The following is a 57,671-nucleotide window of genomic DNA, read 5'->3' as shown; positions in this document are numbered from 1 at the left end:
GGGTGCTCAGGCGGCGAGCCGCGCCCGCGCCGCCACGAAGGCGTCCACCGCGCGGTGCACGTCGTCGGTGGAGTGGGCGGCGGACAGCTGCACGCGGATACGGGCCTTGTCCTGCGGGACGACCGGGTAGGAGAAGCCGATCACGTACACGCCGCGCTCCAGGAGCAGCTCCGCCATGCGGCCCGCCTCGGAGGCGTCGCCGATCATGACGGGCGCGATGGCGTGGTCCCCGGGGAGGATGTCGAAGCCCTCCTCCGTCATCCGGCGCCGGAACAGGGCGGTGTTCTCGGCGAGCCGCACGCGCAGGTCGTCGGCCGACTCCAGCAGGTCGAGCACCTTGAGGGAGGCGGCGGCGATCACCGGGGCGAGGGTGTTGGAGAAGAGGTACGGCCGGGAGCGCTGGCGGAGCAGGGCGACGATCTCGGCACGGGCGGCGACGTAGCCGCCGGAGGCACCGCCGAGCGCCTTGCCGAGGGTGCCCGTGATGATGTCGACGCGGTCCATGACGCCGTGCAGCTCGGGGGTGCCGCGGCCGCCGGGGCCGACGAAGCCGACGGCGTGCGAGTCGTCGACCATGACCATGGCGCCGTGGCGGTCGGCGAGGTCGCAGATCTCGGCGAGCGGGGCGACGTAGCCGTCCATGGAGAAGACGCCGTCGGTGACGATCAGCTTGCGGCGGGCGTCGCCGGCCGCCTTGAGCTGCGCCTCCAGGTCGGCCATGTCGCGGTTGGCGTAGCGCAGGCGCCTGGCCTTGGACAGCCGGATGCCGTCGATGATCGAGGCGTGGTTGAGGGCGTCGGAGATCACCGCGTCCTCGGGGCCGAGGAGGGTCTCGAAGACGCCGCCGTTGGCGTCGAAGCAGGACGAGTAGAGGATCGTGTCCTCCTGGCCGAGGAACGCGGAGAGCCGGGCCTCCAGTTCCTTGTGCACCTCCTGGGTGCCGCAGATGAAGCGGACGGAGGCCATGCCGTAGCCCCAGCGGTCCAGCGCCTCGTGGGCGGCGGCGACGACCTCGGGGTGGTCGGCGAGGCCGAGGTAGTTGTTGGCGCAGAAGTTGAGGACCTCGCCGGGGCGGCCGCCGGCGGTGACGGCGACGGTCGCGGACTGCGGGGTGCCGATCACACGCTCGGGCTTGTGCAGGCCGGCGGCGCGGATCTCGTCGAGGGTGGCGCGCAGGTCGTCGCGCACGGAGTCGAACATCTCAGGAGCTCCTAGGAAGCAGGTGGCTTACGCGGTCCAGTCGAGGACGACCTTGCCGCCGCGGCCGCTCGCCGCGTCGGCGAACGCGGCCTCGAAGTCGCGGTGGGAGTAGCGGCCGGTGATGACCGGGGCCAGGTCGAGGCCGCCTTCGAGCAGCACCGACATGGCGTACCAGGTCTCGAACATCTCGCGGCCGTAGATGCCCTTGACCGTGATCATGGAGGTGACGATCCGGGCCCAGTCGACCGGGAACTCCTCGGTCGGCAGGCCGAGCATCGCGATCCGGCCGCCGTGCGTCATGTTGGTGATCATGTCGCGCAGGGCCTCGGGGCGTCCGGACATCTCCAGGCCGATGTCGAAGCCCTCCCGCAGGCCGAGGTCGCGCTGTCCGTCGGCGACGGTCGCGTCCGAGACGTTCAGGGCGAGGCTGACGCCCACCTTGCGGGCCAGGTCGAGGCGGTCCTCGCTCACGTCGGTGATCATGACGTTGCGGGCGCCCGCGTGCCGGGCCACGGCGGCGGCCATCAGGCCGATCGGTCCGGCGCCGGTGATGAGGACGTCCTCGCCGACCAGCGGGAAGGACAGGGCGGTGTGCACGGCGTTGCCGAACGGGTCGAAGATCGCGGCGACGTCGAGGTCCACGGGGACGCGGTGCACCCAGACGTTGGTGGCGGGCAGGGCGACGTACTCGGCGAACGCCCCGTCCCGGCCGACGCCGAGGCCCACGGTGGCGCGGCACAGGTGGCGCCGCCCGGCCAGGCAGTTGCGGCACTTGCCGCAGACCAGGTGGCCCTCGCCGCTGACCAGGTCACCGGTCTTGATGTCGGTGACGTCCCGTCCGGTGCCGACGACCTCGCCGACGAACTCGTGCCCGACGACGAGCGGGGTGCGGACGGCCTGCCGCGCCCAGCCGTCCCAGGCGCGGATGTGCAGGTCGGTGCCGCAGATTCCGGTGCGCAGCACCTTGATGAGTACGTCGCCGGCACCGACGGCGGGCTCGGGGACGTCCGCGAGCCGGAGCCCGGGCTCCGCCTTCTCCTTGACCAGCGCCTTCAACTGAACGGCTCCTGACGGGTGGGGTCCCGGCGGCGGGCAGGCCGAAGCGGCCCGCGTCCGGGGTGGGGAGGGTGATCGCACAGAAATCTGCCGTACGGCACCGTCCCGGGTCCATCGAGCCTTTCTTAAGCCCGGCCGCAGCTTTCCTTCACGCGCCCGGCGAGGGTCCGGGTGCGCCCGGCGAGGGCCTGCCGCCGCTCACAGCGGGAGCCCGTCCTCCGCGCTGCGCTCGATGCGCCGTACGAGGTCGGCGGCGGCCGACTTGATCGTGGCCAGGCCCTCCGTCCCCCAGCTCCGGGGCCGGACGTCGGCCACGGACACGGTGCCGAGGACGGTGTCCGTGCTGTCGGTGAGCGGGGCCCCGAGGTAGGAGCGGATGCCGAACTCGTCGACCACCGGGTTGCCCGCGAACCGCGGGTAGTCGCGCACGTCGTCCAGGACGAGGGCCCTGCGCCGGGCCACCACGTGCGGGCAGAAGCCGTGGTCGCGGGGCTGGGCCCGGCCGAACTCGGGACCGGTCCCGTCGCCCCGCGCGACCCGCGGACGGTCGGGGACCCGCAGGCCGGCGAAGAACTGCCCGCCCTCGACCAGGAAGTTGACCATCGCGTACGGCGCCTCGGCGAGACCGGCGAGGTGGGCGGCGAAGGAGTCGAGCGCCGGGTCGGGGCGCTCGGCCAGGCCGAGCCGGCGCAGCCGGTCCACCCGGGCGGGGGCCTCCCGGTCCTCGGGGGTGAGCAGCAGACGTCCGGCCGGGCGCGGCGGGTCGTAGCTCATGGGCGGACTCCGGCGCCGAACCCGGTGGGGGCCGGCGTGTGGGCGATGAGGTGGCGTACCAGGGTGAGCAGGGTCTGGACGCCGGAGCTGGAGATCCGGGCGTCGCAGCGCACGATGGGGATTCCGGGGTGGAGGTCCATGGCCGCGCGCACCTCCTCGGGGTCGTAGCGGTGGGCGCCGTCGAACTCGTTGATCGCGACGACGAAGCCGAGTCCGCGTTCCTCGAAGAAGTCGACGGCGGCGAAGGACTCCTCCAGGCGGCGGGTGTCGGCGAGGATCACCGCCCCGAGGGCGCCTTCGCACAGTTCGTCCCACATGAACCAGAAGCGCTGCTGGCCAGGGGTGCCGAAGAGGTACAGCACGTGTTCGGCGTCGAGGGTGATGCGGCCGAAGTCCATGGCCACGGTCGTTTCGAGCTTGTTCTCGATTCCGTCGAGGTTGTCGGTCGCGGCGCTGACGGTGGTGAGCAGTTCCTCCGTGCTCAGCGGCGCGATCTCGCTGACGGCGCCGACGAAGGTGGTCTTGCCGACGCCGAATCCGCCCGCCACGAGGATCTTCAGGGCGGTGGGAAAGGGGTCGGGGCCTTCGCCGTTCGCGTGGTCAGAGCTGTCGTCGTAGTCCATCGAGCACTGCCTCCAGAAGGGCCCGGTCCGTGGGGTGGTGGTGGAACGCGGCGGGTGGTTTGGTGGTCAGCGCGCCGCAGTCGACGAGGTCCGAGAGCAGCACCTTGGTGACCGCCACGGGGAGCCGCAGATGGGCGGCGAGCTCGGCGACCGGGAGGGGCGCCCGGCACAGGTCCAGGGCCTGTGTGTGCTCGGGCCCCAGGTAGCCGAGGGGGGTCGCCCCGGTGGCCATGACCTGGGACATCAGGTCGAGCGCGACGGTGGGTGCGGTGCGCCCGTTGCTGACGGTGAAGGGGCGCACCAGCCGTCCGGCGGCGTCGTCGAGCCAGGGCCCGTCGCCGGCCGCGGTCACCGTCAAGGCCTCATCGCCGGTGGTTCCGCGGTCTGCTGCCGGGGCGCGGTGACGAGGTAGGGGCGGACGCTCTTGACCAGCATCGCCATCTCGTAGCCGAGGACGGCCGCGTCGGCCTCGCGGCCGGCCAGTACGGCCAGGCAGGTGCCGGACCCCGCGGTGGTGACGAAGAGCAGGGTCGAGTCGAGTTCGACGACGACCTGCCGCACGTCCCCGCCGTCGCCGAAGCGGACGCCGGCGCTGCGGCCGAGGGAGTAGAGGCCGGAGGCCAGGGCCGCCATGTGGTCGGCGCTGTCGGGGTCGAGGCCGTGGACGGACTTCACCAGCCCGTCGGCGGACAGGAGTACGGCACTGCTGGTGTGCGGCACGCGCTGGACGAGGCTGCTCATCAGCCAGTCGAGGTCGGACACTTGGCCGGTCGGCGCATCGCTAACCATGGTGGATCGACTCCTTGGGGTACGAAGGTCTGCGGGAGCGCGGGTCGTGGGAGCGCTGGCCGTGGGGGCGGGGCAGGGCATGGGAGTGGTCATCCGGCGGGGTCCCCGGGGGTCCGTCGCACGGGCGCCGGCGGTGTGGCGGCCGGTGCCAGGGGGGCGGCGGGCGGGGGCGGCGGCGCGGGGCGGAGCGGTTCCGCGGGGGCGGGCTCCGCGCGCTGGGCCGCCTCCGCCAGGCCGATGCCGCGCTGGAAGGCCGCCATCAGGGCGGGGTCGTGGCCGGTGTACTGCTCGGGTTCCTGGCGTGGGGCGGGGCCGCCGCGCAGCTGGGGCGCGATGTGTTCCTGGGCGCGGCGGCGGGGCAGTTGAGGTTTGCCCATGGTGCCGCGGACCGCGCTGTGCCGCGGGACGGGCGGGGTGGCCGCGTGTTCGGCGATGACGCCCCGGTCCTCCGGCCGGACACCGGGCACGGCGGCGGCCGGCGTGGGCCGGTTGCGGTGGGTGCCGCGCACGGGCAGCGGCACGGGCGCGCCGTCGGCCCGCCGGTGCCGGTTCTGGCTGGGGTTCGGGTTCTGTTTCTGGTTCTGTTTCTGGTCCTGGCTCTGCTCCTGGCTCGGGATCTGGCTGGTATTCAGGATCGGGTTCTGGCCCGGGCTCTGGCTCTGGCTCTGGCCCGGAGCATGATTCGAGTGCAGGGGCGGGGTCGGCCCGTGGGCGGGGTCGGCGCCTGGCCCGGGGGCCGGGGGCACCGGAAGGGGTGCCGCCGGAGCCGGCGCGGCGGGCGGGGGCGTGAGGTGGGCCGCCGGGACCGGCGCCGCCCCGGGCAGCGCGGACGGCACGGGCGGTGCCGGTGCTGCCACCCCGGCCACCGGCCGGGAGTGCTGACGGGGCGGCTGTACGGGTCCGACGGGCCCGCCGCCGGTGGTCCGCACCGTCCCGGCCGCGCTGCTCGGCAGGGCGACCGGCTCGGTGCCCAACAGGGCTTGCGGTACGACCAGTACGGCCTGGACGCCACCGTAGATGTTGGTCTGCAGCCGGACGGTGATCCCGTGCCGCTTGGCGAGCTGGGAGACGACGAACAGTCCGATCCGGCCGTCCGCGAGGAGGCGGGCGACGTTGACCTGGTCGGGGTCGGCGAGCAGGGCGTTCATCCGGTCCTGTTCGCCGGCGGGCATGCCGAGCCCGCGGTCCTCGACCTCGACGGCGAGGCCCGAGGTGACTAGGCCGGCGCGCATCAGCACCTGGGTCTGCGGGGCGGAGAACAGGGTGGCGTTCTCGACGAGTTCGGCCAGCAGGTGGATGACGTCGGCGACGGCGTGGCCGCGCAGGGTGCCGTCGGTCGGGGGCACCAGCCGGACCCGGGAGTACTGCTCGACCTCGGCGATGGCCGAGCGCAGCACCTCGGTCATGTCCACCGGGTTGCTCCACTGGCGCCGGGAGACGGCACCGCCGAGCACGGCGAGGTTCTCGGCGTGGCGGCGGATGCGGGTGGCGAGGTGGTCGACGTGGAAGAGGCCCTTGAGGAGGTCGGGGTCCTCGATCTCGTTCTCCAGCTCGTCCAGGATGGAGATCTCGCGGTGGACGAGCGACTGGAGGCGCCGGGCGAGGTTGAGGAAGACCTCCAGCTTCTGTTCGCTGCCCGCCTGGCTGGAGAGCTGGGCGGCCCGGACGACGGCGGTGACGGCGCCGTCGTGCGCGCGGGAGAGATCGGCCGCGAGCAGTTCGAAGTCGTCGGCGTCGGCCGGCGGGCCGCCGCGCTGCGTGCGCCGGGTCGGGGTCTCGCCGCGGCGCAACGCCTCGACGACGGCGCGCAGTTCACCCTCCTGGCGGGCGGTCGCGTCGCGCAGCGCGCCGACGCGCTCCTGCACCGACCGCGCGGCGCGGTCGGCGGCGACGGCGGCGATGACGACGGCCGCGGCGGTCACCGAGACGGCGCCGGCCAGCACGCCCCACAGGACGGGTCCGGGACCGGCGCCGGTGGACCGGACGGTGAACAGGACGACGGCGCAGGCGCTGAGCGCGACGGCGACCGGCGGCAGCACCGCGAGCCGCAGGAGTTGGGGCCGTATGTGGGTGTCGGGCAGCGCGGGGGCGGTCCGTGGGGCCGGCCGGCCGTGCCGTCCGCCCTCGCGGCGGTCTGCTCTCGCGGCCGGGGCGCGGAGGTGAGACATCGGTGTCCTCGTACTGGTCCGTGTACGTGCCCGGGGGCGCCGCCGGTACATGTCCGGGTGCGGGTCCGGGTGCCTTTCCGTCGGCCCTACGTCGCCCGACGGCCACCGACAGTAGTCGCCTGCCCGTCATGTGCGGTGGGCAGTTGGCAAAGTCCCTCCGGTAACGTCCCGCTCTGGTATGAGGTCTCGCACTCCAGACCGATAAGCCGTTGTGGCACCTGTTCGGGATGTGCCGGGGAGCAGTCGGAACTGGTCAGATTCAGTCACCGAGTGTGAGCCTCACCCGTGCGGGCACGGCGGCCCTCCCCGCGGCCGGCTCAGCCCTTCAGCGCCGCCAGTACGCAGCTGTCCCCGACCTGCCACACCGGCGTGACGTGTCCGAAGCCCGCCCGGTGCAGCAGCCGGGTGTGGGCACCCACGGACAGGTGCCGGTTCCCGTTGCCCGAGGAGGACCGGTTCTTCTCGCGCTGCTCGAACAGGTCGGTCAGCTCCGGGTCGGCCGCCGCGGCCTCCCACCACGACTCCCAGTCCTCGTCCTCGCGCCCGTGCACGCCGGTCCGCTCGGCCCTGCGGCGCCCCACGTGGGCGGTCAGCTCGGAGCAGGGCGATCCGTCCGGCGGGAAGTGGTCCCCGTTGACGAGGGCGCCGCCGTCGCGGAGCACGGCGGCGAGGCTGCGGTAGGTGCGCAGCAGGACGGGGGCGGGCAGGTAGTGCAGGGCCGTCGTCGTGACGGCGGCGTCCACGGGGCGGTCCAGCTCCAGCGCGTCCGTCCAGCCGTCCTCGCCGATCACCGCGTCCACGTACCGCGCGGAGTCCGAATGGTGGGTGCGGCCCAGCTCCAGGAGTACGGGGTCCATGTCGACGGCGACGATCTCCGCGTGCGGCAGGCGGCGGGCGAGCCGGGCGGACAGGGAGCCGGGACCGCAGCCCAGGTCGAGCAGGAGCGGCCGGTCGCGGCCGGCGCAGAGGTGCTCCGTGACGTCCGCGATCACCGCGAAGCGCTCTTCGCGGTCCACCGCGTAACGCTGCTGCTGCCGCTCCCAGCGCTCCACCCACATACTGGCCGCTCCCATACTCACGCCCATCCGGCCGTCACACCTCGTTCGTCTCTCACCTGTCGCGACTACCACGCAATCTACAGGTGGAAACGGTTATCAATAGCCGTTCACTCCAGTGAGGCGAGAACGGCCAGCAGCCGATCGATCTCCTCCTCCGTGTTGTAGACGTGCAGACTGACCCGGACGGACCCGTTCTTCTCGTCGGCGCCGGCCTGGCAGAGGCTGTCGGCCCGGACCATGAAGCCGTGGCTGTAGAGGATGAAGCCCAGGTCGTCGGAGGGGATGTCACGGTGCCGGAAGGTGACGATGCCGTGCCGCCGCTGGGCCTCGGGCAGCGCGCTGTCTGCTGCGAGCCCGGCGGGGCAGCCGAGGATCTCGTAGCTCTCCAGGCGGTGCAGCCGGTCGGTCAGGCGGCCGGCCAGCCGCGTGACGTGGCGGTCGATCCGCTCGGGCCCCGCCGCGTCCAGCCAGTCGAGCGCCGCCAGGAGCGACACGATGCCCACCGTGTTGGGGGTGCCCTGCCAGCCTCCGGGCCGCAGTCGCGGCCCCCGGGTGTTGCGCGCCCAGACCGCACCGGTGCCGGGCAGGGCCAGGGCCTTGTGCCCCGAGAAGACGACGAAGTCCACGTCGAGGTCCGGGTCCCCGACCCGGACGGGGAGGTGGCCGACGCTCTGGGCGGCGTCCAGGCAGATGGGCACGTCGGGGCCGACGGCGGCGCGCAGGCGGTGCACGTTCATGTCGCCGCCGTAGACGTGGTGGACGTGGGTCGCCGCGACGAACCGGGTGCGGGGGCCCACCACCCGGTCCAGGGCGCGGTGGTCGTAGTCGCCGGAGGACTCCTGGCGGGGCAGGGCCCGCACCGTCACGCCGACACCGCGCTCGGCCAGCAGGTGCCGGGCTTCGAGCCAGGGCTCCAGGTTGGCCCGGTGGTCGGCGAACGGAACGAGGATCTCGTCGCCGTCCTTGAGGTACGGCACGAGCCAGTCACGGGCGACGGTGCGCAGGCCCTCGGTGGTACCGCTGGTGAAGTGGACGTCGGAGTACTGCGGTTGCGGGTCCCCCAGGAACTCCTTGACCCGTTCGCGGGTCCGCTCCACCAGCTCCGTGGTGCGGTTGGCCCAGGGGTAGGTGCCGCGGCCCGCGTTGGCGTTGGACGTGGTCAGGTAGCGCTCCACGGCCTCGATGACCGCCCGCGGTTTCTGCGAGGTCGCCGCGCTGTCCAGGTACGTCAGGTCCGGGTGCGCGGCGAGGATCGGGAACTGCGCCCGCAACTCCCGCCGCCAGTCGCCCTCTTCCTCGTGCGCCCGCTCGGGGCGCCTCTCCTCCGCCATGGCGTTCACTCCCTCACCAGCGGCGCGCCGGCGTCCCGCCAGGCCACGATCCCGCCCGCCAAGCTCCGCACGTCGGGGTGGCCCATGCGGGAGAGCAGCGCGGCGTAGCGCAGCGACTTCTCCCCCACCGGACACGCGAGCAGCACCGGAGTGCGCTTGCTGAACGGCAGTCCTCCGCGCACCAGTTCCTCGAAGAGTTCGTCGACGATGTTCACCGAGCCCTCGATGTGCAGGGCGGCGTAGGCGTGCGGTCCGCGCAGGTCCACGACCAGCGGGCGGGGTTCGCCCTCCGCGATCCAGCGCCGCGCGTCGTCGACGCCGGCCACCCGGGCGGCCGCCCGGATCTCGTCGCCGGTGAGCGAGGAGGCCCGGTGACCGCGCCGCGCCTTGCCCAGCAGCTCCGGGCGGCGCTGGCGCACATAGCTCAGATAGCTCTCGGCCCGGTCGCACACGATGAACACGGCGCTCTCGCGGCGGCCCGTGCCCTCCAACTCGGCGTCGACCGCGGACAGATGGCGTACCGCGCCTTCGTAGGCCGCGCCGCCGGTCGGTCCCGACAGGAGTCCGCAGCGGCGGATCAGGGTGATCATCCCGTCGATGGCCTGCTGCGAGGTGACCGGGGCGAGCGAGTCGTAGGTCGCCGGGTCGAACAGGCCGACCTGGTGCACCTCGTCGATGGTGCGGATGCCGGGGATGAAGTCGGACTTGTCCGCGACCAGCCCGAGCACCCGTACGTCGGGGTCGTGTTCGCGCAGGACCCGGGCGACGCCGGTGGAGGACCCGGCCGTGCCGACGCAGGCCACGAACCAGTCCGGCGCCCGTCCGTCCAGGTCCTTGACTATCTCGGGGCCGGTCCCGGCGGCGTGGGCCTCGACGTTGCGCGGGTTGAAGTACTGGTCGGTGTGCAGGTAGGTGCTGCCGGGCTCGGAGAGCGCCTGGTGGAAGCGGGTGAGCGGGTCGTCCGTGTCGGTGGGGTCGAGGCACTCGCTCTGGCCGGGCAGCTCCTCGATCTCGGCGCCGAGCAGCAGGAGCAGTTCCTTGATCTCGGGGACCCGCATCCGGTTGGTCACACTCTTGAACTTCAGCCCGTGCATTCCGGCCAGCAGGGCGAGGGCCTTGGCCGTGTTGCCGCTGGAGAGTTCGACGACCGTCCCGTCGCCGCCGGCCGCGTCCTGGAGGTGGGGCCGGGCCATGTGCCAGGCCGGCCGGTCCTTGACGGACCCGAACGGGTTCAGCATCTCCAGTTTGGCGTACAGGTCGATGTGGCGCAGACCGTGCACCGACGGGTCGATGCGGACCAGCGGTGTGTTGCCGATGGCTTCCGTGATGCTGTCGTACCTCATGCCGACGCTCCCTGCGGGTGTGTGAGCGGCCAGTAGTTCTCGTCCGGGCACCAGCGCCTGGCCCCGTCCTCCTCCGTGACCGCGACCGTCCGTGCCGACGGCTGGCGTTGCGCGTGGTGGGCGTGGAAGTCCATGACGTAACCGGCGGTGTTGACGAAGGCCAGCAGGTCTCCCGGGCGGGGTGTGCGGGGCAGGAACACCAGCCGGCGGGTGATCAGGTCGGCCTCCAGGCAGAGGTTGCCGACAAGATGCACCCCCACCGGCCCGTCGTCCGCCGGCTCCCGGCCGTCGCCCGGGCCGCCGTCCGCCGGCTCTCGGCCTTCGCGCGGCAGCAGGACGGGGTCGACCAGGACTCCGTGCTCCTCCAGGCTGACGTCTCCGGCGTTCATGCCGAGGCGCACCAGATACCGGTCGGCGCCGTCGCCGAGGGGGCGCACCTCCAGCACCCGCGCCAGCGACAGGCCGCACTGGTCGACGAGGGCGCGGCCCGGTTCGACGTACAGGTCGTGGAGGTGTTCCAGGAGCAGGGTGGCGGGCGAGCGGCCGAGGACGGGTGCCGGGCCGGACAGGAGCGCGTCGAGGTAGCCGGGTCCCGCGGTGGGGCGGTGGGCCGGATAGAGGGCGGCGGCGCCGCGTACCGTGCCGGCCTCGTTGCGCAGGCCGTATCCGTGGCCGCGCCAGGTCAGGGGCGGGCGGGTGCCGAGGACGGCCTCGCTCAGGGCGGTCGTCCAGCGCTCCCACTCGCCGGCGTCCTGGACGTAACCGACGCCGAAACCGCCGCCGATGTCCACGGCGCGCGGTGCGAAGCCCCGGGCGCGGCACTCGTCCATGAGCAGCACGCAGCGCTCCAGGGCCCGGCTCTTCTCCTCGAGACCGGTGGTGTCCAGGTGGTAGGCGAGGCCCACGAGTTGGACGCTGGCCGCGTGGCGTTCCAGTGCCGTCCAGAGGCGGTCCGCCTCGGCGACCGGGGTGCCGAACCGGCTGCGGCGCGAGAGCACCCGCGTGCCGGTACCGCCGGGTTCGGGGTCCGACTCGAACCCGGACAGGCGCACCAGCACGTCCGTCCTGGGCAGGGCGTACTGCCGGACGATCGCGGCCAGTTGGTCGAGCTCGGCGACCGAGTCGGCGTTCACCGTCGCACCGGTCCGGGCGGCCAGCCACAGGAACTCGGCGTCCTTCGGGCCGGTGGCCATCACCCGGTCGCCGGTGAAGCCGCAGCTCAGCGCGTGCCGTAGCTCCTCCAGGGAGGCCACGTCGATGCCGACTGCGGCCGGGTCGCACGCCGCGAGTCGGCGCACCAGGGCGCTGGAACGATTCGCCTTGTGGGCGAAGTACACCCGTCCGGCGAGGTGGTGACGCCGGTAGACGGACCGGAAGCGTTCCGCGTTCTCGGCGACGACCTCCGGGAGCAGCACGTTCAGTGGTGATCCCAGGGCGTCGACCAGGGAGTGCAGGAACGGCGCGTCCCCCAGCAACGAGGCGAGCGGTGGGTCGACCCGCGGCCTCAGATACAAGGGCGCGTCCTTCACGAAGTACCTCCCATGTCAGTCAATCACTGAATTTGTCGTCCTCCATGATCAGTTCGTGATTATCGTTTCCAACTGCGCGCGCCGCTACACGTCGGCCGGCCCGGACCTTGGTTCGGTCCGGGCCGGCCGGGATCACGGGGCCCCAGGGGCGGTGGAGTTGCGGGATCAGCCCCCTGTGTACCTGAGGTACGGAGCGACGCTGCGGAGCTTCTCGCAGGTCTCCTCGACCTCCCGTTCGGGACTCGACTGGGCGGTGACCCCGGCGCCCGCACGCAGCCAGGTCTCCCCGTCCGCGCCGACGAGGGTGCGCAGGACGAGGGCGGCGTCCAGGGCGCCGCCGGTGCTGCCGCGGAACACCGCGCCGCCGTACAGGCCGCGGGGCCCGTCCTCGTGCCGGGCCAGCGCCTCCAGGGCGGCGCGCTTGGAGACGCCGGTAGCGGTGATCGCCGGGAAGAGCGAGGCGAACGCGTCCCACGGACCAGCCCCGTCCCGCAGCCCGCCCGTCACCCGCGAGGCCAGGTGCTGCACCGACCCCCGCGCCCTGACCGCCATGAACTCCTCGACCGCGACGGACCCGGGACGGCACACGGCCTCCATCTCCTCCCAGGCCAGGCGCACGGAGACGGCGTGCTCGTGTATCTCCTTGGGGTCCGTGAGCAGTTCCACGCGCCGGCGCTCGTTCTCTGCCGGGTCGGTCCCCCGGGCGCGGGTGCCCGCGAGGGGCTGCGTGCTGACGCGCCCGTCCTCGCCGACCTCCAGTACGGTCTCGGGGCTGAACCCGGCCGCCCGGCAGCCCCCGAGGTCCAGCAGGTAGGAGCGCGCCGGGGTGTTGGCGCGGCGGCCCGCCAGATACGTCGCCGGGAAGTCCACGCGGGGATCGGCGGGCAGCGGCACCTTCCGGGACACCACGGCCTTCTCCAGGAGCCCCGCCCGGATGTCCGCGACCGTCCGGGCCACCGCACGGCCGTAGGCGCCGGCGCCGGTGGCGATGACGCCCTCGGTGCTCCCCGGTGCCGGTTCGCCGCAGGCGGTCCCCCGCGTCCGTGGCTCCGCGAGCAGGTCGGCGACCTTGCGCGTCCACGCCTCGTCCTGGGCGCGGACCAGGGTCCCCTCACCGGCGAGGGTCACCTCGACCGACGGGACCAGCACATGCAGCAGGGGTGCGTCACCGGTCGCGGCGGGGTCCGCGTGGAGGAGGTGGGCGAGTTCGAAGGCCGCCCAGCCGTAGAAGTGGCGTGCGGTGCCGTTCCCGTCCGTCCCCGCGCCCGTGGTGGCCAGGGCGGACAGGGCCGCGGCGAACGCGTCCAGCGGCTTCCCGTCCGTGCGCGAGGTCCAGCTCCGTCCGGCGGCCCGCGCGGTGATGCCGGTGGCCGTCGCGGTGACGGTGACGGCGGAGCCCGCGGCGAAGTGCCAAACGCCGCCTTCCGTCTCGTACACCATGTACTGCTCGGCGAGTCCCGCCTCGGCTAGGCGGGTGGCGGTCGCCGCGGGGTCGGGGCTGGCCCCGTGGGTGCTCGCGCGGGCGAGCGGGGGGACGGCACGCGCCCATGCCTGCCAGGTGCCGGTGCGGGATCCGGGGCGCGCCGATCCGGTACTCGTCGTTCCGGGGCTCGTCGTTCCGGGGCTCATCGTGTCGTGCCTTTCCTCTGCGGCCGGTCGGGGCGGTTCGCTGGTGCCGGGTGGGGCGTCATGACCGGGCCGCCTCCAGGCGCCAGCCGTGGGCCCGGGCCCGCCGCTCCCAGAAGGAGGCGTACGTGCCGCCCGCCGCGACCAGGTCGCCGTGCGTGCCCCGTTCGGTGATCCGGCCGTCCTCGAGGACGAGGATCTGGTCGGCGTCGACGACGGTGCTCAGCCGGTGCGCGACGACCAGGAGGGTCTTGCGGTCGGCCAGGGCGCGCACGGTCTCGGCGAACAGCGCCTCGTTCTCCTGGTCGAGCGCGGCGGTGGCCTCGTCCAGGACGAGGATCGGGGCGTCCTTGAGCAGGGCGCGGGCGACGGACACGCGCTGGCGCTGGCCGCCGGACAGGCGTGCGCCGCCCTCCCCCACCTTCGTGTCCCACCCTTCGGGCAGTTCCGCGATCACGCGGTCCAGGCCGGACAGGGCCGCGGCCTCGGCCAGTTCGCCGGGGCCTGCGTCCGGCGCGGCGATGCGGACGTTGTCCTCGATCGTTCCGTCGAAGAGGTAGACGTCCTGGAAGACCAGGGAGACGTGGGCGGCCAGTTCGTCGGCGCCGATCTCGCGGACGTCGACGCCGCCGACGCGGACGGTGCCCTCGGTGGCGTCCCGGAAGCGGGCGATCAGTCCGGCCACCGTGGTCTTCCCCGCGCCGGACGGCCCGACCAGCGCCGTCATGCTGCGCTCGGGCAGCCGGAAGCTCACGTCGCTCAGGACGGGGCGTGCGCCGGCGCCGTCCGGCGGGCCGCCGTCGTAGCGGAACGCGACCCCGGTGAACTCGACGGTCGCGTCGCGGGGTGCCTTCGGCTCGGCGGGCCGGGGGAACGGCGGTTCGTCGAGTACCGCGCCGAGCCGCTCCAGGGTGTTGCGCGCGATGCGCAGACCCGCCCCGGCCTCGGCGGCGGACGACACGCTGTCGATCAGCCGGACCAGCAGCACCAGGAGCGCCAGCAGGGTGGGCACGGTGAGCGAGCCGTCGAGCTGCCAGGAGACGCCCAGCGCGAGCAGCAGGGCGAAGACGAGCCGGGTGGCGAAGGAGAAGGACACCAGGCCGGGCAGGCCCCGGGCGATGAGCCGCCGGTCCGCGCGGGCCTCGGCCGCCAGGGCGTCGTCCAGGGCCCCGTAGCCCTCCGCGGTCCGGCCGAACGCCCGCAGGACGGGCTGGTTGCGCGCGTACTCCAGGACCCGGTCGGCGGACTCGCCGATCGCCGCGTCGCGGCCGAGGTCGAGCCGGCGCATCACCGCCGTGCTCGCCCACTGGACGGCGAAGAGCACGGGCGCGCAGCACAGCAGCACCATCGCGGTGCGGACGTCGAAGAAGAAGGTGGCGGCCACCAGGGTCACCGGGGTCAGCAAGGAGGTGAGGAACGGGCGCAGGAGATGGGCCGGTGTGCTCATCACCTGGATGACGTTCTGCCCGGCCAGTCGGCTGAACTCGGCCGTGCGGCCGGCGGTGAACCAGCCCAGCGGCAGGCGCAGGGCCTGGTCCGCCATCCGGCGGTGCAGCACCCGGGAGAGCTGCGAGCCGACCGTGAACCCGCCGCTGAGGGCGGCGCCCTGGAGCACGGCGTACGCGACCGCGCAGCCGGCGAAGGCCGTCAGCCAGGGCCACACCTCGGCGGGGTCCGGGCCGAGCAGGGCGCGCAGGACGGGCACGAGGAGGGCGAAGGCGACGCCCTGGAGGACGGCGGCCCCCGACTGGAGGGCGAGCAGCCGGTGCAGCGGACGGGAGCCCTCGGGGCCGAGGACGCGGTAGAGCTGACGGATCATCGTGCACTTCCTTCTCGGACGTCGTCCGGGCTGCCCTGGGCGTCCCACAGCGCCGCGTAGCGCCCCCCGGCGGCCAGCAGGGCGTCGTGGCCGCCCTGTTCGGTGACGCGCCCGTCCTCCAGGACCACGATCCGGTCGGCCGAGCGGATCGTGGACAGCCGGTGGGCGATCACGAGCAGGGTGCGCCCGGCCGCGAGCGCGGACAGCGCGTCCTGGATCAGGGCCTCGGAGTGCGGGTCGGCGTACGCCGTCGCCTCGTCGAGGACGAGGACGGGGGCGTCGGCCAGCAACGCCCGCGCGATGGACAGGCGTTGCGCCTCGCCGCCGGACAGGGTGACGGCCGTGCCGAGTTCGGTGGCGTAGCCGTCGGGCAGGGCGGTGACGCGGTCGTGGATGCGGGCGGCACGCGCGCACCGCTCGACCTCCTCGTCGGTGGCGTCGGGCCGGCCCAGGCGGATGTTGTCGGCGACGCTCGCGCGCAGCAGCCGTACGTCCTGGAGGACGAAGCCGACCCGGCGGTACAGCTCGGTGGCGGGGATGTCCCGCAGGTCGGCGCCGCCGAGGGTCACCGTGCCGGCGGTGACGTCGTGGAAGCGGGGCAGCAGCGAGGCGAGGGTGGACTTGCCGGAGCCGGAGGGCCCGACCAGCGCGGTGACCGTGCCGGGCGCGAGGTCGAGGTCGACGCCGTCGAGTACGTCGGTGTGCCCGTCGTAGGAGAAGGAGACCCCACGCAGCGAGACGTGGTGGCCGTCGGGCAGGGCCGGGGTGGCGGGCTCGGGGAGGGTGGGGGCGTCCAGCAGTTCCGTGATGCGTACGGCGGCTGCCTGACCGGCCCTGATCTGCTGGATGCGGGGTCCGACGACGCCCATCGGCGCGGCGACGGCGGGGCCGAGCAGCAGGAAGGGGACGAGTTCCGCGCCGGTCGTCCAGCCCTGGGTGACGAACACCGCGCCCACCGCGGTCAGGAGCAGCAGGACGACGGCCGGGGCGACCACCAGGACCGCTGCGGTGGAGCTGACCAGGGTGGCGCGGACCCAGCCGGAGAAGAAGTCCGCGAACCCCTCGGTGGCGCGGACGAAACGCTCGTGGGCCTTGCCGCCGCGCCCGAAGCTCTTGAAGACGGCGATGCCGGTCGCGAACTCCACGGCGGCGGCGGAGATCCGCCCCAGCGCGGCGCCGAACTCGGCCATCTGCGCGGCCGCCCCGGACATGGCCCGCCGGAAGAGGAGCACGCCGAGAGCCAGGGGCACGACGGCGAGCAGGGCGAGGCGCCAGTCGACGGTGACGAGGTAGGCCAGGGCGAGGACCGGCGCGGTGAGTACGGCCACCACGTCGAGCAGGGTGTGGGCGAACAGCGTGTGCAGCGCGCCGACGTCGTCCTGCACCGCCTGCTTGACCTCGCCGGTGCCCTTCTCGGTGAGCCGGCCCAGCGGGAGCCGTCCGACGTGCCGGGCGAGCCGGCGGCGGAGGGTGAGCTGGAGGTCGTTGTCGGCGACGTGGGCGAGGGCGCCGGCCGCCGTGCCGCACACCAGGGCGACCAGGCCCGCCGCGCACGCCAGCACGACCAGGGGCCACAGGGTGTCGGCCTCGGCGGGCGCCCGGTCGGTGAGGCGGTCGGCGAGGAGCGAGACGGCGATGAACGGGACGACTCCGGCCAGGGCGGCGACGGCCTGGAGGCCGACGGCGAGGGCCAGTCGGCCCCGGACGGGTGCGGCCAGCGCGCGCAGCGGCGGGGGCGCCCCGGTGCCCGGGGCGGGGGCTGCCGGGTCCGGGCCGGGCCCGGACGAGGGTGACTTCACTTGACGAGTACTCCGATTTCGGGGATGGGCCTGCCGCCCGCCTCGGTGATGCGGCGGCTGGTCATGCCGGCCTCCCGGGCCAGCCGGGCGACGTCGAAGGTGTGCCAGTCGTAGCTGTCGGCGACCTCGCGCACGGTGCGTCCGTCGCGCAGCACCTTCCAGGTGGTGGTGAACCGCATGGCGTCGCCCTCGGTGGGTTCGCCGCCGATCCACCACTCGTACGTCTGGCGGCCGATGGTCTCCCTGAGGGACATCACCGGCGGGATGACGCGGGGCGAGGAGACCCCCATCAGCTCCACGACGATGGGCGCCCCGTCCGGCAGCCGGGCGGCCAGCCGCTTCCACAGCGCCACGCGTTCGGGGGCGGTCAGGTGACCGGCGACCCCGAAGACGACCACGGCGGAGAGCCGTTCGGGCAGCGCGAGGTCCTGGGCGGCGCCGTCGACCACGGTCACCCGGCGCCGCAGGCCGGGGTCGCGGGCGATGCGGGAGGTGAGCATCGCGCGCATGGGTGCCGACGGCTCGGCCGCGAGGATCTCCGCGTCCGGCAGGGCGGAGGCGATGACCTCCGTGACCCGCCCGGTGCCCGCGCCGATCTCCAGGACGGGGCCGTGGGAGACGTCCAGGCCGGTGAGGACGCGGGCCAGCGGGGGGCCGCTGCTGGCGGTGTGCCGGGTGGCGACCAGTTCGTAGAACTCGGCCGACGTCGAGTAGTAGTCGATCACGGCGTTCTCCAGGAGTGGGGTGCCGGGCGGCTCACGGGGTGCTCGGCCAGGTGCGGGCGCCGGTGCTCAGCGACGGGTCCATGCGGCGCAGGACGGTGGCCACCACCTCGCGGCGTCGCGGGGTGAGGTAGAAGTGGTCGCCGGGGAAGACGCACACCTCGGTGCGGGCCGTGGTGAGGCCGGCCCAGCCGCCGGCCCGGTCGCGGCTGCGTTCCGCGCCGAGTTCGGGGTCCGCGTCGCCGGTCAGCACGTGGACCGGGCAGGCCAGCGGCGGCCTCGGGGAGGGCCGGTACGTCTCGATGACGCGGTAGTCGTGGCGTACGGCGGTCAGGACCAGGTCGCGCAGGCCGGGATCGTCGAGGACCTCGCGGCTCGTGCCGCCGAGCCGGGCCAGTTCCGCGCCGAGCACGTCGTCGTCCTGGCGGTGCAGCTGCCCGGTGACCGCGGTGCCGGGGGCGGCGCGGCCCGAGGCGAACAGGCGCCGTGGACCACTGACTCGGCGGCGCTCCAGCTCGTGGGCGAGTTCCCAGGCGACGGCCGATCCCATGCTGTGCCCGAAGAGGGCGTACGGCCGGTCGAGCAGGGGCAGTACGGCGTCCGCGATCGCGCCCACCAGCTCCGCCATGTCGGCGGCCCCGGGGTCCTCGAAACGCTCCTCGCGTCCGGGGTACTGGATGGCGAGCAGCTCCACCTCGGGCGGCAGCAGCGCCGCCCACGGACGGTAGAAGCCGGCGCTGCCGCCCGCGTGCGGCAGGCAGATCAGGGTGAGCCGGGAGGCGGCCCCGTCGTTCCACCGCCTGATCCACGGACTGTCGGCACGGGCGGCGCGCGCGGAGACGTTCGCCGGAACGGACGGGGCGGACGCGAACGGAACGGACGAAGCAGATGCAGCAGACGAGGGCGGGACGGACGGGAAGGCGGCGGTCACCAGGTCACCAGCAGTTCTTCGAGGCCGAAGGTGGCCGAGTCGTGTTTGAAGGCGACCTGGTCCCGGTCGCCCGCCAGGCGGAGCGTGGGGACGCGGCGCAGGAGCGTTTCCAGGGCGACCTCCAGCTCCAGGCGGGCCAGGTGCTGGCCGACGCACTGGTGCACCCCGTAGCCGAACGCCACGTGGTGGTTGTCCGTGCGGTGGAAGTCGACCTTCTCCGGGTCGTCGAACTGCTCGGGGTCGTGGTTGGCCCCGGCGAGCAGGGCGATGACACCGTCGTCGGCGGGGACGGTACGGCCGGACAGCTCGATGTCCTCGGCGGCCACGCGCAGCGGTATGGAGTCGGCGACGGAGAGGACCCGCAGGAGTTCGTCGACGGCGGCCGGCATCAGCGAGGCGTCGCGGCGCAGTTCCGCCGTCAGCTCCGGCCGGTCCAGGAGCAGCAGGGTGCTCAGGGCGATCATGCTGGTGGTGGTCTCGCGCCCGGCGTTGATCGTGATGCCGAGAGTGGAGAGCAACTGGTCCGTGGTCACGTGGCCGGGGAGCAGGTGGTCGGTGACGAGCTTGGAGATGAGGTCGTCGCGGGGTTCCTCGCGGCGCTCGGCGATCAGTTCGGCGAGCAGGCCGAAGAGGCCGCCGAGCGCTTCGGAGACCTGCTCGGCCGTGCTGGTGCGGGAGCCGGAGACGCGGGTGACGTCGCGGAAGAACTCGAGGTTCTCCCGGGGTATGCCGAGCAGTTCGCAGATCACCGAGGTGGAGACGGCGTTGGCGTACGCGGAGACGAAGTCGGTGGGGCCGCCGGCCGCGAGCATGCCGTCCAGGATCTCGTCCACGCGTGCCTGTACGGCGGGCCGCATCGCGCGCACCCGGCGCACGGTGAAGACCGGCAGCAGCATCCGCCGGTACCGGGTGTGCTCGGGGGCGTCGGTGCGGATGAAGGGCCTGAACCGGGCCCCGGCCTCCTGCTCGCCCTCGCCCAGGGCGGGGAAGTTGGGCCTGCGGATGTCGGCGCTGACGCGCGGGTCCGAGAGCAGTTCGCGCACGTCGTCGTAGCGGCTCACCGCCCAGGCCTCGCGCTTGGTGGGCAGGGTGACGCGGGCGACGGGGTCCTCGGTGCGCAGGGTGGCGTACTCCTCCGGCGCGGCGAAGGGGCAGCCGCGCCGGATCGGGAAGTCGCGGGGCGTGGACGCGGGTGTGCTCATCGGTGGTCCTCGGTGGTCGGCGGGGTCACGGGGGTGCCGGACGGAGCGGCGGGGAGGGTGAGTACGGCCAGCGGCGGAGCGCCGGGGCGGGTGGGCAGGGTGCGGGCGGTCATCCCGGACTCGGCTTCCACGTCCTTCAGGCCGAAGGGGGCCCAGCGGTAGGAGTCGTGGACCTCGCGCACCGCCTGCGCGGTGTCCTCGCGGTAGACGCGCCAGGTGGAGTGCAGACGCATCACGCCGTCCGCCGCGCCGCCCGCGTCGTCGGGTGCGCCGCGGAACGACCACTCGTAGCGCTGCCGTCCCGCGGTGGCGGTGGCGAGCCTGGTCTCGGGCAGGTCCAACGGCTCGTCGAAGCCCATGAGTTCGACGACCACGAGCCCGCCCGGGGCCAGCCGCCGGGTCAGCCGTCGCCACAGCAGGGCGCGGGCGTCGGCGTCGAGGTGGCCGAGGACCCCGCAGAGCAGGACCGCGCCGACCCGGTCGGGGAGATCCAGGCCGGGGGCCGCGTCCGCGGTGACGGTGACCCGGGAACGCAGGTCCGGGTCGCTGAAGACCCGGCTGGTGAGTACGGCGCGCATGCCGACGGCCGGTTCGCAGGCGACGATCTCGGCGTCCGGCCGGGCCTTGGCCACGGCCTCGGTCACCAGGCCGGTACCGGCGCCGACGTCGACCACCGGCCCGGCGCTCAGGTCGGCGTCGGCGAGGAGCGCGGCGATGGCGGGAGCGCTCGCGGTCGCGGTGTGCTCGGCCGCGACGAGGTCGAAGAACTCCGCCGAGGGGGTGTAGGAGGCGTGCTCCGCGCGGGCGGTGGGTGCGTCGGGTACGGGCGGGCGGTCCCGAACGTGGGCCGGGGCCGGGGCTTCCGTCCGGCCCTGCGCCCGGCCCTCGGTCCGGACCGGGGCTTCCGTCCGGGCCCGCGCCTGACCCTCGGTCCGGACCGGGGCTTCCGTCCAGCCCTGCGCCTCACCCTCGGTCCGGGCCGGGACCGGTGCCCGCGCCGGGAACATGTCGCTGACCGCGAGGGGCCGCGGGGTGGCCGGACGGACGATCTCGGGCGGGCCGAGCCGGGCCGCCAGGTCGGTCCAGATGCGGCACACGGCCAGGTCGTACTGGCCCGCGCGGAGCGCGTCGCCGCCCTGCTCGGCGGCCTCGCGCAACTCGTCGAGTGCGCTGCCGACGGCCTCGGGCCACAGGTCGGAGAAGACGGTGCGGAAGGGCACCGTCTCCCCGACGACGGACGTGGTGGCCAGCCCCAGGCGGCCGGTGCCGGGCCCGTCGAGGACGAAGCGCCGGTCGGCGTCGCGCCCGATGTGGAGCCGGGGGCTCCACAGCACGGGTCCGTGGGTGTCGGCGAGGGTGAGGACGCCGCCCTCCGTGCCGAGGGAGATCCGGTGCCAGTGCAGGGCGTGGTTGTCCCGGTCGGACGGGTCGAGCTGGTGGTGCACCCTCAGGGTGAGGGGTACGCCCGCGAACACGCCCTGCAGGGAGCGGAAGGGCTGCGGTCCGACGGCGTCGGGCAGGGGCGCCGGGTCCGCGAAGCGCCACGGACGCAGGGTGCCGAGCGCCTGGCCGAGGATGTCCACCAGGGGGTGCATGAGGTGGACCGGGGTGGCGGCGTCCACGAAGAGCGGCCGCTGCCGCGCCACGAGTCTGCGGGCCGCGTCGATGAAGGCGCGGACGGGGGCGACGTGCGGGTAGTGGGTGTTGAGGCGGTACTGCACTCCGCGGCGCCGCGCGTGAGTGAGGTTCTGGGTCAACTCGGTGAGGTGCACGGGGTGTTCCTGCAGGACGTGGATGCCCCGGTCCATGAGGGCCCGCGCCAGCTCGGTGCCCTGCCCGCCGGAGATCGACGAACTCACCGCCACGCAGGCGGCGTCGATGTCCTCGGGCAGGTCGCCGACGTCCGTGTAGTGCGGTACGCCGAGGCTCCGGGCGTGCTCCCGGGAGGCGGCCGAACCCCGGCTGAGGATGCCGGCGAGCGCGTGTCCGGGGCGCCGGCGGGCCGCCTCGGCGTAGAAGCGGCCGAAGTTGGTGCCGCAGACCAGGACGCGGAACGGCGCCGGACCGCTTGCCGTCGCGCTCACAGCACACCCTCTTCCACGTCCATGTCCACGTCCGCGTCCGCGTCCGCCCCGGCGGGCCCGGAGCCGGCGGTCGCCGTTCCCGTCAGCCGCAGCTCGGCGGCGCCCCGGGAACGCAGGTGCCGTACCACCACCCGGGGGTCCAGTACGTCGCACGCGAAGTGCACGCCCGCCGGGACCGCGCCCCGGAGCACGGCGTCCACCGACAGCGCGCCCACGGCCGCGGTGAGCCGGTAGCTGCTGGCGGCGCGCAGGGTCAGTCCGGCCGTGGCGGGCTGCCCGGACGCGGTGCCCGACAGCGCGAAGTCCATGACGTAGTAGGGCGTGCGTCCGGCCAGGTCCAGGTCGGCGGCGAGGATCAGCCGGTCCGCCAGCGCGGCCGGGTCGTCCCCGGCGGCCAGGGACGCCGGCAGGCGGTTGAGCAGCGCGCGTACGGCGGGGCCGGGGTGGACGTTGTACCAGTCGAGCCGGTCGAGGCCGAGGACGTGCGCGAGGCGTTCGCTCTCGCCGCTGAGGTAGGGCTGCAGGGCCACCCGGCCCGGGAAGGCCGGGTGTTCGGTGTCCTCGGCGGTGCGCAGGGCGCGCGGCACGCGCCGGCCGCCGCGGACGGCGGCGAGCGCCTCGCCGTAGGCCGCGCCGTCGGCGCCGCCGGAGGTGAGGGAGAGCATGAGGTCGCGGGCCACGGTCGGCGAGCAGGTCTCCAGGCCGCCGCAGTGCGCGCTCAGCGCGGTGGCGGTGTCCAGGCCCTGTCCGGCCAGCCAGCGGGGCAGCAGGCTGGACAGGCCGGGCAGGGCGCCGGCGGACAGGACGACGGTGCGGCCCTCGCGGGCCGGGTCGCCGTCCTTCAGGAGGTCCTCGGCGGCCGGGTCGTCCCCGGCCACGTCGACGCAGTGTGCGCCGGCGGCGAGTGCGGCGGCGGCCACCGTGGCGCGCAGCCGGTAGGTGGGGCCGACGCAGTTGAGGACGATGTCGCAGCCCTCGGTGAAGGCGCGCAGGCCGTCCGGTGCGGTGGCGTCGGCCCACACGGTCTCGTCGTGGCCGCCCGGGTCCCCGCCGGCGACCGCGCACAGGGCCGACGCGGTCCGGCCGCCCAGGCGGAGCCCCCTGCGGCCGAGGGCGCGCAGTTCGCGTACGGCGGCCCGGCCGACGGCCCCGGAGGCCCCGAGGACCCCGATCACGGGGGTGCTCATCGGGTGATCGCCCCCCGGGTCAGTTCGCCGAGGGTCTTGAGGATGCCGGGGGCGTGTTCGACGGAGAGGCAGCTGTAGTGGTCGCCGCCGATGTCGACGATGTCCAGGTCGCCCAGGGTGAGTTCCTCCCAGTAGGTGGTGACGGCGTCCTTGCTGCCGGGGAAGGGGTAGGCGCCGTCGTGCCGCAGGAAGGTGATGTCGCCCGCGTAGGGTTCGGCGGTGTACCGGGTGATGGCGAAGACGCTCTGCCGGAAGGCGAGGAAGAGCCGGCTCATGTGGTCGGGTTCGTAGCTGCCGGCCGAGGCGGGCACGGCCTCGCACATGCGGGCGATGCGGGTGGCGCGGGGCACCTCGGCGAGGCTCCGGAAGCGGCCCGCGACGTCCTCGAACTCCTCGGGCAGCGCGGCGAGTCCGCCGTCGGGGAGGATCCCGGGGCTGGACGCCAGGACGGCGTCGGCCGCCGCTGCCACCCGGTACTGGTCGTCGGGGAAGCCGAGTTCGGCCGGGTCGATGCCCATCATGACGGCGAAGGAGTACTCGGCGAGCAGTTCGTCGTCGAGGCGGAAGCGCGGGCTGTGGCTGCTGATGACGGTGAGGCTCTCCACCTCCGCCCCGGACTCGGCCAGGTTGCGGGCCACTTCGGTGGCGATCAGGCCGCCCAGGCAGTAGCCGACGACGTGGAAGCGGCTGCGTCCGTCCGCGGTCAGGGCCCGCGCGTAGTCGGCGGCGAGTTGCTCGATGAGGCCCTGCGGCGGGGCGGCGAGGAATCCGTTCAGGTCCGGGACCTCCACGCCGACGACCTCGGCGAGGCCGGGCGAGCGCCGCCTGATCTCGGTGATCAGCGCCCGGTACGGCATGATCGTCGCGGTTCCGGCGTGGACGAGCACGGTGGTGGGCTCGTCGTCCGAGCGGGCGCCGTGCAGGTGGATCACGGGGTCGGTGCGCACGGCGCCGGGCGCGGGCGCGTCCTTTGGGTCGGCCAGGGAGCGCAGGAATCCGGCGAGTCCGGCGACCGTGGGGCGGCGCAGCATGTGCCGCAGCACGACCTCCCACTCCAGGTCGGCGGCGCGCGGTACGCGTTCGCGCAGCCGGCCCACCATCCGGGCGACCAGGAGCGAGTCGCCGCCGAGGTCGAAGAAGTCGTCGTTGCGGGTGACGCCTTCGACCGCGAGGAGTTCGCTCCACAGGTCGGCGAGGCTGTTCTCCAGCTCGTCCCTGGGCCGTTCGTCCACGACGACCGGTGCGCTCTCGCGGGGCAGCCAGCCGACGAGGCGGGCGCGGTCGGTCTTGCCGTTGGCCGTGCGGGGCAGGGTGTCGACGACCTGCCAGACCGCGGGCAGCATGTACTCCGGGAGCCGGGTGGCCGCCGTACGGGCCAGCTCCCCGGTCGGCACGTGGTGCCGGTCGTCCTTCATCGTGGCGAGGAACACCTCCTGCCCGGTGCGGGCGAGGGCGTCCTGCCCCTCGGGCAGCACGGTGACGTCGGACGCGGCGTGCCGGCCGAGAAGTTCACGCCACTGCGGGTGGGTGAGGAAGGACTGGCCGGTGTGCTCGCGCACGTCGGTCCACGGGCGGCCGGCGACCTCCAGGAACTCCATGGAGACCAGCAGCGGGAGGTTCTCGTCGCGGGTGTTCTCCACGAAGACGAGTTGTCCGCCGGGCACGAGCAGCTCCCGCAGGCGTCCCACGGCGGCGTCGGCGTCGGCCGCGGCGTGCAGTGTGTTGGCGCAGACGACGACGTCGAAGGTGTTGGGCGGCAGGTGCTGGCCGCGCGGGCCCTGGTCGACGTCGAAGCGCTGGTAGCGGACCCAGGTGTGGTCGGCGAAGCGCTCGCGGGCCTCGTTGAGGAAGAACGCGGACGGGTCGGTGAACAGGTAGTCGACCCCGTACTCGGCGAGGACGGGCACCAGTTCGCCGGTGGTGCCGCCGACGCCGCCGCCGACCTCCAGGATCCGCAGCCGCTCCTCTCCGGTGTGGCTCGCGGCGATCTCCCGCAGCGCGGCGACCACGGCGCGGTTGAGGTGCCGGATGGCGAGGTTGTCCCGGTAGGCGGCGTCCGCGGCGTCCGTGGCGGCACCGGGGAAGAGCAGGTCCCGGATGCCCACGTCCCCGGCGACCAGTTCGGGCAGCCGCTCGGCGCAGGTGCGCATCACGGTCAGCAGCTCGCTGCTCCACCCGATCTCGTGCTCCAGGTCGGCGGCCAGCCGCCAACGGCGCTCCGTGTCCGGTCCCGACACGGCGACGAGGCCGGAGTAGGTGTCGTCGGTGCCCCGGTGGGTGATCCGGTCCCTGGCGGCCAGGGCGCGCAGCCAGCGCCGCACGATGTGCCGGTGGCGGGGCGTGGCCCGCAGGGCGGTGCCCACCTCGTCGGCGGTGCGCGCGGCACCGTCCTCGAACACCGCGGAGCCGGCGAGGACCCGGGTCATCCCGTCGAGCGCCACCTCGTCGAGGGCGGCCAGGAAGTCCGCCAGCCGTGCGCCGTCGACGGCCGCGGAGGCCTCCCGTACGGCGTCGGCGGCCGCCTCCCGCGCCTGTCGGGCGCCCGGGGCCGCCCGCCGGTCGCCGTCCCGGCGTGCCGTCTCCACGAACGCCGCCAGGCGCCGGCCGCCCGCCGCGGAGTCGTCCACGACGACCGCGCCCGCCGCGACCGCCGGGTGGGCCTGCACGGCGGCCTCCACCTCGGCGAGTTCGACCCGGTAGCCGCGGATCTTGATCTGGGCGTCCTCCCGGCCCTGGAACTCGATGGTCCCGTCGGGCAGGTACCGGCCGAGGTCGCCGGTGCGGTAGAGCCGCTGCCCGGTGCGGGGGTCGGTGAGGAACCGCTCCGCCGTACGGGCCTCGTCGCCGAGGTAGCCGAGGGCGACGCCCGCGCCGCCGATGAACAGCTCGCCCGGCACCCACTCGGGCCGCGGCCGCAGGTGCCGGTCGAGCACGGCGAACGTCTGGTTGGTCAGGGGGGTGCCGTACGGGATGCTGGGGCGGTCGGTGTCCACCTCGCCGATCGGGTGGGCGATGGACCAGATGGAGCCCTCGGTGGCGCCGCCGAGGGAGATGATCTCCAGCCCCGGCAGGAGGGCGCGGGCCTGGTCGGGCAGGGCGACCGGTATCCAGTCGCCGGAGATCAGCGCGAGCCGCAGCGTGCCGTCGTCGGCGGGCGGCTCGGAGCGGAGCCAGTCGCACAGCATGTGCAGCTGGCCCGGCACGGAGTTCCACACCGTGACGCCGAAGTCGCGGACGAGTTCGGCCCAGTGGGAGGGGTCGCCGCGCCGGTCCGCCCGGGGCAGGACGAGGGTGGCCCCCACGGCGAGCGGTCCGAACAGGTCGTAGACGGACAGGTCGAAGCCCAGCCCCGCGATGCCGAGGACGCGGTCGCGGTCGGTGACCGCGTAGCGGCGGTTGATGTCCTGGACGGTGTTGAGGGCGGCCCGGTGGCTGATCATGACGCCCTTGGGCGTGCCGGTGGAGCCGGAGGTGTAGATGACGTAGGCGAGGTCGTCGGGGTCGCGCCGGGGCGCGGTCCGCGGCTCCCGCGTGGCCGGAGCGGCGGGGACGAGGTCGACGGCGACGGCCGACACGGTCGCCGGGAGGTCGTCGGTCTCGGCGAGCCAGGACTGGGTGAGGACCGTGCGTACGCCGGCGTCGGCGAGGATGGTGTCCCGGCGGGCCGGCGGCTGGGCCGTGTCGACGGGCAGGTAGGCACCGCCCGCCATGAGCGTGCCGAGGACGGCGACGACCTGTTCCCAGCCCTTGTCCGTCCAGACGGCGACGGGTTCACCGGGCCGCAGTCCCGACGCGGTCAGCGTCTCGGCGACGCCGCCCGCCCGGTCGGCCAACTGCCGGTAGGTGAGGGCCGTTTCGGGCGTCCGGACCGCGATCGCGTCGGGCGTGGTGCGGGCCCGGTCGAGCAGGGGTTCGTGCAGGAGGGCGTCCGGCAGCGGTCCGCCGGTCGCGTTGGCCGCGGCGCGCCGGTCCCGCTGCGCGGCGGGGAGCGGGATGTCCACCGGCGCGTCCCAGGCGGCGTCCCCCTCCTCCCCCTCGGCGGACAGCAGCCGCACGAGGGAGGTCCAGGCCCCGAACATGTCCTCGGCCACCCCGTGGGCGAGCGCCCCCTCCCGGACGTCCCAGGACAGGATCAGGGCGTCGCCGCGGTGCATGACCTGGCAGTCGAGCCACACCTGCGGCGTCCGGGTGGCCGCGTGGGCCACCTCGGGGGGCACGCCCTCGGCGGTGCCGCCCGTGCCCAGGGCGCTGGTGAAGACGACCGGCATCAGGACCGGTGCGCCGGCCCTGCGGGACAGTTCGGCGAGCACCTCCGAGCCGGTGAACAGCGGGTGCGCCAGGTCTTCGAGGAGCTGCTGCCCGAGGGCCCCGGTGCGCTCGGCGAAGGCGGCCGGGGTGTCGAGGTCGACGGCGAGCAGTTCGAGCGAGGTGAAGTCGCCGACGAGGCGGCCGATGTCCTCGTGGAGGTCGGGCCGGTCGACGGTGGGGACGTTGAGGGTGAAGCGGCTGGTGCGCGACCAGCGGCCGACCGTCTCGGCGTAGGCGGTGAGCAGTGCCGTCGACACGGTCAGTCCGCGCCGGGCGGCCCGTTCGGTGAGGCGCTCCCGGTCGGCCGCGGACAGCGGCACCTCCAGTCTGCGGAACGTCACCGCGTCGGTGGGCGCGCCCCGGGTGCCCGTGGACGCGCCCGCCGCGGCCTCCCAGGGCTCGGCGAGGGGCAGTTCGGGCGCGGGCGGCAGGGTGTCGAGCCGTTCGGTCCAGTAGGCGCGGTCGCGGGCGTGCCCGTCGGTGCCGGTCTGGGCACGGCGGGCCAGGACGTAGTCGCGGAAGGTGATCCGCGGCGCCGCGGACAGGACGCCGCCGCCGTAGCGGTGCCGGAACTCGGCGAGCAGGATGCGCAGGCTCGCGTGGTCGACGACCAGCATGTCGAAGGAGAGGTGGAGCACGGCCCGTCCGGCGGTCCGGCTCACGTGGACGTCGAAGAGCGGCCACTGGTCGGTGGGGGCCTCGCGTGCGGACAGCCGGGCGCGGGTGCGTGCCAGCTCCGCCTCGGCGCCGGCGGCGGGGAGCCCGGTCAGGTCGTCGCAGGCCACGTGGAGGTCCGGCACGTCGGCCAGGACCTGCTGGTAGCCGTCGTGGTGGACTACGGCGCGGAGCATGTCGTGCCGCTCGACCAGTTCCCGCCACACGGCGGTGACGCGCTCCACGTCCAGTTCGGGGTGGTCCAGTTCGACGTACGCGTGGCAGCCGACGCCTCCGTAGGCGTAGGCGTCCGTGCGGCCGATGAGGTAGGCGGCCTGGATGTCGGTCAGCGGGAAGGGTTCGTGGCGGCTGTCGGGGTCGGGGCGCAGGGCGGGCCGACCGGCCTCCAGGTGGCGCAGGATGTCTTGCTTGTGCGTGCGCAGTTCGGCGCGGTGCGTGTCGGTGAGCCGGCCCTGTGGGGCCCGGAAACGCAGTTGTCCGTCCTGGGCCCAGAGGACCACGCCCTCGTCGGCGTAACGGGCCAGCAGTTCAGGGATGTTCACAGTTCTCCGGTCTCGTAGGCGGTCCCGTGGGCCGCGAGCGTTCGGGTGATGTCCGCGGCGAGCGCGGCGACGGTCGGTGCGGCGAAGAAGCGGCGCACGGGCACGGCGGCTCCGAGGCGGCGCTCGATCGCCGTGAGCAGGCGCAGCGCGGCGAGGCTGCCGCCGCCGAGGGTGAAGAAGTTGGCGTTCCGGTCGCGCACGGGTTCCGGGAGGTGTTCGCGCCAGAGTTCGGCGAGGGCCGTCTCGGTCCCGCCCCGCGGCGGCTCGGCGCCGGCGGGCACGGGTGCGGGGCCCGCCGTGTCCGTCAGCGCCTTGCGGTCGACCTTGCCGTTCGCGGTGAGCGGCAGGGCGGGCAGCAGGGCGATGCGGGACGGGACGGCGTAGGCGGGGACGCGGTCCGCGAGGTGGCCGAGGAGGTCGTCGGCGGTGGGCGGCTCCGTCGCGGTGGCCGGGGTGGCCAGCGGTACGGCGAAGGCGACCAGGCGTTTCGCGGTGCGCTCGCCCACGGCCACGACGGCGGCCCGGGCGACGGCGGGGTGGGCCTCGAGGGCGGCCTCGATCTCGCCCGCCTCGACGCGGTGGCCGGCGATCTTGAGCTGGGTGTCGAGGCGGCCCAGGAACTCCAGCAGTCCGTCGCCGCGGAACCTGCCCAGGTCGCCCGTCCGGTACCAGCGCCGCCCGTCGCGTACGACGAACTTCTCGGCGGTGCGCTCCGGTTCGGCCAGGTAGCCGCGGGCCAGTCCGGCGCCGCCGATCCACAGTTCGCCCGGCGCCCAGTCGGGGCAGTCCCGTCCGTCCCGGTCGACCACGCGGTAGTGCTGCCCGGTCAGGGGGCGGCCGTAGGGGATGGACGCCCAACGGGGGTCCACGTCGGTGACGGTGAGGGTGTTGGACCAGATCGCGGCCTCGGTCGCGCCGCCCATGGCGACGAAGGCGCAGGGCCGCGCGGTGCGGGCCCGCAGGCGGCCGGGGAGGTCGAGGCCGATCCAGTCGCCGGAGACGAGCGCGGTCCGGAGCCCCCGAAGGCCCCCCGTGCCCTGCTCGTCGGCGTCGAGCAGCAGGTCGAGCAGGGCGGGGACGGTGTTCCAGACCGTCACGCCGTACCGGTCGACCAGGTCCGGCCAGCGGGCCGGTTCACGGCGCTGGTCCTCGGTGGGCAGCAGGAGGGAGCCGCCCGCGGCGAGCAGTCCGAAGAGGTCGTACACGGACAGGTCGAAGTCCAGCGCGGACAGGGCGAGTACCCGGTCGCCGGCACCGATGCCGTGCCGGGCGTTGATGTCGGCCACCGTGTTCCAGGCGGCGGCGTGGGAGATCTCGACGCCCTTGGGCCGGCCGGTGGAGCCGGAGGTGAAGATCACGTACGCGAGCGCCTCGGGGGACGTCTCACGCGGGGACCGCCACGGCTCGGACCGCTGCGTCCGGGCGAAGGAGAGGGCGCGGGGCGCCGTGCCGTCCCCCGTGTCCGGCCACTCCCCGACGACGACACGGAACCGTGCCGCGGCCCGGACGCGCGCGAGCCGGGCGGCGGGCTGTTCGAGGCCGAGGGGGACGTACGCGGCGCCTGCCGCGACCACGCCGAGGACGGCCGCGATCTGGTCGGGGCCCTTGGGCAGGGTGACGGCGACCAGGTCGCCCGGGCCCACGCCCGCGTCGGCGAGCGCGGCGGCGGTGCGCAGCGCCCGCTCGGCGAGCGCCCCGTAGGAGAGCTCCTCGCCCGCCGTGGTGACCAGGGCGGTGCGGTCGGCGCGGCAGGCCGCGTGGGCGAAGAAGGCCTCGTGCAGGAGGCGCGGCGCGACCGGCTCCAGCGCGGCCCCGCTCGCGACGGCGGCCCGCCGGTCGTGCTGGGCGGCGGGCAGCGGATCGGGCAGCGGCGCCTCCCAGTCACCGGTGACGAGGTGCCGCAGCAGCCGCGCGTGGGCGTCGAACATGGCGTCCAGCACGCCCTCGGCGAACAGCTCCTCCACCGCGTCCCAGGTGACGACCAGGCCGCCGGACTCCTCGGTGACCTGGTTGTCCAGGCACACCTGCGGGGACTGGGAGATGCCCCAGACCTTCTCGGGCAGGCCGGTGCCCGCCCGGGCCAGCGTCGCGTCGCCCACCCCGACGGCGCTGGTGAACACCACGGGCGCGGCGGCGTCCACCGTGCCGGTGCGGCGGCCGAACTCCCGCAGCAACCAGTCGATCGGCACGTCGGCGTGGTCCAGGTCCTCGGCCTGACGGCGCTGCAGCGCGAGGGCCGCCGCGAGCCAGGACGCGCCCTCGCGCCGGTGGCCGGCGAGCGAGAGGGAGGTGAAGTCGCCCAGCACGCGGTGGATGTGGGGGTGCACGTCGCGCCGGTTGAAGAGGGTGAGCGTGACGGTCACGGCGTCGGTACCGCTCCAGGCCGCCAGGATCTCGCCGTACAGGGCCAGCAGGACGGTGGAGGGCGTCAGTCCGTGCCGGGCCGCGCGGCGCTTCACGGCCTGCCAGTCCTCGGCGGGCAGGGTCAGCCGGCGCCGGGTGAAGACCGGCGCGTCGAGTGCCGCCGGGTCCCGGTCGTAGGGCAGGGCGGGCGGGGGCGGGAGTTCGGCGAGCCGGGCCTGCCAGTGGGCGCGGGCCCGGTCGACCGAGGCGGGGTCCGCGGGGAGCCGGGTCAGGTAGTCGCGGAAGGTGACGTCGACGGGCGGCAGTTGGTGGTCCGGGTCGGCGTAGAGCGCGTTCAGTTCGGCGTAGAGGGTGGTGATGGAGAGCGCGTCGAGGACGAGGTAGTCCAGGCCGACGCCGACCCGGGTACGCACGGTCCCGTCGCCGTCCCCGTTGCCGTCCCCGTCGTCGGGGTGGCGCACGGCCTCGACGGCGAACAGCGGCCACCGCGCGGGGTCGCGGACCTGCTGGGACAGGCGGGCGCGCAGCTCGGCGAGGGCCTCGGGCGCGTCCGCGGCGGTGGCCTCCCGCACGGGTATGCGGACCGGCGGGACGTCGGGCAGGACCCGCTGGTGTCCGTCCTCGACGACGGCGCGCAGCATGCCGTGCCGCCGCACGAGGGTGTTCCAGGCGCGCTCCAGGCGGTCCAGGTCGACGTCCGTGCCGTCGAACTCGCTGTAGTGCCAGGTGCCGACGCCGCCGAGGGCGAACCGGGGGTCGCGGCCGGTGTGGTACGCGGCCTGGACGTCCGTGAGCGGGAAGGGCTCGTGGGCGCGGTCCGGGTCGGGGACGAGGGCGGGGGCGGGGGGCTCCTGCTCCCGGCCGTCGGCCGTACCGGCGCGGAGCGTCTCGCAGAAGTGCCGGAGCACGGGGCGGGCGAACAGGTCGGCCACGCGGGCGTCCGGGAACCCGGCGGCGCGCAGCCGGCCGATCATGCGGGTCGCGACGAGGGAGTCGCCGCCCAGCAGGAAGAAGCTGCTCTCGCGGCCCACCCGGTCCACGGCGAGCAGGTCGGACCACTCGGCCGCCACGGCGGTCTCCACCGGACCCTCCGGGGCGGAGGCGCGGGCGGTGGCGTGGCCCGCCGCCTCGGTCAGCGCCCGACGGACCGCCGCCCGGTCGAGCTTGCCGTTCTCGGTCAGCGGCAGCGCGTCGAGGACCAGGACGCGTTCGGGCACCATGTGGGCTGGCAGCCGTTCCGCGGCCCGGTCGCGGACAGCGTCCGGCTCCGGTGCCGCCCCGTCACGGCTGGACACGGCCGCGGCGAGGCGCCGTACGGGCGTGTCGAGGACGGTGGCGACCGCGTGCCGGACGGCCGGGTCGCTCTCCAGGGCGGACTCGACCTCGCCGAGTTCGATGCGGTGGCCGCCGATCTTCACCTGGTGGTCGGCGCGGCCGAGGAACTCCAGTACGCCGTCGGGCCGGTAGCGTGCCAGGTCGCCGCTGCGGTACCACCGCTCGCCGTCGTACTCGACGAAGCGTTCCGCCGTGCGCGCGGGATCCGCCCGGTAACCGCTCGCCACACCGGGACCGCCGATCCACAGCTCGCCGGGGACCATGTCGGGGCAGTCGCGTCCCCGTCCGTCCACGACCCGGGCCCGCATGTTGCGCAGCGGGACTCCGTACGGCACGGACTTCCACGCCGGGTCGGTCTCGGTCACCTCGAAGACGGTGGAGTGGACCGCGGCCTCCGTCATGCCGCCGAGCGCGACGAAGCGGCAGCCGGGTACGAGGGCCCGGAACCTCGCGGGCTGGTCGAGTCCGACCCAGTCCCCGCCGAGCAGGACCATGCGCGGCGAGGTCCCCAGGCCCTCCCCGCCCGCGGCGTCCTCGCCCGCGGCCATCAGCAGGTCGAGGAGCGCGGGCACGCACTGCACCAGGGTCACACCGTGCGTGCGCACCAGCTCCGCCCAGTGGTGGGCGTCGCGGCGGTGCTCCTGGCCCACGGCGACCACCTGGCCGCCCAGGGAGAGCGGGGCGAAGATGTCCCACGTGGCGAGGTCGAAGTCCAGGGCGGAGATCGCGAGCGTGCGGTCGTCCGGCCCGAGGCCGAGCTGTTCCGCCATCGCCTCGACGGTGTTGACGACCGCCCGGTGCGGCACCTCGACGCCCTTGGGCTCTCCCGTCGAGCCCGAGGTGAAGAGCACGTAGGCGGGCAGGCCGGGGTCGGGCAGCACGACGGGGGCGGGCCCGGCCGCCGGCGCGTCCTCGACGAGCAGCACCGAGGCGGGGGCGGCGGCGTCCGCGCAGAGGTCCGCGTGCGCGCGGTCGGTGAGCACGGCCGCCGCGCCGGCCACGGAGTGGATGCGCCGTCTGCGTACGGCGGGCTGTTCCACGCCGACGGGCGCGTAGGCGGCGCCGGCGGCCAGGATGCCGAGGACCGCGCCGATCTGGCCGTCGCCCTTGGGCAGGGTCACCGCGACGGTGTCCCCCTCGCCGACGCCGTGGTCGCCGAGGAGTGCGGCGATCCGCCGTGCCGTGTCGGCGAGTTGGCCGTAGGTGAGCGGGGCGCCGGTGGTGCGGACGACGGCGGTGCGGTCGGGCTCGGTCTCGGCCAGCTCGAAGAAGCGGGTGTGCAGGGCGCGGTGCGGGACGGGCGCGGGCGGCAGCGCGGCGACCGCGCGCCGGGCGAGGACGCCGGGGGCGAGGAGGCCGTCCACGGGGCGGTCCCAGGCGTCGGGGTCGGTACGCAGGCGGGTGATGAGGCGGCGGTAGGCGTCGAACGCCGCGTCGGGCACACCGGCCTCGAACACCCCGTCGCGCACGTCCCAGTTGAGCAGGAGCCCGCCGTCCAGCTCGGTCACCTGGGCGTCCAGGTAGACCTGCGGTCCCTGCGAGATGATCCACGAGGGGCGGCCGAAGGACTTCTGGACGTCCTGCTCGAAGATCTCGCCGAGCCCGATGGCGCTGGTGTAGACGACGGGGGCCAGCACCGGGGCGCCCTCGGCGCGGGCGAGGTCGCGCAGCACCTCGACACCGCCGTACGCGCCGTGGGAGATGCCCTCCTGGAGGCGTTCCTGGAGACGGCGGGCCTGGCGGGCGAACGGCAGGGGTGCGCCCAGGTCCGCGTCGAGCAGGACGGAGCTGCTGAAGTCCCCCACCAGGTGCGCGACTTCGGGGCTGAACATCTCGCGGTCGAACAGCGGCAGGTTGAGGAGGAAGCGCCGGGAGTCGCTCCAGGCGGCGACGGTCTCCGCGAAGGCGGTGGCGAGCGCGGCGGCGGGGGTGAGGCCGTGCCGCCGGGCGGCCTTGATCAGCGCCGCCTTGTCGTCGGGACCGAGCCAGTGGTGGAGGCGGCGGGAGCGGGTGAGCGCGGTGTCGCCGGCGCCGACGGGGGTGAGCGGGTCCACGGTGGTCGGCAGGCGCGGGCCGCGCGGCAGTTCGTGCAGGCGCTCCCGCCACCAGACGGCGTCCCGCTCGCGCTCCGCCTTGCGCCGGGCGTCGTGCTCCGCGAGGTACCGGCGGTAGTCGAGGCCGAGAACGGGCGGCGGGTCGTCCGGACACGCGTAGAAGCGTCGCAGGTCGGACAGGAGGACGCGCAGGCTCAGCGCGTCGCCGGCCATCATGTCCAGGTCGATCTGCAGCCGGGTGCGCCCGTCCGGGAGCAGGCACAGGGCGGCGCGGAAGACCTCACCGCCGGCGACGTCGCCACGCGCGTGGGTGTTGCGCTCGCGCAGCGACTCCAGTGCGGAGTCGGCCTCTTCCGGCGTGCGGGCGCGCAGGTCGTGGACGGTCAGCGGCGCGCCCGTGGCGCCGTACCGCTGGCGGCCCTCCTCGTCGAAGACGGCGCGCAGCATGCCGTGCCGGTGCACCAGCGCCCGCAGGGCGGCATCGAGGCGGGTCGGGTCGACCTCGCGGCCGTCGAGTTCGACGTAGAAGTGTGCGGCGACGCCGCCGAGCGGCTGCCCGTCCTGGCGGCCGATCCAGTAGGCGTGCTGCATCGTCGCCAGGGGGAAGGGCTCGGCAGCGCCGTCCGCCTGCCGGTTCTGCTGCCGGTCCGCCTGGCGTACGGAACGCCGCGGTGCCGAGCGCTCCGCCTGCTGCGGCGCCGACCGCTCCGTCGCCCGGTCCGTCTGCCGCGGTACCGACCGGTCCGCCTGCCGCGGTACGGGCGCGGGGCGGGCGGCGGCGGGTGCGTCGCCGCGCGGGGCCCGGGCCAGCAGGGCCGTCCACGCCGCCAGGGTCGGGACGCGGGTGAGGTCCTGGAAGGTGACCGTGCTGCCCTCGCGCCGCCAGGCGCCGACGAGGGACATCAGCAGCAGTGAGTCGAGGCCGAGTTCGAAGAGGTCGCGGTCGTCGTCCAGTTCCTGCGGCGCGATGTCCAGGGCGCGTGCGACCGCGTCGCGCACCGCCGGCGCCGTGTGGGGGCCGCGCCGGCCGGCGTCGCCCTCCGCGGTCCGTGCCTCGACGACTGCTTCATCGCTCACTCCTGGGGCCTTTCGTACGGTGTCGAGCAACACTCAGATAAAAATGATTATCATTTCTATGCTTCACATCGTAGACACACAACGGGGTCCGGCGCCAGAGTCCGCGGCCCGGCAATGAGAGACGAGGGCCCATGACGGAGACTCAACCGACCTGGTCGAAGGCCGAATCGGCGCGCTATCGGGCCGCCGGACACTGGCAGGGCGTGACATTCGGCGCCCGTCTGCGGCAGGCGGGCGCCGAGCACGCGCAGCGCGTCGCCCTGGTCGACGGCGACCGGCGCTGGACCTACGCGGACCTGGACGCCGAGGCCGACCGGGTCGCCGCCGGGCTGCGCGGGCTGGGCGTCGAGCGGGGCGACCGCGTGGTGCTCCAGCTCCCCAACTGCGCCGAGTTCGTGCTCGCCTGGTTCGGGCTGCAGCGGCTCGGGGCGGTCCCGGTGCACGCCATGCCCGGTCACCGGAGCCGCGAGATCGGCCACCTGGTGCGGCTGTCGGACGCCGTGGCCTGCGTGGTGCCCGACCTGCACGCCCGGTTCGACCACCGGCGACTGATGAGCGACGTACGGGCGGAGCTGGGTCCGGACGGACCCCTGCGGCACGTCGTCGTGGTGGGCGACCCGGGGCCGTACGACGGCTTCGTCCCGTTCGACGCGCTCCGCGAGAGCGGCGGCCGGGGACCGTCCGCCCCCGTCTCGGACTCCGACTCCGCCGACCCGGACCCCGGGGGCCTCGCGCTCCTGCTGCTGTCCGGCGGCACCACGGGTCTGCCCAAGCTCATCCCGCGCACGCACGACGACTACGCGTACAACGCCCGCGCCTGCGCGGGCGTCTGCGCGCTCGACACCCGGTCGGTGTACCTGGCGGTCCTGCCGCTCGGGTTCAACTTCACCTTCGCCTGCCCCGGTGTACTGGGGACCCTCATGGCGGGAGGGACCGTCGTGATCGCGCCGGACCCCAGCCCGCAGACGGCGTTCGCCCTGATCGAGCGGGAGGAAGTGACCCTCACCTCCCTGACCCCGCCGCTCGTGCCGCACTGGACGGACGAGGCCGCTTCCGGCTCCTGGGACCTCGGGAGCCTCGCCGTGGTGCAGGTCGGCGGGGCACGGCTGCCCGAGGATCACGCCCGCAGGCTCGGCCCGGCGCTCGGCGCGCGGGTGCAGCAGGTCTTCGGCATGGCCGAGGGACTGATCAACCTCACCCGCCTCGACGACGCCGAGGACCTCGTGTGCACCACCCAGGGCCGTCCCGCCTCGCCGGACGACGAGATCCTGGTGGTGGACGCCGGCGGCAGGCCGGTCCCGGACGGCACGGCGGGCGAGCTGCTCACCCGGGGCCCGTACACCCTGCGCGGCTACTACCGGGCCGAGGCGCACAACCGCACGGCCTTCACCCCGGACGGCTACTACCGGTCCGGCGACGTGGTGCGGCGGCTGCCGAGCGGGCACCTCGTGGTGGTCGGGCGGATCAAGGACCAGATCAACCGGGGCGGCGAGAAGATCCCCGCGGTCGAGGTGGAGGAGGAGCTCCTGACCCATCCGGCCGTCACCGCGGCGGCCCTGGTCGGTGTGCCGGACGAACGCTGGGGCGAGCGGTCCGTCGCCTTCGTCGTCTGTACGGGCACGGCGCCCGGTGCCCGGGAGGTCGCCGCCCACCTGGCGTCGCGCGGCCTCGCCGGTTACAAGGCCCCGGACGAGATCGTCCAGGTTCCCGGCCTTCCGCTGACCGCCGTCGGCAAGGTCGACAAGGCGGCGCTGGCCCGGCGGTCGGAGGGGTGAGGCACCGCCGGAGGGGGCGCCCGGCAGGCGGGGCGCCCCCTCCGGCGGCGGTGACCGGGGCGGCCTGCTCTCCGCCCTCCGGACGCTCACCGCCGCTCCGGAACCGAGGGCCCGGGGCGGACGGCGAAGGCGAGCAGTTCCCGGGTGACGGGGTGCTCGGGGTTCACCAGCACCCGGTCGACCGGCCCCGCCTCCGCCACCCGTCCCGCGTCCAGGACGACGACCCGTTCCGCGTGCCGGGCGGCGGCCGCCAGGTCGTGCGTCACCATCACGACGGTCAGTCCCAGCGTCCGCCGCAACGAGCCGAGGAGCGCGAGGATCTCGCCGGCCGTCTCCCGGTCCAGCGCCGAGGTGATCTCGTCGCAGACCAGGACCCGTGGCCGGGCGGCCAGGGTCCGGGCCAGCGCCACGCGTTGGCGCTGGCCTCCGGACAACTCGCCGGGCCTGCGGGCCAGTACGCCGGTGTCCAGGCCGACCAGCCCGAGCAGCCGTACGGCCTCGTGCCCGGCGTCCCGGGCCGGACGGCGTCCGACGCCCGTGAGGGGCCGCAGGAGTGCGGTGCGCACGGACTCCCGGGGGTTGAGGGCACCGCGCGCGTCCTGCGCGACAAGCTGCACCGGGGCACCGCCCGCGTCCTGCGCGCCGTCGCCGTGCTCCCGCCACTCGACGCCGCCTCGTGCGGGGCGGTGGAGCCCGGCCAGGCAGCGGGCCAGGGTCGTCTTGCCGGACCCCGAGGGGCCCACCACGGCGGTGCAGCAGCCCGCCCGGACGGTGAGGGAGACGTCACGCAGCACACGGACCCGGCCGTGCGCGGCGTCCAGCCCACGGACGGCCAACTCCCCGGCGGACGGCTCCGCGCGGACACCCGGCCCCCTCGCGGGCGGCTCCCCGCCGGGCGGCTCCACACGGACACTCGCCCGCCTCGCGGGCGACTCCCCACCGGAGCCCGCCACCTCCACGGACGGCTCGCCGCCGGAAGCCGCCACCTCCGCGGACAACTCCCGGGCGGCAGAGGCAACACCCCGCGGCAGCGCCGGTGCCAGCCCCGGCCCCGGTGCGGGTGCCGGACCCGGTGCCCGCTCCGTCGGCACGCCGCCGCCGGCCACCCGGCCCGCGTCCAGAAGGATCACGTCGTCCGCCACCGACGCGAGCCACGCCGGATCGTGGCTGACCAGCAGCGCGGACCGGTCGCCGTCGGCCAGGACCTCGCCCAGCAGCGTCCGCATCCCGGCCGCCAGCACCGTGTCCAGGCTGCTGGTGGGCTCGTCCAGGACCAGCAGGCTCGGCGTACCCGCCAACGCGAGGGCCAGAGCGACGCGTTGGGCCTGCCCGCCCGAGAGCTGCCGCGGCAGCCGCCGCCGGAACGCCCGGTCGGCCGGCAGCCGCACGGACAGCAACAACTCCTCGACCCGCGCCCGGACTTCGTCCGCACGCCGCACGGACGTGCGCAGGCGCACCGCCTCGGCGAGCTGCGTGCCGATCCGGAGCGCCGGATTGAGCGACGAGGCGGGGTCCTGGCCCAGGAACGACACCACCCGCCCCCGCAGCCGACGGGCACCCGCGCGCTCGAACGGATCGAGGCCGGCCACCCGGACGGTGCCGCCGCGGACCTCCAGGCCCGGACGCACGTGCCCGAGCAGGCTGTGCGCGAGACTGCTCTTGCCGGACCCGGACCTGCCCAGGACTCCCACCACCTGCCCGAGCCGCACCTTCAGCGCCGCGTCGTCCAGGACGGGAGGCCCGCCGGCCACCGGACCGAGGGTCAGCCCGGCGATCTCGACGAACGGGTCGGCCCCGGACACGCCTCGACACGTGTCGTCGGTCATGCGGCACCCCGCCCCACGGTGTCCGCCAGCCGCCCGGCGAGCAGACCTACGCACACGGACAGCAGCACCAGCAGCAGGGCCGGAGCGAGGAACGGCGCGGCGGCCAGTGTCGCGCCGGGCGCGTTCTCACTCACCATGCGCCCCCAGTCCGGCGCCGCGCCACCCGGTCCGAGACCGAGGAAACCCGCGGTGGCGGTGAGATGGAGGGAGGCGACCAGCCGCAGCGCGGTGTCCACCAGGGCGGGTCCGGCGATGTTCGGCAGCACGTCGTGGCGCAGTACCGCCCGCCGGGTGTCGCCTCTCGCCCTGGCCGCCTCGACGTACCCGCTGGCCAGGACGGTGTCCGCCGCCGCGCGCAGCACCCGGGTGGAGAAGGGGGCGGTGGCCAGGGCCACGGCCGCCACGACGGCGGCGCCGCTGCCGGGGAACCCCGCGGCCAGGACGAGCACGACGAGCAGCGGCGGGAGGACGGCGAGGGCGTCGACGCAGCGGACCAGCAGGTCGCCCAGACGGCGCGACACCATGGCCGCCAGGACACCGGCGGCCATCCCGACCGCGCCGGCGGCCGCCGTTCCGGCGAGCGCGGTGAGCACGATGGTCCGGCCGCCGCCGAGCACCCGGCTCGCCACGTCCCTGCCGAGGACGTCGGTGCCGAGCGGGAACGCCCCGTCCGGCCGCTGGAAGGGGGCCGCGAGCTGTGCGGTGGGGCTGTGCGGCGGGACGAGCGGCCCCAGCAGCGCGAGCAGGACGACGAGGAGCGTGGCCGCGCCGAGGAGCAGGGGCGGGCGGCGGCGTGCCGAGCGGCGCGCGGGCGTACCGGGACGTCGCCGGGGTGTGAGGGCGGTGGTCATCGGCCGTGCCCCTCCCGTGCGCCGATCAGCCGCGCGCAGACGTCGCCGAGCAGGAGCACCAGCAGCATCACCGCGACGAGTGCGGTGGCGATGCCCTGCACCATCGGCACGTCCCGTGCGGCGACGGCCAGTTGCAGTTCCCGGCCGATGCCGGGGTAGTCGAAGACGTTCTCCACGACCACCGCGGAGCCGACCAGCGCCCCCGTGGTGAGGGTGAGCGCCTGCACGGCGGGGCCCGCGGCGTTGGGCAGGACGTGGCGCACCGCGAGCCGGATCCCGCGTACGCCGCCCAGCCGGGCCGCCTCGCAGTACGGTGTCGCCGCCGCGTCGGCGACGGAGACGCGCAGCAGCCTGGTGGCGACGGCGAGGCCGACCGCGCTGAGCGTCAGGACGGGCAGGACCAGGGCGCGGGGCGCGTCGAGCGGGGTGCCGCCCAGGGGGACGACGGAGACGCGCGGGAGGACCCCCGCCCACACCGCCAGTACCGCGACCAGCAGCGCGGCGACCACGAACTCCGGTATCGCCGCCAGTACTTGCGCACCGGTCGACACCACCCGGTCGGCGGTGCCGCCGCCGCGCAGCCCCGTCCACAGGCCGAGCAGCGTGGCGAGGGGTGCGGTGACGGCGAGGGTCAGTCCGGCGAGCAGCAGGCTGTTGGGCAGGCGGGTGGCGAGGATGTCGGTGACCGGCCGCTCCCCCACGAACCCGTGGCCCAGGTCGCCCCGGACCGCGTCGGCCGCCCAGGCCGCGTACCGCTCGGCGGCGGGCCGGTCCAGACCGAGTCCGGCGCGGACGTCGGCGCGCTGGGCCGCGGAGGCGTCCACACCGGCGACCGCGCTGACGGCGTCTCCCGGGAGTACGGCCGTGACCGCGAAGACGGCGGCCGACAGCAGCACCAGCAGGACGGCCGCCCCGGCCAGGCGCCGGCCCGCGAACGCGAGGAGGTTCACGCCAGGGACGCCTGCGAGAAGCCGGGGAACTGCTCGAAGAGGTCCTCGCGTATCCCGGCGACCCCTTCGGCCTGGGCGTTCAGGTTGGGTTTGAAGACCGGCAGTACCTGGTTGCCCTTCTCCCAGCGGGTGCGCTGCGCCAGCGTGCCCAGTTCCTTCGCCTCGGCCGGGTCGCTCGCGGCGCGGGCCTTCGCCACGAGGGCGTCGGTCTCGGCGTCCTTCCAGCCGAAGGCCGACGGCGAACCGCCCGCCGTGCTCATCTGGTACGTCGACAGCGCCGGGATCGGCATCTGGTACGAGCCGGCCAGCGGCAGCGCCGCGTAGGCGGCGAAGTCGGCGTAGAGCTGCCCGGCGGGCAGTTCGCGGACCGACGCCTTGACACCTACCTTCTTCAGGTCCTCGACGAAGAGGGTGGCCATCTCCACCATGCCCGGCGTCTCCGGGCCGGTCGTCAGCCGGACCTCCGTCCCGTCGGCCCCGGCCTCCTTGAGGAGCTTCCGGGCCCGCTCGGGGTCGTGGGTCCGCCGGGGCAGGCTCCCGGCGTAGTCGGGGAAGCCCATGGCGGGCAGGTCGTTGCCGGTCTCGGCGTTCCCGTAGAACACCGTCTTCACCATGGTCTCCCGGTCGACCGCGAGCTTGAACGCCTCCCGCACCCGGGGGTCGTCGAATGGCTCGACGGCCATGTTCATCTGGAAGGACAGCCCCACCAGGTACGGGCTCCCCGTCGGGACGAGCCGCACCTTCGCGTCGCCCGTGAGGGTGCGCGCGGTGACGGGTGAGAGGTCGTGCGCGAAGTCGACCTCTCCGCCGGTGAGCGCCCCGGCCCTGGCAGTCGAGTCCGCGATCGACCGCAGCTCCAGGCCGTCCAGGAGGGGTACGTGGCCGTAGTGGTCGTCGTAGCGCTCGAACGCCGAACCCTGCCCGGCCGTGAACTCGGTGAGCCGGAAGGGCCCGCAACTGGGCATGCCCTTGCGGAACGCCCTGGTGCCGTCCTTGACGACGAGGAAGTTGCCCTGGCAGAGGATCATGCGGCCGTCCGCGATGGGCCGCAGGGTGGGCAGTACGACCTTCAGGTCGCCGTCGGCCTTGGCGCTCGCGAGGTCGAAGTTGGCGGCGGCGAGCCGGTACACGGGCAGCGTGCTCCTGCCCGCGAGGACGCTGAGGGAGTGCAGGATGTCGGCGGAGGTCAGCTCGGAGCCGTCGGTGAAGCGGACGCCGGGCCGCACGTGCAGCGTGTAGGCCGACAGGTCGTCGGAGACGTCGATCCCCTTGAGCACTCCGTAGCGCACCCCGTCGGGTCCTTCGGGGTCGAGGTTGCCCAGGGTGCCGTGCCAGGCCCGGGCGCGCACCAGGTCCAGTGCCGACGGCCCGTTGAAGAAGTCCAGCGTCTCGGAGGCGCCGCCCCCGACGAACGCCGCGCGCAGGGTGCCGCCGGAACGGGGCGAGGAACCGGCCCCCTCGCGGTCGGCGCCGGGGGCGTCGGTGGAGCACGCCGCCAGCAGGCCGGGCCCCACCGCCAGAGCCGCGGCGCCCGCCGCACCGCGGCGGAGGAAGGCACGGCGGTCGAACTGTCTGGACATGCTTCTCCTTGAGACATGGTGCTGAGGTGAAACGGGTGCCGCCCGGCATCCGGGCACCGGGGACGGAACGCGGGCCGGGGCAGTCCCACGACGGAGCTGCCGCAGGGTCGGAGCGCCGGACAGCTACCGCAGGGTCAGGGCGCCGGACGGGCAGGCCCACACGGCCTCGCGCACGGCGTCCGCCCCGGACGCCGGCGGATCCTCGTCGAGGACGCGCACGAGCCCGTCCGTCTCGTCCTGGTCGAAGACGGCGGGCGCGGCGAGCACGCACTGCCCCGCCCCCACGCACCGCTCGCGCTCCGCACTGATCTCCCCGAGCCCGGAGGTCCGGCCTGCCACGGTCATGAGACCCCTCCCCTGCCGTCGCACACCCGACGGTCGATACGACACTCGAACACTAATCGATAATGACTTCCATCTTCAATAGAGTCGCCCCGTCAGAGCCGGCACGCCCCTCTGTGAAGTGCGAAGAATCACGTGAACTGATCAGCGCGCGGCTCCGCTTGACGCTCACAGAGGGCTCCCGCTTTACTCCTGTGACGCCGGAGTCGGAGCACTCCGGCAACAGAGGTACGCCCAGCCGGTGGGCGGCCGTCGCCGCCGCAAGTCCGGACCGAGTCGCCAGGTCGCCCTCAGGCAACCGAGGCGGGGCCGTACCCCCGCACCACGGAGCTTCTCCATGAGTCTTCTGGCAACAGCCCGATCCCGGACGATCCTGGCCGCGTGCGCCGCCACGGCGTGCGGAGCGGCCTTCTTCGTCCCCTCGGCCGAGGCCGCCGAGCCGACGCCGCCCCCGGCGAACGCCGACTTCGACTACCAGATCAACACGCCCTACGACCCGCCCGAGGGCGTCACGGTGGTCAGCCGCGACTGGAAGGAGTCGCCGGCGCAGGGGCTGTACAACATCTGCTACGTCAACGCCTTCCAGACCCAGGAGGTCGGGGAGGAGGACGGCCCCGACGACTGGGACCAGAACCTGCTGCTGAAGAACGGCAACGGTGACGTGGTCATCGACGAGGACTGGAACGAGGCGATCCTCGACATCACCACCGACACCAAGCGCGGGGACATCGCGAAGAAGATCAACAAGCAGATCGACACCTGCGCCGACAAGGGGTTCGACGCCCTGGAGCTGGACAACTACGACACGTTCGACCGGGACGTCGTGGAAGGCAGGATCACCGCGGACGACGCCCAGGCCTACATCCGCGTCCTCTCCGCGCACGGCCACGACAAGGGCCTGGCCGTCGGCCAGAAGAACACTGTGGAACTCGCCGGGAACCACGAGGCGAACGGCCTCGACTTCGCGGTCGCGGAGGAGTGCGGCGACCCGGAGTGGAACGAGTGCGAGGACTACGTCGACGCCTTCGGCAACGACGTCATCATGATCGAGTACAGCGAGGCAGGCATGGCCAACGCCTGTGCCTACGCCGACCGCGTGAGCGTGGTGCAGCGCGACCGGGACGTCCTGGCCCCGGGTGAGACGGGCGAGGACGACGACGGCAACCCCACCGAGTACCTCCGCAAGACCTGCGCCGACCTCAAGTAGGGCCAGGTGACCGACGGGCGCCGCCCGCGCGTACCGACCGGCTCGCCCCTTCGGGGGCCGGGCTCGGCGGGCACGGGCGGAGCCCGTCGTCCCACCGCCCACGTCCGAGACCGCGCCCCCGCCTCGATCCGGCCCCTGCCGCACGGCTGGGCCGCGCCGGCTTTACCCTGGGTGCGTAACAGCCCGGCCGGGGAGGGAAAGCGTGACCGACACCAGTGACACCCGGTCGTTCGCCGGGGGTGAAGCGCGGGAACCGCAGGAGAGCCGTCTGCACCGCCTGATGCGCTACCTCCCCCTGATCGCACCCGTCCTTCTGTGGGCCGTGCCCTGCTGGGTACTGCTGCACGGCGGTCAGCACTGGCCGTTGCCCGTCACGCTGACCGGCACCGCCCTGTTCGCCCTCGGCCTCGTCGGGATGCCGCTCGCGCTGGTGCGCGGCCACGGGCGGCGCCAGCAGGACCGCGCGGCGATCGTCGGCGACACGCTGCTGGGCGCCAGTTGGATCCTGTTCACCTGGTCCGTACTGCTCGGCGTCCTGTTGCGGTTCGCCCTGGTCCTGGCCGGCGTCGAGGAGAGCCAGGACCGCGCCCGCATCGTCGCCTGGGCCGTTCTCGGCACCACCGCGATGCTACTCGCCTGGGGATACGCCGAAGCCCGCCGCGTTCCGCGCGTGCGACGGCTCGACGTGCAACTCCCCCGGCTGGGCGCCGGGTTGGACGGCACCCGCGTCGTCCTGGTCACCGACACCCACTACGGCCCGCTCGACCGCGCCCGCTGGTCGGAGAGGGTGTGCGAGACCGTCAACAGCCTGGAGGCCGACCTCGTCTGCCACACCGGTGACATCGCCGACGGCACGGCCGAACGCCGCCGCGCCCAGGCCGTCCCGCTCGGCACCGTACGGGCCACCCGCGCCCGTGTGTACGTCACGGGCAACCACGAGTACTACAGCGAGGCCCAGGGCTGGGTCGACCTGATGGACGAACTGGGCTGGGAGCCGCTGCGCAACCGCCATGTGCTGCTGGAGCGCGGCGGCGACACCCTCGTGGTCGCCGGCGTGGACGACGTCACGGCCGAGTCCTCCGGGCTCGCGGGCCACCGCGCCCACCTCGCCGGGGCGCTGAACGGCACCGATCCAGACCTGCCCGTCCTGCTCCTGGCACATCAGCCCAAGTTCGTCGACCGGGCGGCAGCGGCGGGCGTCGACCTCCAGCTCTCCGGCCACACCCACGGCGGCCAGATCTGGCCGTTCCACCACCTGGTCCGCGTCGACCAGCCCGCGCTGGCCGGCCTCACCCACCACGGCGACCGCACCCTCCTCTACACCAGCCGGGGCACCGGATTCTGGGGCCCGCCGTTCCGCGTCTTCGCCCCCAGCGAGATCACCCTGCTCACCCTGCGCTCCCCGCACCCGCCCGCCTCCCGGTAGCGCACCGCACGGGCCGCCGGGGTCACACATCGTGCGCCGCCGGAAGGTCCACGGACCACCCCAGCGGATGTGACTCGGCGACATCCGACGCGGGAGCCAGAGGTTCGGCTCCGGCCCGGTTGAAGGCGGCAAGGGCCTCGATGAGCGTCAACCGCTGCGCGGGGGTGAGCACTTCCACGATCCCGGCGATCTCGGAGCGTCTGCGGGCCGTGACGTGCTCTACAGTGCGGCGCCCTTCCTCCGTCAACTGCAGGAGCGTTTCCCGGCGGTTGCGGGGATTGGGCTGCCGGGCGGCAAGGCCCGCCGCGATCAGGCGATCGACCATCCGCATCGCCGTGGAGGGCGCGACCTGAAGCTGTTCGGCGAGCGTGACCAACTTGGTGACCCCTCTCGTGAGCACCACCAGCATGCGGAACTGCGGCAGCGTCACCCGCTCCTCGACCGCGGCCAGGGAACGGGCGGACACCGCGACCAGCAGCCGCGATGCGGTCAGTACCTCTCGGGTAACGACATCCACATCGTCTGCGGCATCCACGGGGCGCTCATGCTCGGTCATGCCCTCTTTCTACCGCGCCGGCGCACGACTTCACCGCGGTCACGGAGCGACAACGGCTCGGACTCGGAGCTTCTGCGCCGCCGGATGGATCTTTAGACTATGCAAAACTTCGACAGTTCAATCAGTCAGTCCGGGACCGACCCGGCCCGCCACGCCGGAGCAGACGTCCGTCCACGCCCGGGAGGGGCCATGCCGAAAGAGAACACGCAACCCTCTCGGCCCCCTGTGCCCACAGGATGGCGCCGCACAGTGGCCCGAACGCCCATCGCGCTGTTCCGTGCCGGTCTCGGACCGCTCCTCGGCAGGCGCCTCCTGCTCCTCCACCACACCGGGCGGCTCTCCGGGCTGGACCGCCGCGTGGTGCTCGAAGTCGTGGCCTACGAACCGGACACCCGCACCTGGACCGTCGCCTCCGGCTTCGGCCCGGGCGCCGACTGGTACCGCAACCTCCGCGCGCAGCCGAAGACGGTCCTCCAGTTCGGCAACCGGCACCACGCCGTCACCAGCCACTTCCTCACCCCTGAGGACGGTGCCGCGATCATGGAGCGATACGGGGCGCGCCACCCACGCACGGCGCGGCGGCTGTGCGGATTCATGCGCCTGCCCGCCGACGGCAGCCCGTCGGCGCTGCGTCACGCCGGTCGGGCGATCCCCTTCGTACGCCTCGAATCCGCCCACACCCCGGACCAGACGCGGGAGCGCTGACGTGCACGACCCCATCCCCGCCGTCGAATGGCAGAAGTTCCTCACGGACAGCGAGGAAGCCATCCGGGCAACCGCCCCCGTGGAGCCGACGGCCCGGGAGCGGACCGCCCGGCCTCTTGAGGAGACGCACGCAGGAGAGCGGCCCGTGGGCGAACTCTGGCAGAACGACACGTCGGCCGAGCCGCCTTGGCGTCAACTCGACACCCACGGCAAAATGCGCCGTACGGGGCGCGTCATTGCCGCGGCCGCCACCCTCGTACTCCTGCTGACGCTCTTCTCCTGCCTCCCCGACGCCCCGCCCGAACTCCCCCGACCCCGAGCACCGTGGGCGCCGGTCACCGGCGAGACCGCATCGGTCACCAGCGAGGCCGAAGAGAGCCCCGGCGCCGACGCGATGTGACCCGGGCACGGTCCACCGGCCCTGGCATCCGCATGACTCGTCGGCCGTGCGGATATTCGCTTTCCGGGGCATCAGCGTGTGCACTCCGCGAGATGCGTGACGGATGATTGGCTCTGCCTCACCGCCCCCTCGAAGGGAGTATGGGCGATATCTACCGCAAACCAGCCTTTAGCTCCTCCGTGTTGCTCAACGCCCCGAATAAAACCGCCAGTTGATCCCCAACACCGTGCCGAGGGATACTGTCCGACGGATGCGCGTTCCGGCCCGAGCAGCGCCCATTTACCCATACATTACTGGGCAGTTGACCTCAGGTTTTCGTGATAGCGTCCTCGTTCAAAGGGACAGCGCAACCTGAAAGGGAAATCGTGAACACGGAGAAGATCGCCGCTCGCCGCCTCTCACTGGAAGAGGTGGCGAAGCTCGGTGTGAAGGACAAGATCTTCGTTTCCGCCGGCACGGCAGAACTCAAACTTCCCGACTGTTACGTCCCTGCTTTTCTGACCAAGTCCGGTGGGGATTTCGAGGGCGGCTCGATCACGGCACGTACCGTATTCCAGGAAGAAGTCTCCTGCCTTCCCGACGACGAGAACGAAGCCGGGATCCACGTGGCCGACGAGAATGGTCCGGTGACCATCGAGGTCCTCCAGTCCGCCGGTGTCGTCCTGGACCTGGCGCTTTTCGTTCCCGGTGGGGACAAGGGGTCCCTCACGGCCCTCTACGCCGCGGCCCGGCAGGCGTTCGGCGCCGACATCGTGCAGATCTGGCGCCAGGGCCTCAAGGAGGTTCCCGACGTGAAGGTCGACGTCTACGAGGAGCAGATTCCCCGGGGACGCAAGGGGACCGACAGCCCCAAGCGCGACCGTCGCGCGATCGACACCTACCCCACCCGTGCGGACTTCATCGAGTTCTCCGCGGGGTGGAAGCCGGTCATCGAGCTCCACAAGCCGGCTGTCGACGACACCCCGACCATCTGAGTCGACGTCACTTCTCGGCCCGAGGGAGGGCCGAGAACGTGTACGTCGTCCCCGGTCGGTCGCGTCGCGGCGACGACCGGGGACGACGGGAACGACCTTCTTCGCACCGTTCAGTGTGCAGTGGCCCGGCGCCGACCGACGTCACCGTTCGCCGGCGAGGTCCAGGTCCCCCTTGCTCGCGCCGGCCGTGCCCTCGGTGATCCGGGGGCGACGCCACGGGTGCGCGATCGGGCCCGACACCATCCGCCACCACGCCTCCACCGGCAGCTTCCCGGTCGGCTCGAACGGCTCTCCCGGCCGCGGGAACGCCACCGCCTGGCCCGCCTCGTCGGCCGCGTCCTTCGTCCACTCCGCCGGCTCCGCCCACGCGTGCGGGGCCAGGTTGAAGGTGCCCCAGTGGATGGGGAGCAGGGCGCCCCGCGGCTCGCCGCCCTGGAGGTCCAGGTGGGCCCGTACCGCCTCGGCCGGGGTCATGTGGATGTCCGGCCAGAACTCGGAGTACGCGCCGAGCTGGATCATCGTGGCGTCGAACGGACCGTGGGCGGCGCCGATGTCGCGGAAGCCCTCGAAGTAGCCCGTGTCTCCGCTGTGGTAGACGCGGTGCTCGTCACCGGCGACGACCCAGGAGGCCCAGAGGGTGTGCTGGGTGTTGCGGAGCCCGCGCCCGCAGAAGTGCCGGGCCGGGGTGGCGGTCAGGGTGACGCCGCCCACCCGCGTCTCCTCGTGCCAGTCCAGTTCGCGCAGGCGGTCGGGGGACACTCCCCAGTGTTCGAGGTGGGCGCCGACGCCGAGCGGCACGGCGAACAGGGTGTCCGTGCCGGCCAGGGCCTTGATCGTGGGCAGGTCCAGGTGGTCGTAGTGGTCGTGGGAGATGACGACCACGTCGACCCGGCCCAGGGCCGCCAGGGACAGCGGGACCGGGTGCAGCCGCTTGGGCCCGGCGAAGGGGACCGGGGAGCAGCGCGCGCCCCACACGGGGTCGAAGAGCACCCGCTGCCCGTCGATCTCGGCGAGCACGCTGGAGTGCCCCATCCAGGTCAGCCGGAGTCCGGAGGCGGGCGGCCGGGCGAGGTCGGCGAGCGTGGTGGCGTGGACCGGGATGCGGCCGTGGGGGGCCCGAAGCTGCCGCGTGTCCTTGTCGATGTAGGTCTTGGCGAGTTCCGCGGCCGAGCCCGAGGGCCGGGTCCGTGCGGTACCCCCCGGGTTCTGGAAGACCCCGTCGCGGAAGTGCGGCGATCTGCGGATGCGCGCCATGCGCTCTCCGCTCGGGTCCGCGCCGAAAGCCGCGGGCAGCGGGACGCGAAACCCGGCACTCGGGGAACGGAAACCGGCCACGGTACCTCCAGGTGGAGTAGATCAGGTTCTCAACTGTGGGTGTCCGGCCCGACGCCATGCCCGGCCGGTCCGACGTCAGCTCGAACGACCGGTGTCCGCTCCTGGTTCCCCGGAAACGGCCACAACCGGAAAAGCGTTCCGGCGGTGCCCCCAGGGGCTCAGGCGACCGCGTCGATGCGCAGCTTGATGTCGCCCGGCGACAGCGTTCCCTTGGCCGTCACGTGGTCGCCCGACGACTCGCCGCGCAGCCTGCGTCCGATCCACGGCACCAGGTACTCGCGCGCCCAGTGCACGTCGTCGCGCCGGACGTTCAGCGTGCCGCGATGCGGCAGGGGCGGCCAGGGCTGGTCCGGGTCGGCCGGGACGGGCAGGCCGAGGGCCTGTCCGGCGCGCAGGGCCACTCGCGTGTGGCCCTCCGGCGACAGGTGCAGCCGGTCGGCGTCCCACGCCCTGCGGTCCTGCACGCTCCGCAGCGACCAGAGGTCGAGCACCGGGCAGCCGTACCGGTCGGCGACGGCCCGGACATGTCCGTTGTACGTGGCGATCTTGCCGCGCAGATGCTTGAGGACGGGCACCCCGCGGGTGTCGAACCCGGTCGTCACCAGCACGGTGCCGGCCGCGGCCGTCAGCGCGGCCACCGCCAGTTCGAACCGCTGGGCCACCTCGTCGGGGTCCGTGCCAGGCCGCAGGATGTCGTTTCCGCCCGCCGCGAAGGAGACCAGGTCGGGTGCGAGGTCGGCGACCCGCGGAACCTGTTCCGACACGATCTGGTCGAGCAGCCTGCCGCGCACGGCGAGGTTGGTGTAGGTGAAGTCGCCCTCCGGGCGCCGGTCCGCGAGCAGTACGGCGAGTCGGTCGGCCCAGCCGACGAACGAGCCGTCGGGTCCGGAGTCGCCGACGCCTTCGGTGAAGCTGTCCCCCACCGCCACGTACGACCCGATCACTGTTCTGCTGTCACGCTTCGCATCGTCTGCCACATCGGCCCATGATTCACCCTGGATTGTGACCTACGCGACCGTAGGAAGGGGTTGACGTGCGGTGAGAAAAGCCACGCCTAAATTGTTCGTCAATTCCGGAATACACCGAAGGCCGGACCCGGGGATCGGGGTCCGGCCTTCGGTGGCGCGGAGGCTTGGTACGGAGCTCCGTCAGACGGAGACGCCGTGCGAGCGCAGGTACGCGAGCGGGTCGACGTCCGAGCCGTAGTCCGGCGTGGTGCGGATCTCGAAGTGCAGGTGCGGGCCGGTCACGTTGCCGGTGGCACCCGAGAGGCCGACCTGCTGGCCCGCCGTCACCGACTGTCCGGCCGAGACGGAGAGCGAGGAGAGGTGGGCGTACTGGGCGTAGTGGCCGTCGGCGAGCTGGATGACGACCTGGTTGCCGTAGGCACCGCCCCAGCCGGCGGAGACGACGGTGCCCGCGCCGACCGCCTTGAGCGAGGTGCCGGTCGGGACGACGAAGTCCGTGCCGGTGTGGTAGCCGCTGGACCACATGCTGCCGGACTGGTGGTACGGGGTGCCCACGGTGCCGCCCGCGACGGGCGAGGTGAAGCCGCTGGTGGTGCCGGAGGAGGAGGTGTTCTCCGCCTCCGTGGACTTCTGCGCCGACGACTTCTCGGCGGGCTTCTCGACCGACTCGTCAGCGGACTTCTCGGCGGGCTTCTTCGCCGGCTTCTCGGCCGGCTTCTGCGAGTCCGCGGAGGACGGGGCCGACGACTTGGCGGCCGGTCCGCCGATCGAGAGCTTCAGGCCGGGGTGGATCAGCGACGGGTCCGAACCGACGGCCTCCCGGTTGTCCGAGTAGAGCTTCTTCCAGCCGCCGTCGACATCCTGCTCGTCGGCGATCCTCGAAAGGTAGTCGCCGCTCTTCACGGTGTACGTCCGCGCGTCGGAGTTCTTGTCGGAACCGGCTGCGGCCTTCTTCGCCGACGCCGGGACGGTCTGCGCGGCCTGCTCGGAAACCGGGTGCGCGGGGGCGGCGTTGGCGCCGGCGGCGCCCATCAGCGGGAGCGCGAGCGCGGCGCCACCGGTACCGGCGACGGCGATGGTGCGGGTCAGGCGCATGGCCCTGGTACGGCGGTGCTTACCCTTCGCGGGCATGGCGAATTCCTCTCCGGCGCCTGCGAGGTGAGCTGTCGGGTGCGGGCTGGAGATGCCCGGCCGCGTGGAAAACGCGGCTTTACCCCAAGCCGTTCCGGGAACCGGAACAGGCAGTCGTACCTGTGGGTCCCCCGCTCCTGCCGTGTACGGGTGGTCGATGAGTGCGGGGTCCGGTCGGCGGCAGGATTAGGCGTCCGTCCGGATCGGTCGTGAACGTAAGGGACCAAGACGCACGGGGACAAGCGGGAGGTTGCCTCAACGGTGTTCCGATTGATCCTTTACGGGAATTACCGGTAACCCTGCGTCGATTTCGACGACGCCGGTTCACTCGAATTCCCTTGAGAACCCACTGAATTACGTGAACATGACGGGCGACGCACCGTCACTGATATGACGCTGCTCACGCACCACCGATCCACCACCCGCCATATGGGGTCCAGTTATCCTCAAAGTGTCAATTCGGGCAGAGGGTTCTTTTCCCGGCGCAATGCCCGTTCCAGGAGCGGCTGCCGTGCCGGACGGATGCCGTATGGTCGAGTGGCGCCCGCCCGCGACCAGCGCCGGCGGGGCGGAGTGGGAGGAGCCCCCGTGACGCAGCAGGTCCCCTCGACCGAGCCCTCGCTGGCCGGTGTGCGCAACCTCCGGGACCTGGGCGGACTGCCGACCGAGGACGGGCGGCGGGTACGGCAGGGCGTGCTCTTCCGCAGCGGCCACCTCGCCCACGCGACCGCCGAGGACGGTGTCTTCCTGGCCTCCCTGGGCCTGCACACGGTCTTCGACTTCCGCAACGCGGCCGACCTGAAGCTGGAGGGCCCGGACGTCGAGCTGCCCGGTGTGCGCAATGTGAACCTGCCGCTGAGCGACCCGGCCGACGGCGCGGAGTTCTGGAAGATGGTCCGCGACGGCGACCTCGACCAGCTGCGCGGAATCCTGGCCGACGGCAAGGGCGCCGCCCGCATGACCGGCTCCTACCGGGCGATCGTCAAGGAGCGTACGGCGGAGCACTCCCGCGTGCTGCACGCGCTCGCCGAGGACAGCGTCCCCGCCCTGATGCACTGCTCGGCCGGCAAGGACCGCGCGGGTCTGTCGATCGCGGTCACCCTGCTCGCCCTGGGCGTCGAGCGCGAGGCCGTCGTCGAGGACTACCTGAAGTCGAACGCCACCCACCGCCGCTACAAGGTGCGCCGCAGCAGCACCGCCGCCTCGGCCTACTCCCCCGAGGTCATGGAGTTGCTCAGCCCGCTGTTCGACGCGCGCGCCGAGTACCTGACGGCGGCCTTCGACGTCGTCGACGAGACCTGGGGCGGGGTCGACGCGTACCTGGAGAAGGGCCTGCGGCTGACTCCCGGGACGCGGGAGCGGCTGCGCGAGCGGCTGCTGGACTGAGCCCGCTACTTGGCGGAGTTGGCCCCGACCTCGAAGAGCAGGTAGAGGAAGCCGGCGAAGGCGTGCCCCAGGACGACGTAGATGATCAGCCGTACCCACAGGCCGCGGGGGAACTTGTCCTGGATGGCGCTCATGGCATCTCTCCGGGAGTCGGGCCGAGGCACGGCGCGGCCGTCGGGCTCTGCAGCAGGGTGTGGACGAAGAGCAGCTCGACCCCGTCGGCGTCCGTCGCGGCGATCCGGTGCGGGGTCAGGGAGTCGAAGTGCGCGCTGTCCCCCGCACCGAGCCGGTGCTCGGTGTCGCCGAGGCGCAGCCGCAGGCGGCCCTTGAGGACGTACAGCCACTCCTCGCCGGGGTGGACCCGCACGATGTCGCCCTGGGTGCCGTACGGCACCTGGACGCGCAGGGTCTGCATGCCGCGGCCCGGGGCTCCGGCCCGCCAGTACGTCCAGCCGCCGGCGGCCGTGGGCTCCATGTCGGCGGCGCGCATGACGGCGTCACGGCCGGCGGTCGTCTCGCCGAGCAGCTCGGCGACGGTCGTACCGTAGACGCGGGCGAGGGAGAGCAGCATCGGCAGCGAGGGCTGACGCTGCCCGGTCTCCAGGCGGGAGAGGTGGGCGGGCGACAGCCCGGCGGAGCGGGCCGCGGCCTCCAGGGTCAGGGCGGCCCGCCGTCGCAGCTCCCGCAGCTGGGGGGCGACGGCGGCGACCGCCCCTTCGGCGGGACCGGTCTCGGAGGAGCTCATGCCTCCATTCAGCCCGAGGTTTGCCTGACGGGCAAATCCTTTGCCTCAGAGGCAAAGAGCGCGGAGACCGGGTGCCGTGGTCACGTTCCCCGGCTCAGCGGTTGGCGACCGCCTGTTTGACGAGGGTCTTGCCGAAGTCCCACATGAGCCCGCCCCCCTTGTGCGCGTCCTCCATCACCTCCGTGAAGGCGTCGACGAACCGGTCGGCGTCACCGGTGTCGATGATCAGCGGCGGGATCAGCTTGATCACCTCCAGGTGGTCGCCGGACACCTGGGTCAGGATCCGGTGCCGCTGCAGCAGCGGCACGACCACCATCTGCGCGAACAGACCCTTGCGCGCGGTCTGCAGCATGGTCCAGCGGCTGCGCAGCTTCAGGGACCTGGGCCGGCCGAACTCGATGCCGATCATGAGCCCCCGGCCGCGGACGTCGGCGAGCAGCTCGTAGCGGTCCACCAGCTCGGCCAGCCGGGACTTCAGCCGCTCGCCCACCGCGGCCGCGTTCGCCACGATCTCCTCGTTCTCCATCACCGACAGCACGGCGAGCCCGGCGGCCATGGCCTGCGCGTTGGACCCGAAGCTCGCCGAGTGGACCTGCACCCGGTCCATCGAGGAGTACACCTTCTGGAAGATCCAGTCCCTGCCCAGGGTGGCCCCCACCGGCACGTACCCGCCGGAGAGCGCCTTGGCGACGCAGACCAGGTCGGGCTCGACGCCGTCGTCGTGCTGGTAGGCGTAGAACTTCCCAGTACGGCCGAGCCCCGTCTGCACCTCGTCGGCGATCAGCAGCGCCTTGTGCCGGTGCAGCAGCTCCTGCGCGGCGCGCAGATAGCCCGGCGGGGCCTCGTGCACCCCCTTGCCCTGGACCGGCTCCACGATCAGCGCGGCCACGTCGCCCTTCTTCAGCTCCCGCGCCAGGGCGTCCAGATCGCCGAGCGGCACGGCGGTGTCGGGCAGCAGGGGCGCGAAGCCCTTGCGGAACCCGTCCTCGCCGTTGACCGAGAGGGAGCCGGTGGTCAGCCCGTGGAAGGCGTGCGAGCAGTACAGGATCCTCTGTCTGCCGGTCGCGTACCGGGCGAACTTCAGGGCGGTCTCGACGGCCTCGGTGCCGCTGTTGCCGAAGAAGACGCGGTCCAGGTGCGGGCTGTAGGAGAGCAGCTTCTCGGCCAGCAGCCCGGGCAGCGGGGCGCAGTCGAAGCGCGTGAGGTCCGGGAGCGAGGCGTCGAGCACGTCGTGCAGCGCCTTGCGGACGACGGGGTGGTGGCGGCCCAGGCCCATGACCGCGAACCCGGCGAGCATGTCCAGGTGGTCGTTGCCGTCCGCGTCCCAGAAGTGCGCGCCCTCGGCCCGCTCGTAGACCTTGTCGAAGCCGATGGTGTGCAGCATGCGCGGCAACTGGTGGTTGAGGTGCCTGGCGTGCAACTCGTACCGCTCGGCTCCCCGCTCGGCCAACAGCGTGGCGAGGTCGAACTCCTTGGTCATTCAGTTGTCTCCTTGCGCTGACATGGCGGTTCGTCCGTCGCCGGACTGAGACAGGGCGCCGTTCCCGGCCTGTTCCCCGCCGTCCTGGGCGAGGGCCAGGCTCGCGCTGATCCGGCCGGCGACGTCGACCGGGGTGAGGCCGATGTCCGCGAGCACCTCGGCGCGCTTGGCGTGCGCGAGGAACTGCTCGGGGATGCCGAAGCGGCGCACGGGTACGTCGACCTCGGCGTCGCCGAGCGCCAGCGCCACCGCCGAACCGACTCCGGCGGCACGGCTGTTGTCCTCCACGACGGCCACCAGGCGGTGTCCGGCCGCGAGCGGCGCGAGCGCCGGGTCGACGGGTTTGACCCAGCGCGGGTCGACGACGGTGCAGCCGATGCCGCGGGCCTGGAGCAGCTCGGCGGCCCCGAGGCAGACCGGCGCCATCACGCCGACCGCCACGAGCAGCACCTCCGGCCGGTCGGCGGCGTGCAGGACGTCCAGGCCGCCGATCCGGTCCACGGCGGGTACGGCGGGGCCGGCCGACTCCTTCGGGAAGCGCAGCAGCGTCGGCGCGTCGTCGACGGCGACGGCCTCGCGCAGCTGGGCGCGCAACTGGTCGGCGTCGCGCGGGGCGGCGATGCGCAGCCCGGGGACGACCTGGAGGACGGACATGTCCCACATGCCGTTGTGCGAGGCCCCGTCGACACCGGTGACGCCGGCCCGGTCCAGCACGAAGGTGACTCCGCAGCGGTGCAGCGCGACGTCCATCAGGAGCTGGTCGAACGCCCGGTTGAGGAAGGTGGCGTAGACGGAGACGACCGGGTGCAGTCCCCCGGTGGCGAGCCCGGCGGCGGACACGGCCGCGTGCTGCTCGGCGATGCCGACGTCCCAGACCCGGTCGGGGAACCGTTCGGCGAAGGGCCCCAGACCGACGGGGTGCAGCATCGCGGCGGTGATCGCCACCACGTCGTCGCGCTCCTCGCCGATGCGGACGATCTCCTCACCGAAGACGGACGTCCAGGAGGGGCCGCCCGCGGGACTCAGCGGCTCGCAGGTCAGCGGGTCCATCACGCCGACGGTGTGGAAGTGGTCCTCCTCGTCGCGCAGCGCTGGTTCGTAGCCGCGGCCCTTCTCCGTGAGGCAGTGCACCAGCACCGGCCCGTGGAAGCGTTGGGCGCGTCTGAGCGCCGACTCGACGGCGCCGATGTCGTGCCCGTCGATCGGGCCGAGGTACTTCAGCCCCAGGTCCTCGAAGAGCCCCTGCGGGGCGAAGGCGTCCTTGAAGCCCTTCTTGGCGCCGTGCAGGGCCTCGTACACGGTGTTGCCGACCACGGGTGTGCGCTGGAGGACGTCCTTGCCCCAGGCCAGCATCCGCTCGTAGCCGTCGGTGGTGCGCAGGGTCGCGAGGTGGTTGGCGAGACCGCCGATGGTCGGGGCGTACGAGCGTTCGTTGTCGTTGACGACGATGATCAGCGGCCGGTCCCTGGCCGCCGCGATGTTGTTCAGTGCCTCCCATGCCATGCCGCCGGTGAGCGCTCCGTCGCCGATGACCGCGACGACGTGGGCGCGTTCCTTCCGCACCTGGCGGGCCTTGGCGAGGCCGTCGGCCCAGCCGAGGACGGTGGAGGCGTGGCTGTTCTCGATGACGTCGTGCTCGGACTCCTCCCGCGAGGGATAGCCGGACAGGCCGCCCTTGCTGCGCAGCTTCGAGAAGTCCTGACGCCCGGTCAGGAGTTTGTGCACGTAGCTCTGGTGGCCGGTGTCCCACAGGATGCGGTCGTCCGGCGACTCGAAGACCCGGTGCAGGGCGACGGTGAGTTCCACCACGCCGAGGTTGGGTCCCAGGTGACCGCCGGTGCGGGCGACCGCGTGCACCAGGAAGTCCCTTATCTCGTCGGACAGTTCACCGAGTTCCGCCTCGGACAGCGCCTTCAGGTCGCGTGGTCCCCGGATGGTCTCCAGAATCGTCACGCTCGGGCCCCCTTCGGTCCGTGGTGCTTCAGCTCACGGTGACGGCCGGCTCCCCCGACGCGCCGTCCTTCTCCATCTGTTCGGCGATCCTCATCGCCTCCTCGATGAGGGTCTCCACGATCTTGGACTCGGGGACGGTCTTGACGACCTCGCCCTTGACGAAGATCTGCCCCTTGCCGTTGCCGGAGGCGACACCGAGGTCGGCCTCGCGCGCCTCGCCGGGGCCGTTGACGACGCAGCCCATCACGGCGACGCGGAGCGGTACTTCCATGCCCTCCAGGCCGGCGGTGACCTCCTCGGCCAGCTTGTAGACGTCGACCTGGGCGCGGCCGCAGGACGGGCAGGAGACGATCTCCAGACGGCGTTCCCTCAACCCGAGCGACTGGAGGATCTGGATGCCGACCTTGATCTCCTCGACCGGCGGGGCGGAGAGGGAGACGCGGATGGTGTCGCCGATGCCCTGGGAGAGCAGCGCGCCGAAGGCG

General features: G+C 73.7%; 42 protein-coding genes and 1 riboswitch. Of the genes, 7 read left to right on the top strand and 35 right to left on the bottom strand.

All coding sequences use genetic code 11. The features are described 5' to 3' along the window. Positions 1–6: 6 nt before the first annotated feature. The 21 genes from IG94_RS0115500 to IG94_RS0115400 form a co-directional block, all read right to left on the bottom strand. Complete coding sequence (locus IG94_RS0115500) at positions 7–1,200, bottom strand: glycine C-acetyltransferase (protein WP_031035948.1); 1,194 nt, start codon at positions 1,198–1,200, stop codon at positions 7–9. 27 nt (positions 1,201–1,227) lie between these two features. Next, on the bottom strand, positions 1,228–2,256 hold the full coding sequence (gene tdh / locus IG94_RS0115495) for an L-threonine 3-dehydrogenase (protein ID WP_031035947.1): 1,029 nt from the start codon (positions 2,254–2,256) through the stop codon (positions 1,228–1,230). Positions 2,257–2,454: 198 nt separating this feature from the next. After that, positions 2,455–3,030 carry a GAF domain-containing protein gene (locus tag IG94_RS0115490; protein WP_031035946.1) on the bottom strand — a complete coding sequence of 192 codons (576 nt, stop codon included), beginning with the start codon at positions 3,028–3,030 and terminating at the stop codon, positions 2,455–2,457. Then, entirely contained in the window at positions 3,027–3,653 is a 627-nt protein-coding gene (locus tag IG94_RS0115485) for a GTP-binding protein (RefSeq protein WP_031035945.1), read from the bottom strand. The genes IG94_RS0115490 and IG94_RS0115485 overlap by 4 nt, the downstream gene beginning before the upstream one ends. Then, entirely contained in the window at positions 3,631–4,005 is a 375-nt protein-coding gene (locus IG94_RS0115480; RefSeq protein ID WP_031035944.1) for a DUF742 domain-containing protein, read from the bottom strand. The genes IG94_RS0115485 and IG94_RS0115480 overlap by 23 nt, the downstream gene beginning before the upstream one ends. A gap of 2 nt (positions 4,006–4,007) precedes the next feature. Further along, complete coding sequence (locus IG94_RS0115475) at positions 4,008–4,442, bottom strand: roadblock/LC7 domain-containing protein (protein WP_031035942.1); 435 nt, start codon at positions 4,440–4,442, stop codon at positions 4,008–4,010. An 89-nt stretch (positions 4,443–4,531) separates the two neighbouring features. Next, positions 4,532–6,610: a sensor histidine kinase gene (locus IG94_RS0115470; RefSeq protein WP_224326339.1), complete on the bottom strand. Its 2,079-nt coding sequence runs from the start codon at positions 6,608–6,610 to the stop codon at positions 4,532–4,534. 317 nt (positions 6,611–6,927) lie between these two features. Beyond that, complete coding sequence (locus tag IG94_RS0115465; protein ID WP_031035938.1) at positions 6,928–7,695, bottom strand: class I SAM-dependent methyltransferase; 768 nt, start codon at positions 7,693–7,695, stop codon at positions 6,928–6,930. An 80-nt stretch (positions 7,696–7,775) separates the two neighbouring features. After that, positions 7,776–8,999 (bottom strand): aminotransferase class V-fold PLP-dependent enzyme, encoded by a 1,224-nt coding sequence (locus IG94_RS0115460; RefSeq protein WP_031035936.1) that lies wholly within the window; start codon positions 8,997–8,999, stop codon positions 7,776–7,778. Positions 9,000–9,004: 5 nt separating this feature from the next. Further along, complete coding sequence (locus IG94_RS0115455) at positions 9,005–10,342, bottom strand: pyridoxal-phosphate dependent enzyme (protein WP_031035934.1); 1,338 nt, start codon at positions 10,340–10,342, stop codon at positions 9,005–9,007. Continuing rightward, positions 10,339–11,871: a Y4yA family PLP-dependent enzyme gene (locus IG94_RS0115450; RefSeq protein WP_031035932.1), complete on the bottom strand. Its 1,533-nt coding sequence runs from the start codon at positions 11,869–11,871 to the stop codon at positions 10,339–10,341. Before IG94_RS0115450 ends, IG94_RS0115455 begins: the two co-directional genes overlap by 4 nt. A 165-nt stretch (positions 11,872–12,036) precedes the next feature. Further along, positions 12,037–13,500 (bottom strand): salicylate synthase, encoded by a 1,464-nt coding sequence (locus IG94_RS0115445; RefSeq protein WP_052410700.1) that lies wholly within the window; start codon positions 13,498–13,500, stop codon positions 12,037–12,039. Between the two features lie 58 nt (positions 13,501–13,558). Beyond that, a complete protein-coding gene (locus tag IG94_RS0115440) occupies positions 13,559–15,316 on the bottom strand; it encodes an ABC transporter ATP-binding protein (protein WP_031035928.1) in 1,758 nt (585 codons plus the stop codon). Continuing rightward, entirely contained in the window at positions 15,313–17,115 is a 1,803-nt protein-coding gene (locus IG94_RS0115435; protein ID WP_031035926.1) for an ABC transporter ATP-binding protein, read from the bottom strand. Before IG94_RS0115435 ends, IG94_RS0115440 begins: the two co-directional genes overlap by 4 nt. Further along, positions 17,112–17,840, bottom strand: a complete 729-nt coding sequence (locus tag IG94_RS0115430; protein WP_031035924.1) for a class I SAM-dependent methyltransferase — start codon at positions 17,838–17,840, stop codon at positions 17,112–17,114. The genes IG94_RS0115435 and IG94_RS0115430 overlap by 4 nt, the downstream gene beginning before the upstream one ends. A 31-nt stretch (positions 17,841–17,871) precedes the next feature. Next, entirely contained in the window at positions 17,872–18,768 is an 897-nt protein-coding gene (locus IG94_RS0115425; RefSeq protein ID WP_031035921.1) for a thioesterase II family protein, read from the bottom strand. Beyond that, on the bottom strand, positions 18,765–19,970 hold the full coding sequence (locus IG94_RS0115420) for a cytochrome P450 (RefSeq protein WP_031035919.1): 1,206 nt from the start codon (positions 19,968–19,970) through the stop codon (positions 18,765–18,767). The genes IG94_RS0115425 and IG94_RS0115420 overlap by 4 nt, the downstream gene beginning before the upstream one ends. Continuing rightward, positions 19,967–22,054 carry a Gfo/Idh/MocA family oxidoreductase gene (locus IG94_RS0115415; protein WP_031035917.1) on the bottom strand — a complete coding sequence of 696 codons (2,088 nt, stop codon included), beginning with the start codon at positions 22,052–22,054 and terminating at the stop codon, positions 19,967–19,969. Before IG94_RS0115415 ends, IG94_RS0115420 begins: the two co-directional genes overlap by 4 nt. Beyond that, positions 22,051–23,241, bottom strand: a complete 1,191-nt coding sequence (locus IG94_RS0115410) for a saccharopine dehydrogenase NADP-binding domain-containing protein (RefSeq protein ID WP_031035914.1) — start codon at positions 23,239–23,241, stop codon at positions 22,051–22,053. The genes IG94_RS0115415 and IG94_RS0115410 overlap by 4 nt, the downstream gene beginning before the upstream one ends. Then, positions 23,238–28,766 (bottom strand): non-ribosomal peptide synthetase, encoded by a 5,529-nt coding sequence (locus tag IG94_RS0115405; protein ID WP_031035913.1) that lies wholly within the window; start codon positions 28,764–28,766, stop codon positions 23,238–23,240. The genes IG94_RS0115410 and IG94_RS0115405 overlap by 4 nt, the downstream gene beginning before the upstream one ends. Next, the gene (locus IG94_RS0115400) at positions 28,763–35,596 is read right to left on the bottom strand and encodes a non-ribosomal peptide synthetase (RefSeq protein WP_031035911.1); all 6,834 of its coding nucleotides are present in this window, start codon (positions 35,594–35,596) and stop codon (positions 28,763–28,765) included. The genes IG94_RS0115405 and IG94_RS0115400 overlap by 4 nt, the downstream gene beginning before the upstream one ends. 131 nt (positions 35,597–35,727) lie before the next feature. On the opposite strand from IG94_RS0115400, the gene IG94_RS0115395 reads away from it, so the two are divergent. After that, on the top strand, positions 35,728–37,371 hold the full coding sequence (locus IG94_RS0115395) for a (2,3-dihydroxybenzoyl)adenylate synthase (protein WP_031035909.1): 1,644 nt from the start codon (positions 35,728–35,730) through the stop codon (positions 37,369–37,371). 86 nt (positions 37,372–37,457) lie between these two features. On the opposite strand, the gene IG94_RS0115390 is transcribed toward IG94_RS0115395, so the two are convergent. The 5 genes from IG94_RS0115390 to IG94_RS0115370 all read right to left on the bottom strand — a co-directional run bounded on the left by IG94_RS0115390 (position 37,458) and on the right by IG94_RS0115370 (position 42,923). Continuing rightward, entirely contained in the window at positions 37,458–39,197 is a 1,740-nt protein-coding gene (locus IG94_RS0115390) for an ABC transporter ATP-binding protein (protein WP_052410699.1), read from the bottom strand. Further along, positions 39,194–40,048 (bottom strand): ABC transporter permease subunit, encoded by an 855-nt coding sequence (locus IG94_RS0115385; RefSeq protein ID WP_031035906.1) that lies wholly within the window; start codon positions 40,046–40,048, stop codon positions 39,194–39,196. Before IG94_RS0115385 ends, IG94_RS0115390 begins: the two co-directional genes overlap by 4 nt. Then, positions 40,045–40,998: an ABC transporter permease gene (locus IG94_RS0115380; RefSeq protein WP_031035904.1), complete on the bottom strand. Its 954-nt coding sequence runs from the start codon at positions 40,996–40,998 to the stop codon at positions 40,045–40,047. Before IG94_RS0115380 ends, IG94_RS0115385 begins: the two co-directional genes overlap by 4 nt. After that, on the bottom strand, positions 40,995–42,578 hold the full coding sequence (locus IG94_RS0115375) for an ABC transporter substrate-binding protein (protein ID WP_031035902.1): 1,584 nt from the start codon (positions 42,576–42,578) through the stop codon (positions 40,995–40,997). The genes IG94_RS0115380 and IG94_RS0115375 overlap by 4 nt, the downstream gene beginning before the upstream one ends. A gap of 123 nt (positions 42,579–42,701) precedes the next feature. Beyond that, complete coding sequence (locus IG94_RS0115370; RefSeq protein WP_031035900.1) at positions 42,702–42,923, bottom strand: ferredoxin; 222 nt, start codon at positions 42,921–42,923, stop codon at positions 42,702–42,704. 334 nt (positions 42,924–43,257) lie between these two features. On the opposite strand from IG94_RS0115370, the gene IG94_RS0115365 reads away from it, so the two are divergent. Together IG94_RS0115365 and IG94_RS0115360 are read left to right on the top strand one after the other, a co-directional pair. Then, positions 43,258–44,127: an endo alpha-1,4 polygalactosaminidase gene (locus IG94_RS0115365; RefSeq protein ID WP_031035899.1), complete on the top strand. Its 870-nt coding sequence runs from the start codon at positions 43,258–43,260 to the stop codon at positions 44,125–44,127. A 202-nt stretch (positions 44,128–44,329) separates the two neighbouring features. Further along, a complete protein-coding gene (locus IG94_RS0115360; RefSeq protein ID WP_031035896.1) occupies positions 44,330–45,553 on the top strand; it encodes a metallophosphoesterase in 1,224 nt (407 codons plus the stop codon). A gap of 22 nt (positions 45,554–45,575) precedes the next feature. On the opposite strand, the gene IG94_RS0115355 is transcribed toward IG94_RS0115360, so the two are convergent. Next, positions 45,576–46,109, bottom strand: a complete 534-nt coding sequence (locus tag IG94_RS0115355; RefSeq protein WP_031035893.1) for a MarR family winged helix-turn-helix transcriptional regulator — start codon at positions 46,107–46,109, stop codon at positions 45,576–45,578. Between the two features lie 189 nt (positions 46,110–46,298). Between IG94_RS0115355 and IG94_RS0115350 the strand changes: the two genes are divergently transcribed. The 3 genes from IG94_RS0115350 to IG94_RS0115340 all read left to right on the top strand — a co-directional run bounded on the left by IG94_RS0115350 (position 46,299) and on the right by IG94_RS0115340 (position 48,188). Then, entirely contained in the window at positions 46,299–46,814 is a 516-nt protein-coding gene (locus tag IG94_RS0115350; RefSeq protein WP_031035891.1) for a nitroreductase family deazaflavin-dependent oxidoreductase, read from the top strand. 1 nt (position 46,815) lies between these two features. Then, positions 46,816–47,214, top strand: coding sequence for a hypothetical protein (locus tag IG94_RS0115345; protein ID WP_052410698.1), 399 nt, complete (start codon positions 46,816–46,818; stop codon positions 47,212–47,214). Positions 47,215–47,579: 365 nt separating this feature from the next. Further along, positions 47,580–48,188: a hypothetical protein gene (locus tag IG94_RS0115340; protein WP_031035887.1), complete on the top strand. Its 609-nt coding sequence runs from the start codon at positions 47,580–47,582 to the stop codon at positions 48,186–48,188. A 141-nt stretch (positions 48,189–48,329) separates the two neighbouring features. On the opposite strand, the gene IG94_RS0115335 is transcribed toward IG94_RS0115340, so the two are convergent. The 3 genes from IG94_RS0115335 to IG94_RS0115325 all read right to left on the bottom strand — a co-directional run bounded on the left by IG94_RS0115335 (position 48,330) and on the right by IG94_RS0115325 (position 51,622). Further along, on the bottom strand, positions 48,330–49,523 hold the full coding sequence (locus IG94_RS0115335) for an MBL fold metallo-hydrolase (RefSeq protein ID WP_031035885.1): 1,194 nt from the start codon (positions 49,521–49,523) through the stop codon (positions 48,330–48,332). Positions 49,524–49,681: 158 nt separating this feature from the next. Beyond that, complete coding sequence (locus IG94_RS0115330) at positions 49,682–50,467, bottom strand: SGNH/GDSL hydrolase family protein (protein WP_031035882.1); 786 nt, start codon at positions 50,465–50,467, stop codon at positions 49,682–49,684. Positions 50,468–50,671: 204 nt separating this feature from the next. After that, positions 50,672–51,622: a M23 family metallopeptidase gene (locus IG94_RS0115325; protein WP_031035880.1), complete on the bottom strand. Its 951-nt coding sequence runs from the start codon at positions 51,620–51,622 to the stop codon at positions 50,672–50,674. Between the two features lie 2 nt (positions 51,623–51,624). Continuing rightward, positions 51,625–51,785: riboswitch (cyclic di-AMP (ydaO/yuaA leader) on the bottom strand. A gap of 425 nt (positions 51,786–52,210) precedes the next feature. Here IG94_RS0115325 and IG94_RS0115320 point away from each other — a divergent pair. Next, positions 52,211–53,008: a tyrosine-protein phosphatase gene (locus tag IG94_RS0115320; protein WP_031035878.1), complete on the top strand. Its 798-nt coding sequence runs from the start codon at positions 52,211–52,213 to the stop codon at positions 53,006–53,008. Between the two features lie 5 nt (positions 53,009–53,013). Here the strand turns inward: IG94_RS0115320 and IG94_RS38600 are convergent, their stop codons facing one another. The 5 genes from IG94_RS38600 to IG94_RS0115295 all read right to left on the bottom strand — a co-directional run. Next, a complete protein-coding gene (locus tag IG94_RS38600; protein ID WP_037770860.1) occupies positions 53,014–53,142 on the bottom strand; it encodes a DUF6126 family protein in 129 nt (42 codons plus the stop codon). Continuing rightward, entirely contained in the window at positions 53,139–53,753 is a 615-nt protein-coding gene (locus IG94_RS0115310) for a helix-turn-helix domain-containing protein (protein ID WP_031035876.1), read from the bottom strand. The genes IG94_RS38600 and IG94_RS0115310 overlap by 4 nt, the downstream gene beginning before the upstream one ends. Before the next feature lie 94 nt (positions 53,754–53,847). Continuing rightward, positions 53,848–55,233, bottom strand: a complete 1,386-nt coding sequence (locus IG94_RS0115305) for an aspartate aminotransferase family protein (protein WP_031035874.1) — start codon at positions 55,231–55,233, stop codon at positions 53,848–53,850. Then, the gene (gene dxs / locus IG94_RS0115300) at positions 55,234–57,186 is read right to left on the bottom strand and encodes a 1-deoxy-D-xylulose-5-phosphate synthase (protein WP_031035871.1); all 1,953 of its coding nucleotides are present in this window, start codon (positions 57,184–57,186) and stop codon (positions 55,234–55,236) included. It lies immediately after the preceding gene. A gap of 28 nt (positions 57,187–57,214) precedes the next feature. Beyond that, the coding region (locus tag IG94_RS0115295) for a flavodoxin-dependent (E)-4-hydroxy-3-methylbut-2-enyl-diphosphate synthase (protein ID WP_031035869.1) at positions 57,215–57,671 on the bottom strand (457 nt) is incomplete at its 5' end.

This window comes from Streptomyces olivaceus (genome assembly GCF_000721235.1).
GTDB classification, from domain to species: domain Bacteria; phylum Actinomycetota; class Actinomycetes; order Streptomycetales; family Streptomycetaceae; genus Streptomyces; species Streptomyces olivaceus.
Note: the sequence above shows the minus strand (reverse complement) of the source record. Positions and strands in the feature narration are given on the sequence as shown.

Bases quoted from the DNA above. Each gene is read 5' to 3' on its own strand.
- IG94_RS0115500 (WP_031035948.1), bottom strand. From the start codon at position 1,200: ATGTTCGACTCCGTGCGCGACGACCTGCGCGCCACCCTCGACGAGATC.
- IG94_RS0115325 (WP_031035880.1), bottom strand. From the start codon at position 51,622: ATGCCCGCGAAGGGTAAGCACCGCCGTACCAGGGCCATGCGCCTGACC.
- IG94_RS0115370 (WP_031035900.1), bottom strand. From the start codon at position 42,923: ATGACCGTGGCAGGCCGGACCTCCGGGCTCGGGGAGATCAGTGCGGAG.
- IG94_RS0115475 (WP_031035942.1), bottom strand. From the start codon at position 4,442: ATGGTTAGCGATGCGCCGACCGGCCAAGTGTCCGACCTCGACTGGCTG.
- IG94_RS0115440 (WP_031035928.1), bottom strand. From the start codon at position 15,316: ATGATCCGTCAGCTCTACCGCGTCCTCGGCCCCGAGGGCTCCCGTCCG.
- IG94_RS0115385 (WP_031035906.1), bottom strand. From the start codon at position 40,048: ATGACCACCGCCCTCACACCCCGGCGACGTCCCGGTACGCCCGCGCGC.
- IG94_RS0115365 (WP_031035899.1), top strand. From the start codon at position 43,258: ATGAGTCTTCTGGCAACAGCCCGATCCCGGACGATCCTGGCCGCGTGC.
- IG94_RS0115310 (WP_031035876.1), bottom strand. From the start codon at position 53,753: ATGAGCTCCTCCGAGACCGGTCCCGCCGAAGGGGCGGTCGCCGCCGTC.
- IG94_RS0115485 (WP_031035945.1), bottom strand. From the start codon at position 3,653: ATGGACTACGACGACAGCTCTGACCACGCGAACGGCGAAGGCCCCGAC.
- IG94_RS38600 (WP_037770860.1), bottom strand. From the start codon at position 53,142: ATGAGCGCCATCCAGGACAAGTTCCCCCGCGGCCTGTGGGTACGGCTG.
- IG94_RS0115465 (WP_031035938.1), bottom strand. From the start codon at position 7,695: ATGGGCGTGAGTATGGGAGCGGCCAGTATGTGGGTGGAGCGCTGGGAG.
- IG94_RS0115305 (WP_031035874.1), bottom strand. From the start codon at position 55,233: ATGACCAAGGAGTTCGACCTCGCCACGCTGTTGGCCGAGCGGGGAGCC.
- IG94_RS0115390 (WP_052410699.1), bottom strand. From the start codon at position 39,197: ATGACCGACGACACGTGTCGAGGCGTGTCCGGGGCCGACCCGTTCGTC.
- IG94_RS0115355 (WP_031035893.1), bottom strand. From the start codon at position 46,109: ATGACCGAGCATGAGCGCCCCGTGGATGCCGCAGACGATGTGGATGTC.
- IG94_RS0115445 (WP_052410700.1), bottom strand. From the start codon at position 13,500: ATGAGCCCCGGAACGACGAGCCCCGGAACGACGAGTACCGGATCGGCG.
- IG94_RS0115460 (WP_031035936.1), bottom strand. From the start codon at position 8,999: ATGGCGGAGGAGAGGCGCCCCGAGCGGGCGCACGAGGAAGAGGGCGAC.
- IG94_RS0115410 (WP_031035914.1), bottom strand. From the start codon at position 23,241: ATGAGCACCCCCGTGATCGGGGTCCTCGGGGCCTCCGGGGCCGTCGGC.
- IG94_RS0115490 (WP_031035946.1), bottom strand. From the start codon at position 3,030: ATGAGCTACGACCCGCCGCGCCCGGCCGGACGTCTGCTGCTCACCCCC.
- IG94_RS0115470 (WP_224326339.1), bottom strand. From the start codon at position 6,610: ATGTCTCACCTCCGCGCCCCGGCCGCGAGAGCAGACCGCCGCGAGGGC.
- IG94_RS0115375 (WP_031035902.1), bottom strand. From the start codon at position 42,578: ATGTCCAGACAGTTCGACCGCCGTGCCTTCCTCCGCCGCGGTGCGGCG.
- IG94_RS0115350 (WP_031035891.1), top strand. From the start codon at position 46,299: ATGCCGAAAGAGAACACGCAACCCTCTCGGCCCCCTGTGCCCACAGGA.
- IG94_RS0115395 (WP_031035909.1), top strand. From the start codon at position 35,728: ATGACGGAGACTCAACCGACCTGGTCGAAGGCCGAATCGGCGCGCTAT.
- IG94_RS0115455 (WP_031035934.1), bottom strand. From the start codon at position 10,342: ATGAGGTACGACAGCATCACGGAAGCCATCGGCAACACACCGCTGGTC.
- IG94_RS0115420 (WP_031035919.1), bottom strand. From the start codon at position 19,970: ATGAGCACACCCGCGTCCACGCCCCGCGACTTCCCGATCCGGCGCGGC.